This is a genomic window from Flavobacterium tagetis, from assembly GCF_016735615.1.
In the GTDB taxonomy this organism is placed as follows: Bacteria; Bacteroidota; Bacteroidia; order Flavobacteriales; family Flavobacteriaceae; genus Flavobacterium; species Flavobacterium tagetis.
Genome location: NZ_JAERSF010000001.1, coordinates 288,358 through 346,028 on the forward strand (window position 1 = coordinate 288,358; position 57,671 = coordinate 346,028).

At 33.6% G+C, this 57,671-nt stretch carries 49 protein-coding genes and 2 tRNA genes (1 of these 51 running past the window's edge); 34 read left to right on the forward strand and 17 right to left on the reverse strand.

The features are described from left to right. Nucleotides 1-440 precede the first annotated feature (440 nt). Nucleotides 441-1,958, forward strand: coding sequence for a 2,3-bisphosphoglycerate-independent phosphoglycerate mutase (gpmI, locus tag JI750_RS01325; protein ID WP_201998444.1), 1,518 nt, complete (start codon nt 441-443; stop codon nt 1,956-1,958). Nucleotides 1,959-2,182: 224 nt separating this feature from the next. Here the strand turns inward: gpmI and JI750_RS01330 are convergent, their stop codons facing one another. Further along, nucleotides 2,183-3,436: a DUF445 domain-containing protein gene (locus JI750_RS01330; RefSeq protein WP_201998446.1), complete on the reverse strand. Its 1,254-nt coding sequence runs from the start codon at nt 3,434-3,436 to the stop codon at nt 2,183-2,185. 235 nt (nt 3,437-3,671) lie between these two features. On the opposite strand from JI750_RS01330, the gene map reads away from it, so the two are divergent. From map to JI750_RS01365, 7 genes are all read left to right on the forward strand, one after another. Next, nucleotides 3,672-4,490 carry a type I methionyl aminopeptidase gene (gene map / locus JI750_RS01335; RefSeq protein WP_201998448.1) on the forward strand — a complete coding sequence of 273 codons (819 nt, stop codon included), beginning with the start codon at nt 3,672-3,674 and terminating at the stop codon, nt 4,488-4,490. A 21-nt stretch (nt 4,491-4,511) separates the two neighbouring features. Further along, complete coding sequence (locus JI750_RS01340; protein ID WP_111376726.1) at nt 4,512-5,285, forward strand: class I SAM-dependent methyltransferase; 774 nt, start codon at nt 4,512-4,514, stop codon at nt 5,283-5,285. Between the two features lie 109 nt (nt 5,286-5,394). Beyond that, nucleotides 5,395-8,298, forward strand: coding sequence for a DEAD/DEAH box helicase (locus JI750_RS01345; protein WP_201998450.1), 2,904 nt, complete (start codon nt 5,395-5,397; stop codon nt 8,296-8,298). Nucleotides 8,299-8,373: 75 nt separating this feature from the next. Beyond that, on the forward strand, nt 8,374-9,627 hold the full coding sequence (locus tag JI750_RS01350) for a type IX secretion system plug protein (protein ID WP_201998452.1): 1,254 nt from the start codon (nt 8,374-8,376) through the stop codon (nt 9,625-9,627). A 79-nt stretch (nt 9,628-9,706) separates the two neighbouring features. After that, the gene (gene apaG / locus JI750_RS01355) at nt 9,707-10,093 is read left to right on the forward strand and encodes a Co2+/Mg2+ efflux facilitator ApaG/CorD (RefSeq protein ID WP_008467225.1); all 387 of its coding nucleotides are present in this window, start codon (nt 9,707-9,709) and stop codon (nt 10,091-10,093) included. Nucleotides 10,094-10,246: 153 nt separating this feature from the next. Continuing rightward, nucleotides 10,247-11,872 (forward strand): L-glutamate gamma-semialdehyde dehydrogenase, encoded by a 1,626-nt coding sequence (gene pruA / locus JI750_RS01360; RefSeq protein ID WP_201998454.1) that lies wholly within the window; start codon nt 10,247-10,249, stop codon nt 11,870-11,872. A 253-nt stretch (nt 11,873-12,125) separates the two neighbouring features. After that, the gene (locus JI750_RS01365) at nt 12,126-12,857 is read left to right on the forward strand and encodes a hypothetical protein (RefSeq protein ID WP_201998456.1); all 732 of its coding nucleotides are present in this window, start codon (nt 12,126-12,128) and stop codon (nt 12,855-12,857) included. A 68-nt stretch (nt 12,858-12,925) separates the two neighbouring features. Here the strand turns inward: JI750_RS01365 and rsmG are convergent, their stop codons facing one another. Beyond that, nucleotides 12,926-13,555: a 16S rRNA (guanine(527)-N(7))-methyltransferase RsmG gene (gene rsmG, locus JI750_RS01370; protein WP_201998457.1), complete on the reverse strand. Its 630-nt coding sequence runs from the start codon at nt 13,553-13,555 to the stop codon at nt 12,926-12,928. Nucleotides 13,556-13,662: 107 nt separating this feature from the next. Here rsmG and JI750_RS01375 point away from each other — a divergent pair, with 107 nt between their 5' ends. The 8 genes from JI750_RS01375 to JI750_RS01410 all read left to right on the forward strand — a co-directional run bounded on the left by JI750_RS01375 (nt 13,663) and on the right by JI750_RS01410 (nt 21,862). Beyond that, complete coding sequence (locus tag JI750_RS01375) at nt 13,663-14,760, forward strand: fatty acid desaturase family protein (RefSeq protein ID WP_201998459.1); 1,098 nt, start codon at nt 13,663-13,665, stop codon at nt 14,758-14,760. 75 nt (nt 14,761-14,835) lie between these two features. Continuing rightward, nucleotides 14,836-16,026 (forward strand): pyridoxal phosphate-dependent aminotransferase, encoded by a 1,191-nt coding sequence (locus JI750_RS01380; RefSeq protein ID WP_201998461.1) that lies wholly within the window; start codon nt 14,836-14,838, stop codon nt 16,024-16,026. A 343-nt stretch (nt 16,027-16,369) separates the two neighbouring features. Then, nucleotides 16,370-16,825, forward strand: a complete 456-nt coding sequence (locus JI750_RS01385; RefSeq protein WP_201998462.1) for a ferritin-like domain-containing protein — start codon at nt 16,370-16,372, stop codon at nt 16,823-16,825. A gap of 136 nt (nt 16,826-16,961) precedes the next feature. Beyond that, complete coding sequence (locus tag JI750_RS01390) at nt 16,962-17,543, forward strand: hypothetical protein (RefSeq protein WP_201998464.1); 582 nt, start codon at nt 16,962-16,964, stop codon at nt 17,541-17,543. A gap of 158 nt (nt 17,544-17,701) precedes the next feature. Next, nucleotides 17,702-19,576, forward strand: a complete 1,875-nt coding sequence (locus JI750_RS01395; RefSeq protein WP_201998466.1) for a peptidase U32 family protein — start codon at nt 17,702-17,704, stop codon at nt 19,574-19,576. A gap of 227 nt (nt 19,577-19,803) precedes the next feature. Beyond that, entirely contained in the window at nt 19,804-20,964 is a 1,161-nt protein-coding gene (gene purT, locus JI750_RS01400; RefSeq protein ID WP_201998468.1) for a formate-dependent phosphoribosylglycinamide formyltransferase, read from the forward strand. Between the two features lie 2 nt (nt 20,965-20,966). Next, nucleotides 20,967-21,287 carry a DUF6370 family protein gene (locus JI750_RS01405; RefSeq protein ID WP_008467236.1) on the forward strand — a complete coding sequence of 107 codons (321 nt, stop codon included), beginning with the start codon at nt 20,967-20,969 and terminating at the stop codon, nt 21,285-21,287. Beyond that, a complete protein-coding gene (locus tag JI750_RS01410; RefSeq protein WP_201998470.1) occupies nt 21,287-21,862 on the forward strand; it encodes a Crp/Fnr family transcriptional regulator in 576 nt (191 codons plus the stop codon). The genes JI750_RS01405 and JI750_RS01410 overlap by 1 nt, the downstream gene beginning before the upstream one ends. A 107-nt stretch (nt 21,863-21,969) precedes the next feature. Here the strand turns inward: JI750_RS01410 and aceA are convergent, their stop codons facing one another. Both aceA and aceB read right to left on the reverse strand, forming a co-directional pair. Next, on the reverse strand, nt 21,970-23,250 hold the full coding sequence (aceA, locus tag JI750_RS01415) for an isocitrate lyase (RefSeq protein ID WP_201998472.1): 1,281 nt from the start codon (nt 23,248-23,250) through the stop codon (nt 21,970-21,972). A 122-nt stretch (nt 23,251-23,372) separates the two neighbouring features. Further along, nucleotides 23,373-24,974, reverse strand: a complete 1,602-nt coding sequence (gene aceB, locus JI750_RS01420) for a malate synthase A (RefSeq protein ID WP_201998473.1) — start codon at nt 24,972-24,974, stop codon at nt 23,373-23,375. A 210-nt stretch (nt 24,975-25,184) separates the two neighbouring features. Between aceB and JI750_RS01425 the strand changes: the two genes are divergently transcribed. The 5 genes from JI750_RS01425 to JI750_RS01445 all read left to right on the forward strand — a co-directional run bounded on the left by JI750_RS01425 (nt 25,185) and on the right by JI750_RS01445 (nt 29,211). Next, nucleotides 25,185-26,666, forward strand: a complete 1,482-nt coding sequence (locus JI750_RS01425) for a helix-turn-helix domain-containing protein (RefSeq protein WP_201998474.1) — start codon at nt 25,185-25,187, stop codon at nt 26,664-26,666. Nucleotides 26,667-26,672: 6 nt separating this feature from the next. Further along, entirely contained in the window at nt 26,673-27,032 is a 360-nt protein-coding gene (locus JI750_RS01430) for a hypothetical protein (protein ID WP_201998475.1), read from the forward strand. 369 nt (nt 27,033-27,401) lie between these two features. Next, the gene (locus tag JI750_RS01435; RefSeq protein WP_201998476.1) at nt 27,402-28,118 is read left to right on the forward strand and encodes a pirin family protein; all 717 of its coding nucleotides are present in this window, start codon (nt 27,402-27,404) and stop codon (nt 28,116-28,118) included. Between the two features lie 165 nt (nt 28,119-28,283). Beyond that, nucleotides 28,284-28,514 carry a (4Fe-4S)-binding protein gene (locus JI750_RS01440; RefSeq protein WP_201998477.1) on the forward strand — a complete coding sequence of 77 codons (231 nt, stop codon included), beginning with the start codon at nt 28,284-28,286 and terminating at the stop codon, nt 28,512-28,514. Between the two features lie 163 nt (nt 28,515-28,677). After that, the gene (locus JI750_RS01445; protein WP_201998478.1) at nt 28,678-29,211 is read left to right on the forward strand and encodes a YceI family protein; all 534 of its coding nucleotides are present in this window, start codon (nt 28,678-28,680) and stop codon (nt 29,209-29,211) included. Nucleotides 29,212-29,365: 154 nt separating this feature from the next. Here JI750_RS01445 and JI750_RS01450 read toward each other — a convergent pair whose 3' ends face one another. Further along, entirely contained in the window at nt 29,366-30,226 is an 861-nt protein-coding gene (locus JI750_RS01450) for a helix-turn-helix domain-containing protein (protein ID WP_201998480.1), read from the reverse strand. Nucleotides 30,227-30,322: 96 nt separating this feature from the next. Between JI750_RS01450 and JI750_RS01455 the strand changes: the two genes are divergently transcribed. Further along, nucleotides 30,323-30,685, forward strand: a complete 363-nt coding sequence (locus tag JI750_RS01455) for a DUF983 domain-containing protein (RefSeq protein WP_111364963.1) — start codon at nt 30,323-30,325, stop codon at nt 30,683-30,685. A gap of 70 nt (nt 30,686-30,755) precedes the next feature. Then, entirely contained in the window at nt 30,756-31,628 is an 873-nt protein-coding gene (gene fabD, locus JI750_RS01460) for an ACP S-malonyltransferase (RefSeq protein ID WP_201998482.1), read from the forward strand. A gap of 204 nt (nt 31,629-31,832) precedes the next feature. On the opposite strand, the gene JI750_RS01465 is transcribed toward fabD, so the two are convergent. The 4 genes from JI750_RS01465 to JI750_RS01480 form a co-directional block, all read right to left on the reverse strand. Next, entirely contained in the window at nt 31,833-32,738 is a 906-nt protein-coding gene (locus JI750_RS01465; protein WP_201998484.1) for a DMT family transporter, read from the reverse strand. 78 nt (nt 32,739-32,816) lie between these two features. Next, complete coding sequence (gene galE / locus JI750_RS01470) at nt 32,817-33,833, reverse strand: UDP-glucose 4-epimerase GalE (RefSeq protein WP_201998486.1); 1,017 nt, start codon at nt 33,831-33,833, stop codon at nt 32,817-32,819. Between the two features lie 14 nt (nt 33,834-33,847). Then, nucleotides 33,848-34,288 (reverse strand): nuclear transport factor 2 family protein, encoded by a 441-nt coding sequence (locus JI750_RS01475; protein WP_201998487.1) that lies wholly within the window; start codon nt 34,286-34,288, stop codon nt 33,848-33,850. 2 nt (nt 34,289-34,290) lie between these two features. Further along, nucleotides 34,291-35,424, reverse strand: coding sequence for a DegT/DnrJ/EryC1/StrS family aminotransferase (locus JI750_RS01480; RefSeq protein WP_201998490.1), 1,134 nt, complete (start codon nt 35,422-35,424; stop codon nt 34,291-34,293). 135 nt (nt 35,425-35,559) lie between these two features. On the opposite strand from JI750_RS01480, the gene JI750_RS01485 reads away from it, so the two are divergent. Both JI750_RS01485 and JI750_RS01490 read left to right on the forward strand, forming a co-directional pair. After that, nucleotides 35,560-36,789 (forward strand): 3-deoxy-D-manno-octulosonic acid transferase, encoded by a 1,230-nt coding sequence (locus JI750_RS01485; protein WP_201998492.1) that lies wholly within the window; start codon nt 35,560-35,562, stop codon nt 36,787-36,789. 317 nt (nt 36,790-37,106) lie between these two features. Next, on the forward strand, nt 37,107-37,322 hold the full coding sequence (locus JI750_RS01490; RefSeq protein ID WP_008467260.1) for a PG1828 family lipoprotein: 216 nt from the start codon (nt 37,107-37,109) through the stop codon (nt 37,320-37,322). 142 nt (nt 37,323-37,464) lie between these two features. Here JI750_RS01490 and JI750_RS01495 read toward each other — a convergent pair whose 3' ends face one another. The 4 genes from JI750_RS01495 to mutS form a co-directional block, all read right to left on the reverse strand. Continuing rightward, nucleotides 37,465-37,848, reverse strand: coding sequence for a DUF1508 domain-containing protein (locus JI750_RS01495; RefSeq protein ID WP_201998494.1), 384 nt, complete (start codon nt 37,846-37,848; stop codon nt 37,465-37,467). A 145-nt stretch (nt 37,849-37,993) separates the two neighbouring features. After that, nucleotides 37,994-38,079 (reverse strand) — tRNA-Leu (locus JI750_RS01500). A 15-nt stretch (nt 38,080-38,094) separates the two neighbouring features. Beyond that, nucleotides 38,095-38,167: transfer RNA gene (locus JI750_RS01505), tRNA-Gly, on the reverse strand. 162 nt (nt 38,168-38,329) lie between these two features. Continuing rightward, complete coding sequence (mutS, locus tag JI750_RS01510; RefSeq protein WP_201998496.1) at nt 38,330-40,936, reverse strand: DNA mismatch repair protein MutS; 2,607 nt, start codon at nt 40,934-40,936, stop codon at nt 38,330-38,332. 158 nt (nt 40,937-41,094) lie between these two features. Between mutS and JI750_RS01515 the strand changes: the two genes are divergently transcribed. From JI750_RS01515 to JI750_RS01530, 4 genes are all read left to right on the forward strand, one after another. Next, nucleotides 41,095-41,526, forward strand: a complete 432-nt coding sequence (locus JI750_RS01515; protein ID WP_201998498.1) for a DUF1573 domain-containing protein — start codon at nt 41,095-41,097, stop codon at nt 41,524-41,526. A gap of 74 nt (nt 41,527-41,600) precedes the next feature. After that, complete coding sequence (locus JI750_RS01520) at nt 41,601-42,137, forward strand: RNA methyltransferase (RefSeq protein WP_201998500.1); 537 nt, start codon at nt 41,601-41,603, stop codon at nt 42,135-42,137. 112 nt (nt 42,138-42,249) lie between these two features. Next, complete coding sequence (locus JI750_RS01525; protein ID WP_236672954.1) at nt 42,250-45,252, forward strand: T9SS type B sorting domain-containing protein; 3,003 nt, start codon at nt 42,250-42,252, stop codon at nt 45,250-45,252. Between the two features lies 1 nt (nt 45,253). After that, nucleotides 45,254-45,604, forward strand: coding sequence for an MmcQ/YjbR family DNA-binding protein (locus JI750_RS01530; protein ID WP_201998503.1), 351 nt, complete (start codon nt 45,254-45,256; stop codon nt 45,602-45,604). A 3-nt stretch (nt 45,605-45,607) separates the two neighbouring features. Here JI750_RS01530 and folK read toward each other — a convergent pair whose 3' ends face one another. Further along, the gene (gene folK, locus JI750_RS01535) at nt 45,608-46,744 is read right to left on the reverse strand and encodes a 2-amino-4-hydroxy-6-hydroxymethyldihydropteridine diphosphokinase (protein WP_201998505.1); all 1,137 of its coding nucleotides are present in this window, start codon (nt 46,742-46,744) and stop codon (nt 45,608-45,610) included. A 138-nt stretch (nt 46,745-46,882) separates the two neighbouring features. Here folK and sppA point away from each other — a divergent pair, with 138 nt between their 5' ends. The 3 genes from sppA to JI750_RS01550 all read left to right on the forward strand — a co-directional run bounded on the left by sppA (nt 46,883) and on the right by JI750_RS01550 (nt 52,379). Next, a complete protein-coding gene (gene sppA / locus JI750_RS01540) occupies nt 46,883-48,640 on the forward strand; it encodes a signal peptide peptidase SppA (protein ID WP_201998506.1) in 1,758 nt (585 codons plus the stop codon). A gap of 13 nt (nt 48,641-48,653) precedes the next feature. Beyond that, nucleotides 48,654-49,601: an alpha/beta hydrolase family protein gene (locus tag JI750_RS01545; RefSeq protein WP_201998508.1), complete on the forward strand. Its 948-nt coding sequence runs from the start codon at nt 48,654-48,656 to the stop codon at nt 49,599-49,601. 174 nt (nt 49,602-49,775) lie between these two features. Beyond that, complete coding sequence (locus tag JI750_RS01550) at nt 49,776-52,379, forward strand: AsmA-like C-terminal region-containing protein (RefSeq protein WP_201998509.1); 2,604 nt, start codon at nt 49,776-49,778, stop codon at nt 52,377-52,379. 82 nt (nt 52,380-52,461) lie between these two features. Here JI750_RS01550 and JI750_RS01555 read toward each other — a convergent pair whose 3' ends face one another. Together JI750_RS01555 and JI750_RS01560 are read right to left on the reverse strand one after the other, a co-directional pair. Then, nucleotides 52,462-53,544 carry a glycosyltransferase family 9 protein gene (locus JI750_RS01555; RefSeq protein ID WP_201998510.1) on the reverse strand — a complete coding sequence of 361 codons (1,083 nt, stop codon included), beginning with the start codon at nt 53,542-53,544 and terminating at the stop codon, nt 52,462-52,464. 256 nt (nt 53,545-53,800) lie between these two features. After that, complete coding sequence (locus JI750_RS01560; RefSeq protein ID WP_201998511.1) at nt 53,801-54,595, reverse strand: DUF2797 domain-containing protein; 795 nt, start codon at nt 54,593-54,595, stop codon at nt 53,801-53,803. A 241-nt stretch (nt 54,596-54,836) separates the two neighbouring features. Here JI750_RS01560 and JI750_RS01565 point away from each other — a divergent pair, with 241 nt between their 5' ends. Continuing rightward, nucleotides 54,837-56,348: a GH3 auxin-responsive promoter family protein gene (locus tag JI750_RS01565; protein ID WP_201998512.1), complete on the forward strand. Its 1,512-nt coding sequence runs from the start codon at nt 54,837-54,839 to the stop codon at nt 56,346-56,348. Nucleotides 56,349-56,361: 13 nt separating this feature from the next. Further along, nucleotides 56,362-56,604 (forward strand): redox-active disulfide protein 2, encoded by a 243-nt coding sequence (locus JI750_RS01570; RefSeq protein WP_201998513.1) that lies wholly within the window; start codon nt 56,362-56,364, stop codon nt 56,602-56,604. Between the two features lie 266 nt (nt 56,605-56,870). Here the strand turns inward: JI750_RS01570 and serB are convergent, their stop codons facing one another. Further along, nucleotides 56,871-57,671, reverse strand: partial view of a phosphoserine phosphatase SerB gene (serB, locus tag JI750_RS01575; protein WP_111364928.1) — the 3' portion only. The gene runs 429 nt beyond the window's last position; the window shows 801 of its 1,230 coding nt (coding positions 430-1,230); its start codon lies beyond the right edge, outside the window; it ends in the stop codon at nt 56,871-56,873.

Below are 57,671 nucleotides of genomic sequence, written 5' to 3' on the forward strand. Positions count from 1 at the left end.
AAATATAAAAAAATCACGCCTTGCAAAATACGAGCCTGATTTTCAGGCCTTTTTTGTTTAAACTTTAACATTATTAACATAAAAACCATATTTCTGTAAGATTTTTTCTTATGCTAAAAAACCTAACATCCTACCTGATTTTCTTAAAAAAACATCAAAAAATGGGGATCTTGAAATTAATACCTGATTAAGTAAAACAAATTGATGTAATAATTTCCTAATTTATAAGACTTTCTATCTCCAATCAACATTTTTTCGATCTAAATACTGTCAAAAATAAAGTTAGAAAAAGGGCGTAGTGTGAATTAATTTTAAAAAATAAAGACTTCTACAATTAAATTAATATTTTTTATCTGAGTTCATTTTATTAAATATAAATGTAACATTCCTCAGGTTTCAAACTTTAGAAATGCCTTATATTTGTAGAAAACAAAAATGCAATGAACAAAAAAGTTATCCTTATGATTTTAGATGGTTGGGGAAAATCTCCTGACCCTAAAGTATCTGCAATAGACAATGCAAATGTTCCTTTTATAAACAGTCTTTATAAAAACTACCCAAGCGCACAGCTTAGAACTGACGGATTAAATGTTGGTCTTCCAGAAGGACAAATGGGAAATAGCGAAGTTGGACACATGAATCTAGGCGCAGGAAGAATTGTATACCAAGATTTAGCCAAAATAAATTTAGCTGTAGAACACAAAACTTTAGCAAAAGAGCAAGTTTTAATTGACGCTTTTACTTATGCTAAAGACAACAATAAAAAAGTACACTTTTTAGGATTAGTTTCAGATGGAGGTGTTCACTCACATACTTCACATCTTCGCGGATTAATCGATGCTTCTCAAGAATATGGTTTAGATCAGGTATATGTTCACGCTTTTACAGACGGACGTGATGTTGACCCAAAATCTGGAGCAAAATATATTCATGATCTTGAAGATTACATTAAAGATACTCCTGTAAAAATTGCTTCGATTGTTGGCCGCTACTATGCAATGGACCGTGATAAACGTTGGGAACGTGTAAAATTGGCTTATGATCTTCTTGTTAACGGCGTTGGAACTCCATCAACAAATGCTGTTACAAGTATTTTGTCAAGCTACGAAAAAGACGTTACTGACGAATTTATTGAACCAGTTGTTATCGTTGATGAAAATGCAAAACCTCTTGCTACAATTGTTGAAGGCGATGTTGTAATATTCTTTAACTTTAGAACTGACAGAGGACGTGAACTTACTGAAGCGCTTTCTCAGCAAGATTTCCACGAGCAGAACATGCACAAACTAAACCTATATTATGTAACATTGACAAACTACGACGAAACTTACCAAAACGTAAAAGTAGTTTACAATAAAGATAATATCACTGAAACTCTTGGTGAGGTTTTAGAAAAAGCTGGTAAAAAACAAATCAGAATTGCTGAAACTGAGAAATATCCTCACGTAACATTCTTCTTCTCTGGCGGTAGAGAGATTCCTTTTGAAGGTGAAGAGAGAATCTTAAGAAATTCTCCAAAAGTAGCAACTTACGATTTGAAACCAGAAATGAGCGCTTATGAATTGGCTGATGCTCTTGTTCCTGAATTGAACAAAGGCGAAGTTGATTTCGTTTGTTTAAACTTCGCAAATGGAGATATGGTTGGACATACTGGAATTATGGAAGCTGCAATTAAAGCTTGTGAAGCTGTTGACGCTTGCGCGAAAAAAGTAATCGAAGCCGCTCTTGCAAATGATTACACAACAATCGTAATTGCCGATCACGGAAACTGCGAAACGATGATCAATCCTGACGGATCTCCAAACACGGCTCACACAACAAACCCAGTGCCGATTATTTTAGTTGACAAACAACTAAAAAATATCCAAAATGGTGTTTTAGGTGACATTGCTCCTACTATTTTAGAATTAATGGGAATTCAGCAGCCAAATGCTATGACTTGTCATTCACTTCTATAATTTCACCATATAAGTTATATAAGTTCATTAAATAGAACTTAAAAAAATCTCGCAAAGACGCTAAGTCGCAAAGAAATTTATAAAACTTTGCTCCTCTGCGACTTTGCGAGAACTATTTTACACACTCTCTAATTGTCATCCTGAGCGGAGTCGAAGGCTTATGAAACTTAAAAGCGCTTCGGCTCCGCTCAGCCTGACAATCGTATACTTTGAAATGTTTTTTATCAAACAATAAAATAATGATAAATCTGCTCCACTCCATAAATCACAAGCCCAATAACACCTCCAACCAAAGTTCCATTAATTCTTATATATTGAAGATCTTTTCCAATTTCTAATTCCAATTTTTCAGAAACCTCTTTTCCGTCCCAGCTTTTTACGGTTGACGAAATCAAATCTCCAATTACTTTTTTATTATTCAAAAGCATCGAAAGCAAATCGTTTTTAATAAAACCATTTATTTTGTTAATCACAACAGGATCTTCTTTGATTCCGTTTCCAAAAGTCTGAATCAATCCAGCAATATTATTTTTAATGGAAGAATCATTACCTTTATTTAGATCATTGGTAATTGACAATTTAATTTCGTCCCAAATACTATTAATATAATCCTGAACCTCTTTCTTTCCAACAAAACCCAAAATCATATCGTTGATTTTTACTCTCATTTCTTCTGAGTTTTTTACTTTTTCCAAGAAATTAAAAATGTATTCATCAATTTTTAGACGCACTGCGCTTTCAGGCTTTTTAGCTTCATTTAAAAAATCCTGTAAACCATTAAAAACACCTTCTGTAATACTTTTATCAGCCAACCCAAAGCTTAAAAGCGGGGTCGAAGCTTTTACTTTTTGCCTAATTAAATCTTTATTATTAGTTAATTCAGTGCTTATCACTTCAAGCAGATTCGTCAGCATCTGATTTTTTAAATTCCCTTTTTGCAAAGGTTCCAATGCCAATGCTACCCAATCGCCAAAATTTATTCCCTCTATTTTTTCCTTAAACTGAACCTGAATAAATCTTCTAACATCTTCATCTTTTATTGTTCTTAAAATTCCCGGAATAATATTTACAGCTACTGCATTGGCAATTTTATTTGCATTTTCTTCCTTCGAAAGCCAATCTGAAGCTTTGGTTGCAAAATTGAATTCGTCTAATTTTACTTCTAATTTTTCTCGGTCTAAAAATTCCTCAGAAACAAAATTTCCTAAGTTCTCTCCTATTTCATTTTTCTTAGTCGGAATAATCGCTGTGTGCCAAATCGGGATTCCCATTGGATGACGAAAAAGTGCCACAACGGCAAACCAATCTGCAATTCCGCCAACCATTGCCGCCTCGCTAAAAGCTTGAAGTATTGGAATTTTGAAGTAAATTGCAATTATAAAAAGAAGCACCGCGAAACCCAAAAGCGACAAAGCAGTTGCTTTCATTTTTTTTAACGCTTTCACTTTAGCTATATCTTGATCAGTTGAAATTTCCATAATTATAAACATTTGCACTACTAATTTATGGCTTTTTTCTGAAAGCCTCACGAGTTATTAGCCACGAATTCACGAATTGCATCAAAACTTCACGTTTAAATTCTTTATTAATGAAGTTTGTGAAATCCGATTTTTAAGATTTTTATTTGAGATAATTTGTGAATTCGTGGCGAAAAAAAATTACATAAAAAATGAGATAAAAATTGTACTTTTGCCAACTGAAAATGGAAAAAATATGATTATCCAAAAAACTAGAGAGGAAATAGAATTAATGCGCGAAAGTGCTTTAATCGTATCAAAAACATTAGGAATGATTGCTTCTGAAATTAAAGAAGGAGTTACAACATTATATCTTGACAAATTAGCCGAAGAATTTATTCGTGATCACGGTGCAGTTCCAAGTTTCCTTGGATTGTATGATTTCCCGAATTCACTTTGCATGAGTCCAAATGCTCAGGTTGTTCACGGTATTCCTAATAATACACCTCTAAAAAGCGGTGATGTTATTTCGGTTGACTGCGGAGCTTTTAAAAATGGTTTCCACGGAGACCACGCTTACAGTTTCGAAATTGGAGAAGTTGCACCTGAAGTTAAAAAACTTTTACGCGTAACTAAAGAATCTCTTTACGTTGGAATTAGAGAATTTAAAGCTGGAAATCGCGTTGAAGATGTTGGAAATGCGATTCAAAAATATACTGAAGCTCACGGTTACGGAGTTGTTCGTGAATTGGTTGGACATGGTGTTGGGCAAAAAATGCACGAAGAACCAGAAATGCCAAACTACGGAAAACGTGGTCGTGGAAAACTTTTTGTTGAAGGAATGGTTGTAGCAATTGAACCTATGATCAACATGGGAACTAGAAACATTAAACAACTTAAAGACGGCTGGACAATCTTGACTGCTGACGGAAAACCTAGCGCGCATTTTGAGCACGACGTAGCTTTAATTGATGGAAAACCTGAATTATTATCAACTTTCAAATACATCTACAAAGCTCTTGGAATTGAAAGCAATGAAGAAGATGAATTCAGACAAGTTCCGTTAATCGTATAAATACAACCCCGAATCAAACCTGTGAAAAAACTATTTAAATTAGTCCTTAATACAATCCCGCGTCCAATATTAATTCGTTTGAGTTATGTGGCGCGTCCAATTTTAGCTTTCTCTTTAAAAGGAGATAAATTTACAGATCCAATTGACGGAAAAAGTTTTAAATCGTTTTTGCCTTATGGATACGGAAAACAGCGTAACAATGTACTTTCACCAAGTACACTTTCTCTAGAAAGACACCGTTTGCTTTGGTTGTATTTAAACGATCAGACTGATTTTTTTACAGCACCTAAAAAAGTATTGCATTTTGCTCCAGAACAAGCTTTCTATAAAAGATTTCGCAAGCAGAAAAACTTAGATTACACAACAACTGACTTACTTTCGCCACTGGCAGATGTAAAAGCAGATATTTGTAATTTGCCTTTCAAAGACAACGAATACGACGTTATTTTATGTAATCACGTTTTAGAGCATATTCCAGACGATACAAAAGCAATGCAGGAATTATTTCGTGTTTTAAAACCAGGCGGAATGGCAATTTTACAGATTCCTCAGGATTTATCACGTGAAGTTACATTTGCCGATGATTCGATTACAGATCAAAAAGAGCGCGCTAAAATCTTCGGACAATACGATCACGTTCGTGTTTACGGACGCGATTATTTCGATAAATTAAGAAGTATTGGTTTTATTGTGATCGAAGAAGATTACACTAATAAAATTGCACCAGAATTGGTTGAAAAATACTGTTTAGCAAAAGGCGAAATTATCCCGCTTTGCTTTAAACAGGAAAACTAATTTTTCACCATATAAGTTCATTTAATAAAGAGTTTTCAAAATACTAGATTTGAAAACTCTTTATTTTTTGCCCAATTCCCAAATATAAGCCTAACCAAATCCCTAAATCTTGGAACCTACAAAATCATTTCAGTTCTGTTTTGACATCAGTTTGGAAAAAAATCTGAATGTCTATATTCCAACTGCATACATTGTTGAGAATACTAATGAAATCAAATATTTAGATAAAAAAGCAAGTCCCGATGTACTTGAAAGTTTCGGAATCACTTTTGACAGTCTAGATTCCAACTCAAAAAGAATATTAACGGCTTGCGATTCTCTTAAACCTGAATTTATTTTTAAAAAATTCGGCGCTAAAATTAGATCAGCCAAAACAATTGCTGATTTACAGAAAGATTCAAAAATTAAATTTGCTATTCGTCAACATTTAAAATTCAATCTAAGTTCGTTTTACGATTTAATTGTAAAAGAACAATTTCCTCTATCTTTAAACCTCGGCCCTGAAAAAGATTTTTACCGTTCAAGAGTCAGTATCGAACCACTTGATTTTGAGCCACAGATTCAATTTGATAAGCATGCCGAAGGAATTACTTATACACTTTCTTTAAAAGAAAATGAAACCACTTTTTCTCCAATGGATATCAAGGCAGAAATTCTTTTGGATGAACCAGGCTGGCTGATCATTAATAAAAAATTAGGACAGCTAAAAGAGTTGAACTCTAAAAAACTAATGCCTTTTTTAAAGAAAAAATCTATTGAAATACCATCAAAATTAGTTGATGACTACTTCAAGAGTTTTATTCCTCAAATCGCAAAGAAAATTGATATTGAGGCGACAGGTTTTGAGATTGAACTTCGTGACAAAATTATTTCTTGCACCATTCAGCCAATTCATGATTTCTTCAAAAACTGCTATTATCTCAATCTTTATTTTGATTATAATGGATATTCATTTGATGCGAGCAAAAATAAAAAAACACATTCTTTTGTCGATTTCAGTGTTGCCAATGAACCTAAAATAATTCAGTTTAAAAGAAATCCTGACGAAAGTTTATATATTGATAAATTGAATGAAATTGGTTTAACCAAAATCAAAAACGAATTATTTGGATTAAATTCAGAAGCTGAAAACACAGATCCTTTCATCAATATTCAGCTTATTATTGATCATAAAGAAGAACTGAAAAGTTTAGGTTTTACTATTGAAAACCTAAAACTGGAAAGTAAAGAAATCATCACTGAAAGCCATACTATTTCTGCTTCAAAAGAAACAGTTGGCGATTGGTTTGACATTAAAATAATAATTACCGTTGGAAATTATAAAATCAATTTCAGCGAAATTATTCCGAATATAAAAAGCAAAGAAAGACTTTTTGCATTGCCTGACGGAAACTACTTTTTGATTCCGTTAGAATGGTTTAGCAAATATGGTTCTTTGGCAAAGCTGGCAAAAACAGAAAATGGCGTTCTTTTGTTGCGTAAAAGCAATTTTACTGCTCTGGACGGAATTTCAGAAATTGACAGTGATTTAGATCAAATTCATCAAGCTGAATTTACAGGTTCTGACTTAATAAAAGCAACTTTAAGACCGTATCAAGTTGATGGAGTAAAATGGCTTTTAGGACATTTTAATTCCAATATGGGTGCGTGTCTTGCTGACGATATGGGACTTGGAAAAACGTTGCAAACTTTATCTGTTTTGGTTTCTGTACAAGAACAATTAGGTTTTACTACCAAAACCACCAATTTTGATTTGTTTGCCAACGAAACTACTATTGAAAGAGAACCGCTAAAGGCCTTGATTGTTTTACCTTCTTCATTGGTTTTTAACTGGTTTAATGAAGCTGGAAAATTCACTCCACACTTTTCAAAAATGCAATATGTTGGTAACGATAGGAAATCTTTAGCAAGCAGAATCAATTCGACCGATTTGATTTTCACAAGTTACAGCATCATTCATCGTGATATTTCCATTTTAGAAAAATACGATTTCCGTTATCTAATTTTGGACGAAAGCCAATACATCAAAAACAAAAATTCTAAGATTTTTAAAGCCATAAATAAAATCAGTACAGGTCATAAAATTGCCTTGAGCGGTACACCAATCGAAAATTCGCTTGACGATTTATGGTCGCAAATGCAGTTTATCAATCCTGAGATTTTGGGCAGTTATGCTTTTTTCATGGAAAATTTCAAAAATCCGATTGAGAAAAAGCAAAATGAAGAAGTTTTAGCAGAATTAAAAAATCTTATTCAGCCTTATATTTTAAGACGCACAAAGGAACAGGTTTTAAAAGATTTACCAGAATTAACCGAGCAGATTTACTATTGTGACATGGATCCTGAACAGGAAAAATTATACGAGAAAGAAAAATCTAAGGCTCGTAATTTCTTGCTTAAAACTGATGGATCTCCTGATAAAATTAGTATTATTAATACTTTGATGAAATTACGCCAATTGAGTAATCACCCGAAAATGGTTGATCAAGAATCTGAAGTTGATTCTGGAAAATTCATTGCGGTTACTAATTATTTAGAAAACTTAGTAAAAGCAAAACAGAAAGTCATCATTTTCAGTTCATTTGTCACCAATTTGAATTTCTATACCGATTGGTGTAAAGAAAACAAAATTGAGTTCTGCGAAATTACAGGTGAAACTCCAGCAGATAAGAGAGAACAGCAAGTTAAAATGTTTCAAGAAAAAGAAAATCCGCTCTTATTCTTTATTTCTCTTAAAGCGGGAGGTGTTGGTCTAAATATTACAAAAGCCTCTTATGTTTTATTCTTAGATCCTTGGTGGAATCCTTTCGCAGAAAAACAAGGTGTTGCGCGTGCGCATAGAATTGGACAGTTGAATAAAGTTAATGTGATTCGTTTTATTTCTAAAAATACAGTTGAAGAAAAAATTATCAAACTTCAAGAAAACAAAAAATTATTGTCTGATTCTCTTTTAGAGGAAAGTTACATCAATGATGAAATTGAAGGCAACTTAGAATATATTCTGGGCTCGTAATTGTTAAACCCAATAGATTGGCATCTTTTTCGTTGTATAAAATTGTTATATTTACAAATCTTACAACGAAATACGATGCCAAAATTTTTATATTCAAGCTTTATATTCCTTTTTATTTTCACTTTAGCGAAAGCTCAAGAAAAAGAAATCGATCCTCCTTATAACATCAAAACTGTTTCTTTTATTCAGAATGGCAGTAATGTTCCGCCAATTTTCGAATTAGGTTCTCCATTTACCTTTCAATTTGATGATTTATTTGGTAATGAAGCTAATTATTACTTTGAAGTTATTCATTGCGATTACAACTGGTTTCCGACAGATATTCCAAAAACGGACTATATTCTTGGAATGGATAATCAGAGAATTACAGATTTTTCTAATTCGTTCAATACACTGCAAGTATACACGCATTATAGACTTTCTTTTCCAAATCAGTTTACGCAGCTACTGAAACTTTCTGGTAATTACATGCTGCGAATTCTAAATGAAGATAGAGAACTCGTTTTCTCAAGAAAATTTATATTGCATGAAAATCATTGTACCGTTGGAGTACAAGTAAAAAGGAGTCGTAATCTGAGTAATATTGATTACAAACAGAATTTAGATTTTGCTATTTTATCCAATGATATTGCATTTCAAACCCCATTGCAAAATGTAAAAGTTCTTCTACTGCAAAACGGAAACTTTCATACTGAGATAAAAAATATTGTTCCTCAATATACAATTGGCAATCAGCTAGTTTATAAATATGATAAAGAAACCCAGTTTTGGGGAGGAAATGAGTTTTTATATTTTGAAAACAAAGATATTAGAGCAGCCAATAATAATGTTGCCAAAATAGGTTCAAACAATGATATCTACAATGCGTTTTTATACACAAATGCCGCAAGGGGAAATCAGATTTATACAAATTATGAAGATGTAAATGGAAATTTTGTTGTTAAGAACATAAACGGTTCTAACAATGATATTGAAGCCGATTATGCTTGGGTTTATTTTACACTCTCTGCTCCTGCTTTTAGAATGAACAAAGACATTTATATTACTGGAATGTTTAACAACTACAGCCTTTCTCCAGAATACAAAATGGATTACAACAATGACAAAGGAGTTTTTGAAAAAGCCATTATGATCAAGCAAGGTTTTACTAATTTTCAGTATACCGTTGCAGATAAAAAAGGCGTCGTTGATTTTGAAAATGCCATTGACGGAAACTTTTATCAGACTGAAAACGAGTACACCATCTTGGTGTATTATAAAGAAGCAACCGATCGTTATCAGCGTGTAATTGGAAAAGGAAATGCAAACTCTATCAATATAGTCAATTAAAACAATGTTAAGGTTTTAGATTAAACGATTTTTTTTCGTAGCTTTGCCACTATAACACTCACATATATACGGCGTTAGTATGGTTTCTCAAATTACACGAGGCATAAAAATATCTGTTTTGACTAGTTTTGAAGGTACATACTTCAAGAACTACAAGATTCATTTTGCTTTTAGCTACGTAGTTACCATCGAAAATCATAGTAAAGATTCTGTACAGTTAACTTCTCGCCACTGGGAGATTTTTGATTCTTTAAATGATTTAGAAGTTGTAGATGGCGAAGGTGTAATTGGTAAAAAACCAGTTTTAAAACCTGGCGAAAACCATACTTACAGTTCTGGCTGTTTATTATCGTCTCCTTATGGCGCAATGAAAGGTCATTTCAATATGATCAATTTTACTACTACAAAAACATTCAAAGTAATTGTTCCTACTTTTAGAATGTGTGCTCCTTTTGCATTAAATTAAGATATAGTTTACAACTATTGCTTTTATCGTTATCTTAATCATAAAATTGTCAATTTATTAATTTATCCTTTGTACTTTTGTGCAACGTTAGATTATTCGTAACAAAACAAATCGTCTAACTTTAAATTGTCTAATTCACAAATTTTAAATAACATGCTTAAAGGATTTTTCCATGTACCAAAAGCGGTAAACGAGCCTGTAAAGAGCTACGCACCAAACTCACCAGAAAAAGCTGCTGTTCAAGCCGCTTATACCACAATGTGGAATTCTCAAATTGACGTTCCTTTATATATTGGAAGCGAAGAAATTAGAACTGGAAATACAAGAAACATTATAGCACCTCACGATCACCAACACGTAGTTGGAAAATATCATTTAGCTGAAAAACAACATATCGAAAAAGCAATTGCAAATGCACTTGAATCAAGAAAAGCATGGGCAAACTTAGCATGGGAACAGCGTGCTGCTATTTTCTTAAAAGCTGCTGAACTTATCGCTGGACCATACAGAGCTCGTATTAACGCTGCAACAATGATTGGTCAATCTAAAAATATTCACCAAGCAGAAATTGATGCTTCTTGCGAATTAATCGACTTTTTACGTTACAATGTTGAGTTTATGACTCAAATCTACAACGATCAACCAAAATCAGATTCATCTGTTTGGAACCGTGTAGAGTACAGACCATTAGAAGGTTTTGTTTACGCTATTACTCCTTTCAACTTTACTGCAATCGCTGCAAACCTTCCTGCAAGTGCTGCAATGATGGGTAACGTTGTGGTTTGGAAACCAAGTGATAGTCAAGTATTTTCTACAAAAATCATTTTAGAAGTTTTCAAAGAAGCTGGAGTTCCTGACGGAGTTATCAACGTAGTTTTTGGAGATGCTTTAATGATTACTGATACTGTTTTAGCTAGCCGTGATTTTGCTGGTGTTCACTTTACAGGATCAACCCATGTATTTAAAGATATTTGGGCTAAAATTGGTGCAAACATTCAAAACTACAAAACGTACCCAAGAATCGTTGGTGAAACTGGAGGTAAAGATTTTATCATTGCTCATCCAAGCGCAAACGTAAAACAAGTGGTTACAGGAATTACTCGTGGAGCTTTCGAATTCCAAGGGCAAAAATGTTCTGCTGCTTCTAGAGCTTATATTCCACAAAGTTTATGGCCATCTGTAAAAGAGCAATTAATTGCTGATGTAAAATCTATGAAAATGGGTTCTCCAGAAGATTTTGGAAACTTTATTACAGCAGTTATCCACGAAGGTTCTTTTGATAAATTAGCTAGTTATATTGATCAAGCTAAAAAAGATGCTGACGCAGAAATTATCGTTGGAGGAAATTATGATAAATCTGTAGGTTACTTTATTGAGCCAACAGTTATTGTAACTACAAACCCAAAATATACTACAATGGAAACTGAGTTGTTCGGACCAGTTATCACGATCTATGTTTACGAAGATACTAAATGGGAAGAAACTCTTGAATTAGTAGATACTACTTCTGAGTACGCTTTAACAGGAGCTGTATTCAGCCAAGATCGTTATGCTATTGAAGTAGCGACAACTAAATTACAAAACTCTGCTGGTAACTTCTACATTAATGATAAACCAACTGGAGCAGTTGTAGGAATGCAACCATTTGGTGGAGCAAGAGCTTCTGGAACTAACGACAAAGCAGGTTCTGCATTAAACTTGTTACGTTGGGCTTCTCCAAGAACTATCAAAGAAACTTTTGTAACGCCAGAAGATTACAGATATCCTTTCTTAGGTTAATCCAATTTAAAATTTCAGGTTTAAAAGTTGTAAATCTGACTTTATATAAAAAAGCCGATCCTCTTTGAAGATCGGCTTTTTTACTTACAACAATGTTTTTGTAATATTTTTCTTATTTATTTAAAAATCAATGCTTTAAAAGTTTTAAATACCTTATTTTGACACTTTAAAAACTTTTTGTTCCCTTTCAAAAAAAACCATCCTCCTACTTTTGCTTCAACATTAAAAGTTAGAATAAATTAACAGCATAAGTATGAGAAATTTAAATAATGTTCCTAAAGTTATTATGGAATCTAAAAGTATTGGGCATTCCATTAATTATAAATGGACAAAAAAGAAAATAAATCAACTTTTAGACCCTATTGAAGGAAACGAAGACCTTGAAGAAACCTTAATGCAAATAAACCATAAAGGTTCAATTGGTTTGACTGCAGCATTATTAGAATGGGTTTACTGGCGTTTTACAGGTTACAGCCAGGCTATAAATGACACACAAAAGCGAATTGAAGCTCTTTGGTGTTCTATCAATAATCGCGAACAGACAAATCCTTTATTATTTGACACCGATTTTGAAATTCCAGCAACTGGCTCTGTCAACGGCGCTCTATGGATTGCATTAATGAATGTGAGAATGATAGATGCAAGATACCGCAAAGGCTCATACTTTTTACAAAATGACCTTGTCGGATTAGTATTATTAGCACGCCATATTACGCCAAAAAAGAAAAAATTTGACAATTGGTTTGCTCAAACCATCATCAACTTAACTCATTCTCATCCTAACCTGTACAAAAATGATGTATTAGATGAGACTGATGAAGCTGTATACGACTCTTCAAACGAGCCTCTAATCTGTAGAGAATTTTTCTTTGATGAAAAATTCGAATATTCAGTTGAAGCATCAGAGAATGCAATTCATGGTTTCATTGGTAATTTAAACCTTAAAGCGAACAGTTTTTTAAATTTTCCGAAAAAGGCTTCGTAATTTTAAACTGTTTAGTTTTGTTCAAAAAAAATAACCCGCTTAGGATTTCCTAATTGGGTTATTTGTTATTAAGGCTTAAATTTTAATGGAAGATGAACCACTTTTTTAGTTTCAAAAAATTCGTCTTCAAAAAAATCAGCTAGATCATATAAAGTTGCATTTGGAAAATCTTTTAACTCCTCGGTTAAATCACCACCTTTTAAATAAAGAATTCCATTTTTTAATAGGTGTTTATGCTGTTTCTTGATCTTATCTTTAATCCATGAAACAAAATCAGGCATATTAGTAACGGCACGACTCACAATAAAATCAAAATCACCTTTTACCAATTCGGCACGCTTTTGTTCTGCTTTTACATTTTTTAATTCCAAAGCATCAGCAACGCCTTGAACCACTTTAATTTTTTTAGCAATAACATCAATTAAATAAAAACGGGTTTCAGGAAAAAGAATCGCTAACGGAATTCCAGGAAAACCTCCACCAGTTCCAACATCTAATACTGTTGCACCTGGCTCAAATTTCATAACTTTAGCAATTCCTAATGAATGCAAAATGTGTTTTGTATATAAAGAGTCAATGTCCTTACGCGAAATAACATTGATTTTTTCATTCCAATCGTGGTATAAAAAGTCTAATTTTTGAAATTGTTCAATTTGAAGATCGGTCAAATTGGGAAAATATTTCAATATCTCATCCATTGCTATAATTTTTTAACAAAAGTACTACTTTACGATTGAAATATTTAACTCAATTTTGCAAATTGAAAATTTATAATAATTACCTTTGAAATCTATTTAAATTAATTATGAATAACACTGCTCCAACTTTTGCACGGCAAGACAATTTAAAGTTTTTTAGAACGCTTAACTCTCGCGTTAACAATTACTTTAAAGAAAATAATATTAAAAAAACCGGAAACTGGAAGTTACACTTAAAAGCTGTTATTCTATTTGCTGTTTTTTTAACTCCGTACTTTTTAATTCTTACGCTTAACATGCCATTTTGGGTTATGTTACTTTTATCAATTGTGATGGGTGTAGGAATGGCTGGTGTTGGAATGAACGTTATGCATGACGGAAATCATGGTTCTTACTCTACTAAAAGCTGGATTAACAAATTTATGGGCGGAACAATCTACGTTCTGGCTGGAAATGTTTATAACTGGCAAGTACAGCATAATGTATTGCATCATACTTATACTAATATTCCGGGACATGATGAGGATTTAGATGCTGGAAGAATTATTCGTTTTACAGAACATGCAGAATGGCATCGTTTTCACCGTTTCCAACATTATTACTCTGTTTTCTTATACGGTTTATTGACTTTCAATTGGGCTTTAACAACCGATTTTAAGCAGATGAGAAACTATTTAAAGAGAAAACTATCTTATGGTGAGCCAAAAAATCCAAAGATTTTGTGGACAACACTTATCATCACTAAAATGATTTATGTTTCAATCTGGATTGTTTTACCAATCGTAATTGGAATTACATGGTGGAAAGTGCTTGTTGGCTTTTTTGCAATGCACTACACAGCCGGATTAATTCTAAGTATTGTGTTCCAATTAGCACACGTTGTGGATCATACTACAAACCCAACTCCAAACGAATTAGGAGAAATGGATAACACTTGGGCAGTTCACCAATTGTATACAACAACGAATTTTGCTCCAAAAAATGCAATTGTAAACTGGTACACAGGCGGCTTAAATCATCAAATTGAACATCATATTTTCCCAAATATTAGTCATATTCATTACGGCAAAATCGCAAAAATTGTAAAAGAAACAGCAAAAGAATGCGATTTGCCATATTACGAATACAAAACAATGCGAAGTGCTGTTATTGCACACTTCAAACATTTACGCGAATTGGGAATGAAACCGAAATTAGCAGTTTAAGAACTAAAAGAAATCTATTAATAATTAACCTTCCTTAATCAACACAGCAAATTAAGGACATTCAAAAATTTTATAATGAATCATATTCTTTCGGACAGAATCAACAACTTAGCGACTTCGCAAACATTGGCAATGGCCGCTTTAGCTCGCGAATTAAAAGCACAAGGAAAAGATATCATCAGCTTAAGTTTAGGTGAGCCTGATTTCAACACGCCAGACTTCATTAAAGAAGCAGTAATAAAAGCAGTAAACGAAAATTATAGCACTTATTCTCCAGTAGAAGGTTACCTTGAATTGAGAGAAGCAATCTGCAGAAAATTCAAAAGAGACAATAATTTAGAATACAAACCAACTCAAATCGTAGTTTCTACAGGAGCAAAACAATCATTATACAACATTGCACAAGTAATGTTAAACGATGGTGACGAGGTAATTTTACCAGCACCTTACTGGGTTTCTTATTTCGAAATCGTAAAACTTTCTGGCGGAGTTCCAGTTGAAGTTCCAACTTCTGTTGAAACCGATTTCAAAATCACTCCAGAACAATTAGAAGCTGCAATCACACCAAAAACAAAAATGATGTGGTTTTCTTCTCCATGTAACCCATCTGGGTCTGTTTACAGCAGAGAAGAATTAACAGCATTGGCAAAAGTTCTAGAAAAACACCCAAATATTTACGTAGTTGCCGATGAGATTTACGAGCACATCAATTTCTCAGGAACTTTCTGTAGCATCGGTTCAATTCCTGGAATGTTAGACAGAACAATCACTGTAAACGGAGTTGCAAAAGCATTTGCAATGACAGGATACAGAATTGGATATATTGGAGCACCGGAATTTATCGCAAAAGCATGTACAAAAATTCAAGGACAAGTAACATCTGGAGCAAACTCTGTGGCACAACGTGCTACAATTACAGCTGTAGATGCTGATCCAAGCGTATTAAACCACATGGTTCAGGCTTTCCACGGTCGTAGAGATTTAGTTGTTGGATTATTAAAAGAAATCCCAGGCGTAAAAATCAACGTTCCAGAAGGTGCATTCTATGTATTCCCAGACGTTTCTTCTTTCTTCGGAAAAACTTTAAAAGGACACGAAATAAAAGATGCAAACGATGTTTCAATGTATCTTTTAGCAGAAGCAAACGTTGCAACAGTAACTGGAGATGCTTTCGGAAATCCAAACTGTATTCGTTTCTCTTACGCAACAAGCAACGATATTTTAACAGAAGCATTACGCAGAATCAAAGAAGCTTTGACTGCATAATAATATATTAAGTTTTATTAAAACGGCTTAAGGTTCAAAAGTTTCATCACTTTTATACTTTAAGCTGTTTTTTTTTATGAGAACAAATCCTCGCACTTCCTTCGTCAGGCTCCAGGCTCTCCACTTCTATCCCTCACGCAAACAGCATACGAGAAATATCATTTTCAAAACAAAACTTTTGAGCATTTAAAATTGGCGAAATTCGAGAAATTCGCGGCGAACAAAAAAACAGTTTCAAAATTCCCATTCTACAATATTGTAAAACTTCAAATGTAATCCTGTAAAGCAAAGCATGTTATAATTGCAAACTTTGTAACATATTAATTTCAAAAAATTATATGTCATGACACATGCAGAAGAAACCACAACAGAAACAATTAAAACCTTAGAAGGATTAATTTCAATTCTTGAAGATGGAAAACTAGGATATACAGATGCAGCAGAACATGTAGAAAATCAAGCCATGAAAACTGACTTTCTTGAATATGCCCGCGAACGTGCTTTATTTATTGTAGAACTACAAAACCAAATCAATAAACTAGGAAAATCAACAGATACTTCTGGAGGAGGGCCGCTTGGAGTTCTACACCGCGCTTGGATCGATATTAAATCTGCATTTACAGGCGGTGATACAGAAGCCATTATAAATGCTTGCATCACTGGTGAAGAAGCAGCTATCGAAAAGTACAAAATGGCACTCGAAGAAAATCATTTGGAACATGATCAAGTTTACATTGTATCGAAACAATTAAACAGTATTCAAAATACTTTATCACAAATTAAAATGAGAGCAAATTAATCGATCGATTCATGCTTTTTTTGAGAACTGCTCGGTCTTCGGATCGGGTGGTTTTTTTGTTTATTGAATTTGAAAAATAACTCCTACATTTGTCGCGCAAAAAATCTTAACTAATCAAAACTCAATAAACTTTATAATGCGCTTTCTATTTACATTCGTTCTTTTTATCAGTTACTTTACCAATCATTTAAGAGCCCAAACAGAAGGCAACTTCATTAAGGCATCTATAGGTTTCGCTTCTAGCAGTTCTTATTACATCGAAAATTATGGAAGTCAGGAAGAAGTAGATGTTATGGGGGACGGTCTTTACCTTCAAGGTGAATATATTTTAGGAGTAAAATCTTGGTTTAGTGTAAGGCCTTATGCAGGAGCTATTTTTACATCTGTCCAAAAAGATCAGGATCTTACAAATCAACCCCAATACAAAGTAACCACAAATGCTTTTTTACTAGGAGGAAAAGTTCGTCTTTGCGCGCCAATTCCATGGGTTGCACCATTTATCGAAGGTGGTATTGGAACTTCGATAGGTAAATTCGAAACATTTACGCCTAACGTTAATTTTAATAAAAGTGATGCTTTACTGCACATCCCATTTAGTATTGGACTTGCAATTGGAAGAAAGCACAGTTTCGAACTTGGAATTTCCGGATACTTTCATCCGGCCGCTAAACAATCTAATGCAATATTAGGATTTGGATATACATTCCCTTTAGATTAACATTTTTTCAAACTTTTAATCAAAGATTTCATTTATCATCATTCCATATTAAGTTAACAATTTCAAAAAAATCGCTTCATCACTAGCAAACTCAAATAATTTATTAGACCTTTGCACACTTTTTTTCGGGAATACCACAAAAGTCTAAAGTTTTAGAAATGAAGAAGAAAATCGAAATATTAGCTCCTGCTAGAGATTTAATTGGAGGAATCGCTGCCATAAATAGTGGCGCCGATGCTGTATATATTGGTGCACCTCAATTTGGTGCACGTTCTAACGCCAACAACTCAATCGAAGATGTTGCTGAACTTGTAAAATACGCGCATTTATTTAACGCACAGGTTTTTGTGGTAATGAATACCATTTTATACGATAACGAATTAGAAACGTGTCGTGCCATGATTTGGGAATTATACGATATTGGTGTCGATGCCTTGATCATTCAAGATATGGCGATTATGGAAATGGACTTACCTCCTATCGTTCTTCACGCAAGTACTCAAGCCAATAACCGTGATGCTGATAAAATTAAATTCTTAAAAGATGCCGGAATCAAACGTGTCGTTTTAGCGCGTGAGTTAAACCTGCATCAAATTAAAACAATATACGATCACGCTGATGTTGAGTTAGAGTTTTTCGTAACTGGAGCTTTATGCGTTTCTTTCAGCGGAAACTGCTATATGAGTGTGGCAAACGGAGAGCGTAGCGCGAATCGTGGTTCTTGTGCACAAAACTGCCGTTTACCTTATAACTTAATCGACGGAAACGGAGATACTTTAATCAGAAACAGTCACTTACTTTCGATTAAAGATTTAGATATTTCAGATCAGATTCCGAATTTGATTGAAGCGGGAATTGTTTCTTTCAAAATCGAAGGTCGATTAAAAGACGTAGCTTACGTTAAAAATAACGTATCTTATCTTCGTCAGAAATTAGACAGTTATTTAGAAGGTCCAGGAAGCGATAAATACACCAAAGCTTCTTCTGGAAAATGTACATATACTTTTGATTCGGCATTAAACAGAACTTTCAACCGTGGTTATACCGATTATTTCGTTAACGACAGACACAGTTCTATTGGTTCTTGGGAAAGCCCAAAATCAAAAGGTCAATATATCGGTAAATTAATCCGAACTGTTGGCGGCGCTTACGAAATCGAAAACGGCGAATTATTAAACAACGGTGACGGACTTTGCTTTATCAACGAAAATAATGAAGCCGACGGAATCTACGTAAACAAAGCCGAAAACGGAAAAGTATATCCAAACGTCCTAAAAGAAATCAAAGACGGAACTTTCATTTACAGAAATAACGACGCTGCTTTCATCAAAATTGTAGAAAGAGAAGACAGCGCCGTTCGTAAATTGAGCACTACTTTATTGCTTACTGAAACTGAAACCGGTTTCCAATTAATCGCAACCGATGAAGACGGAAATGTTAGCACAGTAAATTTAGAACATCCAAAAGAGCAGACAAAAACTGGCGAATCTATCGAAGAAAACATTAAAATACAATTAGCAAAAACTGGTTTCACACCTTACACTGCTGATGAAATCAATATTATGTTTTCTCAAAACTGGTTCCTTCCTATTTCAAAAATCAACGAAATGAGAAGAACGGTTTACGATCAGTTGACAGAAATTCGTTTGGCAAATTACGTTCGTGAAGAACACCAATTGGTAAAAACGTCACATCCATATCCTGAAACTAAATTGGATTTCATGTACAACGTTTCGAACAAAACAGCACGTAAATTCTACGAACGTCACGGTGTAACCGAAATCGAAAAAGCATTCGAATTACAATGGGATCCAGGAAAATCTCGTGTAATGACAACTAAATATTGCATCAAATACGAATTGAAAAAATGCCCAATTCACCAAAAAGATATCGTTGGCGTTAAAGTAAAAGAGCCATTGGTTTTAAAACAGGGAGAATTAGAATACAAACTAAAATTCAACTGTAAACCCTGCGAAATGGAAATCTGGGAAAAAGATGCAGAATTTGAAATTGAAGAAGATCATATTCATTAATTTTTAATTTTTTTTACCGCTAAGAACGCTAAGAAATACGCAAGGTTCGCAAAGATTTTAAACCAATCTTTGCGAACCTTTTTTACATCTAAATAAAACCTTGTGTGCTTTGCGTAAATCTTTGCGCTCTTTGCGGTTAAATTAATTTGCAAAATCAGCGCGAGAACTTCGCGGTTAAAAAAAGCTTTTTCCCTACTTTTACTACTTAAACACTACAACACTCCAAAATGAAAATATTACTCCTAGGCTCGGGCGAATTAGGCAAAGAATTTGTCATTGCTGCACAACGAATCGGACAAACCATAATTGCAGTTGACAGTTACGAAAATGCTCCTGCAATGCAAGTTGCACACAGTTTCGAAGTCATCAATATGCTTGATGGCGAAGCACTTGACCGAATCGTAGCCAAACACAAACCAGATTTTATCGTTCCCGAAATAGAAGCCATTCGAACTGAACGTTTTTACGATTACGAAAAACAAGGCATTACTGTTGTTCCTTCAGCGAAAGCGGCAAACTTTACTATGAATCGTAAAGCCATTCGTGATTTAGCTTCAAAAGAACTCGGATTACGTACAGCAAAATACCAATACGCAACCTCAGCAGAAGAACTTCAAAAAGCGGTTCAGGAAGTTGGAATTCCGTGCGTGGTAAAACCGTTAATGTCATCTTCTGGAAAAGGGCAATCAACAATTAAAACAGAAAGCGACATTGAAAAAGCATGGCAATACGCAGTTGCTGGTTCGCGTGGCGATGTTATCGAAGTAATTGTTGAAGCTTTTGTAAATTTCGATTCTGAAATTACGCTTTTAACGATTACGCAAAACGGAAATCCGACTTTGTTTTGTGCTCCAATCGGCCATAGACAAGAAAGAGGCGATTATCAGGAAAGCTGGCAACCGGCTTTGGTTTCAGAAAAAGACTTGTACGAAGCTCAGGATATGGCCGAAAAAATTACCGAAGCACTTGGCGGTGCCGGACTTTTTGGCGTTGAATTTTTCCTTACGAATGAAGGTGTTTATTTCTCTGAGCTTTCTCCACGTCCACATGATACAGGAATGGTAACTTTAGCAGGAACACAAAACTTCAACGAATTTGAATTGCATTTACGAGCTATTTTAAGTCTTCCAATTTTTGAAATTACTTTAGAAAAGGCTGGAGCAAGCGCTGTAATTTTAGCTTCAGAAGATTCTACAAATCCAACTTTTACTGGAATAGAAAAAGTTGCAGCTTTACCAAAAACCGATTTCAGAATTTTTGGGAAACCAACTTCAAGACCCTATCGCAGAATGGGAGTTGTTTTAAGCCATGATTCACTTTCAACACCAATTAACGAAGTAATAGAACGCGCCAAAGAAACGGCGAAATCAATCACTGTAAATTCTTAATCATGAAAAATATACTTTTAGCGACTTTCCTTTTTATTGGAATCGCAGTACAAGCACAGGACAAAAAGAAATTTGACAAACCAACAGTCGTTGAAGCTTCTTGTGGAGAATGTCAATTCGGAATGAAAGGCAAAAGCTGTGATTTAGCAGTTCGTATTGATGGAAAATCTTATTTTGTTGACGGAACCACAATTCACGATCACGGAGACGCTCACGCAGAAAAAGGTTTTTGCAATGCGATCAGTAAAGCATTAGTTACGGGAGAAATCAAAGGAGACAGATTCAAAGCAACTTCATTTACCTTAATAGACGATAAAAAATAATGGCATTAATTCTCGAAAATATTGCCAAACACGTTTCTCTGACACCAGAAGAACAGGCACTTTTTTTATCTAAACTAGAAACCAACACTTACAAAGCCAAAACGGTTTTACTAAATGCTGGCGAAGTCTGCAAGCATTCTTATTTTGTAAACTCTGGAATCTTAAGAAGTTTCAACATCAACGATAATATTGTAGAACACGTTCTTTCTTTCGCTTGCGAAGGTTGGTGGATGAGCGATATGTACAGTTATTTTTCACAAAAACCAGGGCAGCTTTTTATTGAGGTTTTAGAAGAAGCTGAAGTGGTTTCGTTATCCAAAGAAAATCAAGAACAATTGTATCTTGAAATTCCAAAGCTAGAACGTTTTTTTAGAATTCTGATTGAAAACTCTTTAGTTGCAAATCAACAAAGATTAATGGATAACTTGAGTTTGCCTGCAGAAGAACGTTTCGAAAAATTCACCAAAAAATATGGAACATTAGTTCACAAAGTTCCTCAAAAGCAAATCGCTTCATTTATTGGCGTAACACCAGAATTTTTCAGCAAAATGAAAGCACGGCTTTTGAAAAAATAAAATTAAACCATTAAGACATTAAGATTCATTAAGCTAGACTTAATCTTTCTTATTTTTTAAGAATATAAAGCTTAACTTTCTTAATATCTTAATGGTTAAAAAAAGAATTAAAATTGCTCAACCTCTGTAGAGTGTTCCATCGCGGTTATTGCTGATTTTCCTAACATTACCGTGTTCTGAACAGCATCGAAATAAGAAGTTCCTACGAAAGCCTGATGTTTTACGGCTCTGAATCCAGTTTTTTGTAAAGCGAATTCGCGTTCCTGCAATTCAGAATACCCGGCCATTCCACGTTCTTTGTAGGCTTTTGACAATTCAAACATACTTGTATTTAAAGCATGGAAACCTGCTAAAGTGATGAATTGGAAAGCATATCCCATTTCAGCTAAATCTTCTCTAAATGTTTCCATTTCAGCAACTGATAATTTCGCTGCCCAGTTAAAAGAAGGTGAACAATTGTACGCCAGCATTTTATCTGGGAATTCTTTCTTCATTGCTTTCGCAAATTTTCTAGCGTAATCTAAATCAGGATTACTGGTTTCCATCCAAATTAGATCAGCATATGGCGCGTAGCTTAAACCTCTCGCAATTCCCTGATCGATTCCGTTTTTTACATAAAAGAAACCTTCAGCAGTTTTTTCTCCAGTTAAAAATTTTCTGTCTCTTGGGTCAGCATCACTCGTTAATAAATTAGCTGCATCGGCATCTGTTCTGGCAACAATTAAAGTTGAAACTCCCATAACATCTGAAGCCAAACGAGCAGCAATTAATTTATTAATCGCTTCTTGAGTAGGAACCAAAACTTTCCCGCCCAAGTGTCCGCATTTTTTAGCAGAACTTAATTGATCTTCAAAATGAACTCCAGAAGCTCCAGCTTCAATCATCGATTTCATTAATTCGAAAGCATTTAAATTTCCTCCAAAACCAGCTTCGGCATCGGCTACAATCGGAACCAAATAATCCTTTTTATCTTCAATTTTATTTACAATCTGAATTTGATCGGCACGCAATAAAGCGTTATTAATCTTTTTTACCACCATCGGAACGCTGTTTACAGGGTAAAGTGATTGATCAGGATACATTTCTCCTGCCAGATTTGCATCGGCAGCAACCTGCCATCCGCTTAAGTAAATCGCTTCTAAACCTGCATCGACTTCCTGAATCGCCTGATTTCCAGTCAACGCTCCCAAACCTGCAACATAATCCTGACTTTTTAACTTTCTCCATAATTTCTCAGCTCCCATTTTTGCAATAGAATGCTCAATTTTATAAGACCCTTGAAGCGTTACTACTTCACTTGCAGTGTAAGGACGTTCAACGCCTTTCCATCTTGGGTTCGTAATCCAATCGTTAATCAATTCCTGAATTCTGTCTTCTGTTGTTTTCATAATATAGTTTAGTTAAAGTGGTTCGTTAATATAGTATTCAGTTTTTATCTTCCTGATCTCCTAAATCTGCGGGAGAAATTATTCGCTCGCAGATTTGGCAAATTGAGCAGATATTAAAAGTTTTATAAATATTTATAGCACGGAATCGTTAGGAAATCCACAAAATGCAGGTTTACAACTAATCTTTCTAGCAATTTTTCAGCTAATGGAAACTGCTGTTTTTCGTGATTTTCTTCTCCTACTTCTTCTTTGAGTTTTCTAAATTCATCTAAAGCCAATTCGTGATAATAAGCCAAATCTAATTTTCGGCCATTATCCAAAATCACTTTATTTTGAAGCCATTGCCACAATTGCGATCTCGAAATTTCGGCAGTTGCAGCATCTTCCATCAAATTATGAAGCGCTGCCGCACCTTGTCCGTTTAGCCATGAAGCCAGATATAAAACCGCTACATTTATGTTTTTTCTAACTCCGTTTTCTGTAATCAGTCCAATTGGCGGTTCGATCAAATCGGCTTCTGTAATTTTTCGATGTTCTCTTTTTACATGAATCTGATTTGGAGTTGGCATTCCTTTATCAAAAACTTCTTTAGCTATTGGAACCAAATCTGGATGCGCCACCCAAGTTCCATCATGACCGTTTCGAACTTCACGCTCTTTATCAGTTTTTACTTTTGCGAAAGCGACAGCATTTGCTTCTTCATTATTTCGAATCGGAATTTGCGCTGCCATTCCGCCAATTGCATGAATTCCTCTTTTATGACATCTCTGAATTACCAAATTTGAATACGCATTCATAAAAGGTGAAGTCATATTTACCTGATCACGATCAGGAACAATGAATTTTGGATTTTTTCTAAACTTTTTAATGTAGGAGAAAATATAATCCCAACGTCCGCAGTTCAAACCAACAATATGTTCTTTCAATTCATAAATGATTTCGTCCAGCTGAAAACTTGCTGTAATGGTTTCAATTAAAACCGTCACTTTTATCGTTCCTCTTTCTAGCTTCAAATAATCCTCAGTAAAATCAATTACAGTATTCCACCATCTTGCTTCCAGATAATGCTCTAATTTCGGAATGTAGAAATACGGTCCAGAATTGTTTTCCAAAAGTCTTTTATGATTATGAAATACATACAAACCAAAATCTACCAAAGAACCCGAAACTTCTTTTCCTTCAATTAAAACATGCTTTTCAGGCAGATGTAAACCTCTTGGGCGTACAATCAGCGTTGCGATTCTTTCGTTTAAATGATAGGATTTCTGCTTCACCAAATCCGTAAACGTGATGGTTTTGTTAACGGCATCTATCAGATTCATTTGTCCATCCATCAGGTTTTGCCAAGTTGGTGAAGTGCTGTCCTCAAAATCAGCCATAAAAGTTTTAGCACCAGAATTCAGAGCATTGATAATCATTTTTCGGTCAACTGGTCCAGTAATTTCAACTCTTCTATCTAGTAAATCTTTGGGAATTTCTCCAGCTGTCCAATTACTTTCTCTGATGCTTTTGGTTTCTGGAATAAAAACCGGCATGATTCCTTGATCAAAAGTGACTTGTTTCTGTTCTCTCTGTAAAAGCAATAATTTTCTTTGCGATTCGAATTTTTTATACAATTCGATAATAAACGCAGTCGCTTCTTCTGTCCAGATTTTTGGATAAGCAAGCTTTTTGTCGGCTAGGAATTCTATAGCCATTTCAGTGATTTCTAATTGGTTTTTCATAGCTGCAGATTTTAATTTTTAATTTGATTAAACAGATTTTCTATTCAATCATTTTCGTCGAATCAAAACACATTAACCATAACTAATTCATAGTTAATAAGTTTCAACGATACAATGTTATAAAAAAGTTTTTTACAAAACAAGCGAACGTTCGCTAAATTTTAAAAATATTTTTTTGGCGATTATTTTTAGATTACTTACATTTGGATTATGGATATCGAAAAAGACTATATAAAGCTGATTTTTGGACTAAAAATGAAACAAGTTCGTACGCAAAAAAACTTGTCTCTTTTTGGCTTGGCCAAACTGACTAATCTTTCAAAATCGTACTTAAACGAAATTGAAAAGGGGAAAAAATATCCGAAAACAGATAAAATTTTGCTTTTGTGCGAACATTTGGACGTGACTTACGACCAAATGGTGTCTTTAAAACTCGATAATAACCTCGCCCCGATTGGTGAAATCTTGAAATCTGGAATTTTAAAAGAGATTCCATTGGAACTTTTTGGAATTCAGGAAGCCGATTTAATTGATATTATTGCGAATGCTCCAGCAAAAGTCAATGCATTTATTAGTACTATAATCGAAATTGCACAGCATTATAATTTAAGCCGAGAAAGTTTCTTTTTGGCTGCTTTGCGTTCGTATCAGGAAGCGCACAGCAATTATTTTGAAGATTTAGAAGATAAAGTAATTGCGTTTTCGAAGTCGTTTCAGATTAATCTGGATTCTAAAATCAGTATTGAAGAATTGGAAGCAATTTTAAAAGAAGAATATGAATACAACATCAAAGAAATTGCTTTTACAGATCAAGAGGCTTTGGGCGATTTACGTTCTATTTATGTTCCGAAAAGTAAAACTTTATTGCTTTCAACCGAACTAGATGCTCCGCAGAAAACTTTTATCTTAGCTAAAGAAATTGCCTATAATTATTTAAAAATATCCGATCGTCTACTGACTTTCAGCTGGATCAAGTTTGAAAATTTCGATCAGGTTTTAAATAATTTTTATGCCTCTTATTTTGCAGGTGCTTTAATATTGCCGAGAAAATTAGTTGTAGATAAAATCAATTCTTTTTTGGAAAATGAAAATCCAAAACCGGAAGAATTTGTTCAATTAATTGAAAGTTTTGAAGTTTCGCCCGAATCTTTTTATCAGCGATTAACCAATTTATTACCGAAAGATTTTCAGCTTAAAAACTTATTTTTCTTAAGATTGTCACATAAAATCGATTCTGATTTTTATCAAATAAATAAAGAATTACATATTACGCATCAGCAAGAACCGCACGCCAACGAAACAAATGAACATTATTGCAGAAGATGGGTTTCTGTAAAAACAATTGATGAAGCCATCAAACAGAACAAATCTCATTTTTTTGATGCTCAAATATCGAGTTATGCCAATAGCGGTAACGAATATTTAGTTTTTTCATCGGCTACAAAAGATCCTTTTTTGCATGATACGATCCGAAGTATTTCTGTTGGAATTTTGATTAATCCAACAATGAAAAAGAAATTCAAACTCATTGACGGAAAACCTTTGGTAAAACGAATTGTTGGTGTAACTTGCGAAACTTGTGCTGTAAAAGACTGTTTAGAAAGAGCTGCTCCGCCAATTGTTTTAGAAAAAAAGAAACGCCATGAGAATACGGATGCAGTTGTACAGCAGTTTATGAATCAATATAGTTAGAATGCCATGAAATATTTTGCCTTACTAATAACCTTGTTCTTTATCAACTTCAACCAAAAAACGGACAAACTTACTGGCCGTTATAATTATTTGATTGAAGACGATAATGCCTACGTTCAAAAAGATAAAATTACTTTTAAGGACAGCGTTTTTGCTTTTGATAACAAATATCTGCCAAAAGGTAAAATTTCTTATGGCAATGTGATATTATTGGATAATTTCATTAATACTGATTTGATTATCAGCATTCCAAAAGATCAGATTAAAAAAGATACTATTCCTTTTTTTATGCATGACAAGAAAAGTTCTTCTGCGAATTATCTTGATGAAGTGGTTGGAAAAGGGAAATTGGTTAGGATTAAATAAAAGTTTTTTAATAATCTCGCAAAGACGCGAAGTCGCAAAGATTATTTTCTTTGAATACAATTACTCAACGCAATCTTGCAATCATGAGGAACTGAAATCTTTAAGTTTTTGTCTCAATAACTTCTTCTGAAAATAAAAATTTCTAATCTAGCCCCGATAGAAGTGGAAATCCTTTTGTGGTGGGGTTCACCACAAAAGATTGCAACGGATAGCGGGACTGAACGTCTTTTGAAAACCAAAATCTCTGCTTCAAAAAAACTTAGAAACTTAGCATCTTAGAACCTCAGAATCTTTCTTAATCTACATTAAGTGCTTTTCGTCTACATCGACCGTATCTTTGTACTATAAAAATAACAAAAGGACAAAATCATGGAAAATATAGTATTGCACAAAGCAGAATCAAGAGGAAATGCAAATCATGGATGGTTGAACGCTTATCATAGCTTTAGCTTTGCGAGCTGGTACAATCCAGATAGAATTCAGTTTGGAGCACTTCGTGTTTTAAATGATGATACAATTGCTGCCGGAATGGGTTTTGGAACTCACCCTCACGATAATATGGAGATTATTACGATTCCGTTGGAAGGTGATTTGGCTCATAAAGACAGCATGGGAAATACTGAAGTAATCAAAAATGGCGACATTCAGGTAATGAGTGCGGGAACCGGAATTCAGCATAGCGAGTTTAATCCAAATGCAGATCAGCAGACTAAATTGTTGCAGATTTGGTTGTTTCCGAATAAAAGAAATGTGGCGCCACGTTATCAGCAAATTACTTTAGATGTTGCAGACAGACATAACAAATTGTCTCAAGTTTTATCTCCAAATGCAGATGATGAAGGTGTTTGGATTCACCAAGATGCTTGGTTTAATATGGGTAATTTCGATTCTGGAGTTACTGCTGAATACAAAATCAAAAAAGAAGGAAACGGAGTTTATGCTTTCGTTTTGAAAGGAAATGTAACCATCAACGGTCAGGAATTAAATTCTCGTGATGCAGTTGGAATTTCAGGAACTGATACTTTAAACATTAAAGCCAATACAGATGCTGAATTTTTATTAATGGACATTCCGATGAATTATTAATTCAAACAAAAACAATTAATACCTGTACTTTGAAACGATAATAAATCTGTAAATCAGATTATTATCGTTTCTTTTTTTCTTCCATTTCAAAAAAGAAAGACTAACTTTATAAGTAAAAAAATTGGTCTGACTTTAAAATTAAACTAACTCTTAAAATTTTAAACCATGAATCCAAATAATCTCATTAAAGAATATACAAACGGCGAAGTAACAATCGTATGGCAATCTGGAAAATGCATTCATTCGGCTAATTGTGTCAAAAACAATCCAGATGTCTTTCGTCCAAAAGAAAAACCTTGGATTACTCCAGAGCAATCTACAACTGAAAAAATAATTTCTACTGTTAATAAATGTCCGTCGGGAGCTTTGACATTTTACATGAATAATAAAAAATAACTTTTCGACTCTGCTCAGAGCGACAACGAAAACACAAAATGTGATAATCAAAAACTTATCACATTTTTTATTTCTTAATCTAGGTTAAGTGCTCTAGGACAACTGTCACCGTAACTTTGTCCTATCAAAATGAAACAAATTAATTATTTAAAAAAATAAAATTATGGCAACTACAAAATGGTCAATTGACCCAACTCACTCAGAAATTGGTTTTAAAGTTAAACACATGATGTTTACTAATGTTTCAGGAAAATTTGGAACTTATGATGCTTCTGCAATTACAGAAGGCGAAAGTTTTGATAATGCAGATTTCAGTTTTTCTGCTGATATCGCTTCAGTTGACACTGCAAACGCAGATCGCGATGGACATTTAAGAAGTGGTGATTTCTTTGACGCTGAAAATCATCCAAAATTAACTTTCAAATCTTCTGCTTTCAAAAAAATTAATGATGGTGAATTTGAATTAACTGGAGATTTAGACATTAAAGGTGTTTCAAAAACAGTGAAATTCCCAGTTGAGTTTAGCGGAATCATGACTGATCCTTGGGGAAATACAAAAGTAGGTTTAAGCATAGAAGGAAAAATTAATCGTAAAGATTGGGGTTTAAACTGGAACTCAGCTCTTGAAACAGGGGGTGTTTTAGTAGGTGAAGAAGTTCGTTTAAACATTGAATTACAATTTGTAAAACAAGCCTAATTAAGCATTCTCGGATTTAATTGGTTGGTTAAGAAATCCTGTATTTTTAGTATGGGATTTTTGCTTTTAACAACGGGGCTTCGACTTCACTCAGCCTGACATATGATATCTTTAAGAATACGATTGTCAGGCTGAGCGAAGTCGAAGCCCTTTTTTACTTTATACTTCTAAATTCAGTCGGCGACATTCCTGTCTGTTTTTTGAAAAAGCGGGAGAAATAGGAATAGTCTTCGTAGCCAACTTTGAATGCGACTTCATTTACAGCTAATTGTTTATCAATCAACATTCTTTTGACTTCTAGGATTACTCTATCCATAATTACTTCTGTCGCTGTTTTTTGAAGAATTTCATTGCAGATTCTATTCAGATGCTTCAATGTGATATTTAGTTTTTCAGCATAAAACGAAGGCAGTTTTTGGGTCCTGAAATATTCTTCCAAAAGCGATTCAAACTTGTTGATTTTTATATTATATGAATGCGTTTGATGCGAATAGGTTTCTCCATATTTTCTCGCTACTTCAATATGAATGCAATCCAATAAATTCAATAATTTATCTAACTGATATTTATTAGCCTGACTATTTTCCTGAATTAGCAAATCAAAATATGGAAGGATTTTAGGAATTTCCTTTTCTTCAAAAACCATTTCAGGTCGGTTTTGAATGGAATGGTAAAAGTTGTAATCGTTGATTTTTTTCTGTCCGAAATACAAATTGTACAATTCCTGCGAAAAGATAATTACAAAACCTTCTATATCTTCAGATAAATTCCAATGATGCATTTGTCCAGGCTGTAGCACAAAAAGACTTCCTCTTTTGATTTCAAACTGGTCAAAATCGACTTCATGCAATCCAGAACCTTTAGTAAAAAAGACCATTAAATACGAATCATGACGATGCGGTTCTTCGACAAAACTGTGATTTTTTAGATGTTCTGTAAAAGTATTGACATAAAAATCACGGTGAATATCGTTACAGCTAAAATTCTGAACGCTATAAATGGGATATTTTTTCATAACAAATGTCTTTATTGTGCTATAATAAGCGAAGATACTAAAAAGACTTTTATAGAACTCTGAATTACCTTTGTATAAACAAAAATTAACAATATCATGTCAAGCGCATTAACTCATATTTTAAAAAACGAATGTCCTGTTTGTCATAAAGGAAAAGTTTTTACAGACAAGAACATCTTTCTGAATTTTAGCTTTCCAAAAATGAATGAATACTGCAGTCACTGCAATTATAAATTTCAAAAAGAACCTGGTTATTTCTTTGGCGCTATGTATGTAAACTACGGACTAACTGTTGCTCAAGGAATTGCGACGTATTGTATTGCACAGTTTTTCTTTGAGAAAAATTTCGATTTAAGAATCCTTCCAATTATTGCAGTTTCCATCACTTTACTCACACCTTTTAACCTTCGATTTTCCAGATTAGCATGGATTTACATGTTTAAGGATTATTCGAAATAAAAAAGTATTATTTTTGCTTTTCAATTGAAGCTAATTTTCAATTCAAAAAAATAAAAAACAAATTAGACAAATGAAAGCATACGTATTTCCGGGTCAGGGTGCACAGTTCACAGGAATGGGTAAAGACCTTTATGAAAATTCGGCTTTAGCCAAAGAATTATTCGAAAAAGCTAATGAAATTCTAGGTTTTAGAATTACAGATATCATGTTTGAAGGCACTGCCGAAGAACTAAAAGAAACCAAAGTGACACAGCCGGCTGTATTTTTACACTCTGTTATTTTAGCTAAAACTTTAGAAGATTTCAAACCGGAAATGGTTGCAGGACATTCGTTAGGAGAATTTTCAGCTTTGGTTGCTAATGGAACTTTATCTTTTGAAGATGGTTTAAAATTAGTTTCCCAACGTGCATTAGCAATGCAAAAGGCCTGCGAAATCACTCCATCTACAATGGCTGCTGTTTTAGGTTTGGCTGATAATGTTGTAGAAGAAGTTTGTGCTTCTATCGATGGTGTTGTGGTTGCTGCTAACTATAACTGCCCAGGTCAATTAGTTATTTCTGGTGAAACTTCAGCTGTTGAAAAAGCTTGTGAAGCAATGAAAGCTGCTGGAGCAAAACGTGCTTTAATTTTACCTGTTGGAGGCGCATTTCACTCTCCAATGATGGAACCTGCAAGAGAAGAATTGGCTGCCGCAATTGAAGCAACCACTTTCTCTACTCCAATTTGTCCAGTATATCAAAACGTTACTGCAAATGCAGTTTCTGATGCAAATGAAATTAAGAAGAACTTAATTATTCAATTGACTGCTCCTGTAAGATGGACACAATCTGTACAGCAAATGATTGCTGACGGCGCGACTTTGTTTACTGAAGTTGGTCCTGGAAAAGTTTTAACTGGATTGATTAATAAAATTAATAAAGAGGCCGCTACAGCTAATGCTTAATTTTAAGTGTTCAGTATTCACTTTTTAGTAATCAGTTAAAAACTATACATACAAAAAGCTCTGAAAAAATTTTGTTTTTCAGAGCTTTTTGTCATTTCGACGAAGGAGAAATCTTCGCAAGAAACTCTACATAGAAAGTCTAAAAACTTTGCCGAGCTACTTGCGAAGATTTCTCCTTCGTCGAAATGACATACTAAAAGAATACTACAAAACCTTCTTTTCTTTCTTCTTGTAATTCACAATAAATACCCCAAGAATAATTAAAACTGTAGCAATAATAAAATCAATCGTAATTACTTCATCTAAAAGCAACCAACCTAAGAAAACAGCAATTATGGTATTGATGTAGGACAAAATAGAAACCTGAACAGCTGTAACATGTTTTAGTGCATAATTATAACAAAAGAAAGCAATTACAGATCCGAATATTGATAAATACAAAGCCGCAAAAACACTTTTTGAACTCCACGAGTTAAAATTTGGATTTGGTGAGAATATTGAAGCCAAGACTAACTGAATACAAGATGCGATTGTAAATTGGTAAAACAAATTGAGCGTTATATTTTTCGATTTATTAGCATGCGTTTTGGTATAAATTGTTCCAGCCGCCCAAGCCAAAATTGCAAATCCCATAAATATCATTCCTGTTCTGTAATTAACATCTAAAAATGATCCGAGTCCATCTTTAAAGATAAAAACTACACCAGAGAATCCAATAATTACACCTATAAATCCCTTTAAACTCATTTTTTGCAATCCAAAGAGAATACTTCCTAAGAAAATAAGGATTGGAGTCAGCGCATTAATAACCGATGCTAATCCACTTGGGATATTCTGCTCTGCAATTGTCATAAAACCATTTGCAATTACAAGCATTAAAACCGAAGCAATAAGCTGCTGTTTAAAATTCCCCCATCCAATCCATTTTAATTCTTTTTTGTATAATAAAATGGTCATCATAATTAATCCCGCAAGACCTTGACGAATTGAAGTTACAAACCAAGGCGGAATCGTTTCAACGGCAACTCTAATTCCTAAAAAGGTCGTTCCCCAAATAATTCCAACAGCCGCTAGGGCAAATATTAATTTATAATCTAAACTTTCTTTCATGATAATTAATAGCTAAAAAAAATCCCAAACTATATTGCTATAATCTGGGATTTCAAAAATTTATAATTTTATTAAAAATTACTTATTCCTCACTTTTTGTTCCCATTTCCAAGCACTTGCCATCGCTTCATCCAGACTTAATTCAGCCTTCCATCCTAAGACATTATTTGCCTTATCTGTATTTGCGTACGCCTCAGTAATATCACCTTCGCGACGAGGCATCATCTTATAAGGCAAGTTTTTACCGCTGACTTTTTCAAAACTGTGAATGACTTCAAGAACAGAACTTCCTTTTCCTGTTCCTAAATTGAATGTTTCAACTTTTGCTAAATTCTTTTTATTCAACAAACGCTGTAAAGCAATTACGTGTGCTTTTGCTAAATCTACTACGTGAATATAATCACGAACTGCAGTTCCGTCTGGTGTTGGGTAATCGTTTCCAAAAACAGATAATTCCTGACGTAAACCTACTCCCGTTTGTGTAATAAACGGAACTAAATTTTGAGGAACACCCAACGGCAATTCACCAATCTGTACAGATTCGTGTGCTCCAACCGGATTAAAGTAGCGTAATAAAATAGCGCTGATATTGGTAACTTTAGCTGTATCTGTAATAATTTCTTCTCCAATCTGTTTTGTATTTCCGTAAGGAGACATAGCAGTTTGAACTGGAGCATCTTCTGTAATTGGCATTTTTTCGGCTTGACCGTAAACCGTACAAGAAGAACTGAAAATAAAACTCGCTTCAGGTTTTTGCTGTAATTCCTGTAAAAGATAAACTAAACTGCTAATGTTGTTTTCATAGTACAATAATGGCTGTTCAACACTTTCACCAACAGCTTTTGAAGCCGCAAAATGAATTACACCAGTAACATCATTATGTTTTTTAAAGAAATCCCGAACGTCGCTTTTTTCTCTTAAATCAATTTTTTCGAATAAAGGCGTTTTTCCTGTAATCGCTGTAATTCCTTTTAAAACATCTTCTGAAGAGTTTGAAAGATTATCAATTATCACAACTTCGAAGCCTTCATTTTGCAATTCGACTACAGTGTGAGAACCAATAAATCCCAATCCTCCTGTTACTAATACTTTCATTTTGTGGTTGTTTGTTATGTAGTTAATTTATATGCCTGTCTAGCAATAAGAATCCATTTATTTTTTTGTTTCTGCCAAACCAACATTATTCCTATTTTAATATCTCGATCTATACCATCATCTTTGGTATGAGCCGATAAAACATGTCTAACGATAGCAACATCATTCTGAATTGTTATAGTTTGGTTTTGAAAATCGATAGAAACAAAATCAGATTTTCCACTTACTATTCCTTCTATAAATTCAGCTTGGTTTTGAAAATTGCCATTAGAATGAACATAATTCAATTGATCAGAAGTCAACGCTTTTAACTTTGCTCCATCAGCATCAATCATTGCCTGTCGCAAGATTTCAACCTGACTTTTTATAGCATCCTCTTCTTTAGCATTCGTTTTTTGAGAAAAAACCGAATACTGAAAAAATACCATTAAAAGTAAAAGACTAACTCTTTTCATTTTTATTTATTCAAAAACTCTAAAACAGAATCGGTAATAAATTTAATCTGTTCGTCGTCAAGTTCAGTATGCATTGGCAAAGCAATTACCTCTTGCACCAATTGGTTTGTAACAGGAAACTGCTCCTCTTTGTAACGCGGATCTAAATATGCTTTTTGAGAATGCAACGGAATTGGATAATAAATTGCACAAGGAATTCCTTTATCTAATAAATGTTGCATTAAAGCATTTCTATCAGCATCTAAAATTCTCAATACATATTGATGAAAAACGTGATCATTTTCGTTTGCATCAAAATCTGGAGTTATGATATGTGCATTTCCAGCGAAAGATGCATTATATTTAGTTGCCGCTAAACGACGTGCTTTATTATACTCATCTAATAAAGGAAGTTTTGCATTTAAAACTCCGGCCTGAATACTATCTAAACGTGAATTCACACCTACAACGTCATGGTGGTAGCGCTCGTACATTCCGTGATTTACGATTCCGCGGATAATGTGCGCCAATTTATCATCATTTGTAAAAATTGCTCCTCCATCTCCATAACATCCAAGGTTTTTAGAAGGAAAGAATGAAGTTGCCGCAACGTGACCAATTGTACCAACTTTCACCTTTGATCCAGATTTAGAAATATAATCTGCGCCAATTGCTTGAGCGTTATCTTCAATTACATATAGATTATGTTCTTTAGCAATTTCCATAATCGCATCCATGTTCGCAGCACGTCCAAATAAATGAACTGGAACAATTGCTTTTGTTTTTGGTGTAATGGCTTTTTTTACTGCATCAATATCGATGTTCATATTATGCAAATCAACATCAACTAAAACAGGAGTTAACTGCAATAAAGCAATAACCTCAACAGTAGCAGCAAAAGTAAAATCGGCAGTAATTACTTCATCACCTGGCTTCAAATCTAATCCCATCATCGCAATCTGCAATGCATCTGTACCATTTGCACAAGGAATAACATGTTTTGCTCCTAAATAGTCTTCAAGATTTTTTTGAAACTGATGAACCAAAGGTCCGTTGATGTAAGTATTTGTGTCTAAAACTTCTTGAATTGAAGCATCTACAGTAGATTTTATTTTCTCGTATTGACTTTTTAAGTCAACCATTTGTATTTTTTTCATTTCGAATAATATTTAAAAATTAAAGACTCTATTTTTAATAGAAATCTCTAAAAGGAGGAACAAAAATAGTTATTAATAGCTTCAAACCAATGAAAATAGTCGAAAGAAATGTAATTTAGCTGCAAAAAAAATTACATGCTTTTTTTATACAATCTAGCCATATATCTTGCAGGTTTTTTCTTAAAAATCATAGCATTGTTTAGTCCGAAAATTAAGCTTTTTATTGAAGGCCGAAAAAATGTGTTTTTAATTTTAGAAGAAAAAATCAAAGAAGATGACAAAACCATTTGGTTTCATTCCGCTTCTCTTGGAGAATACGAACAAGGACTTCCTGTTATAGAAAAAATTAAAGAAAAATATCCTGAACATAAGATAATTATAACCTTTTTTTCACCATCTGGATACGAAGTGCGTAAAAATAACACAGTCGCTGATGTTACAGTTTATTTACCGCTTGATTCTAAAAGCAACGCAAAAAGATTTTTAAAGTTGGTTCATCCCGAACTTTCATTTTTTATTAAATATGAATTTTGGCTGAACTATTTAAAGGAACTAGAAAAAAGCAAAACGCCAACTTATTTAATTTCTGGGATTTTCAGAGACAATCAGATGTTTTTTAAATGGTATGGCGGTTTCTACAGAAAAGCACTAAATGCTTTTACTTATTTCTTTGTTCAAAACGAAAAATCAAAACAAAAGATAGAAAGTCTTGGCTTCAATAATGTAATTGTTTCTGGCGATACTCGTTTTGATCGTGTAAATGCTATTTTAGAAAGAGACAACCGATTGGATTATGTGGAGAATTTTAAAAACAACCAACCGACGATAGTTATCGGAAGTTCATGGCCAAAAGATGAAATTTTAATTGCAGAATACATTAATCAAGCACCTGATTACGTAAAATTTATAATTGCACCGCACAATATCAAGCAAGATCAAATCTCAGATCTTCTATCAAAAATTACAAAATCGACAATTTTATTCTCAGAAAAAGAAAATAAAGACCTTTCAGGCTATAATGTCTTTATAATTGATACGATTGGAATTCTTACTAAGATTTATAGTTACGGAACCATAGCGTATGTCGGTGGCGGATTCGGAAATCCTGGAATACACAACATATTAGAACCTGCTACTTTTGGAATTCCAATTGTAATTGGTCCAAACTATTCGAATTTTGCAGAAGCTGTTGCTTTAGTAGAAATCGGTGGTTGCGTAACAATTTCAACGAGCGCAGAACTTAAGGCCGTTTTTGATCAATTATTGAATGACAAAAACTTTCTAGAAGAAAAAAGTAAAATCTGCAAATCATTTATTCAAAACAATAAAGGAGCTACTGAAACGATTATAAAACTCATCTCATAACCTTTTGATTTGCTAAAATTGTTAAATTTGAAGAAATAAGCAAAAACAATTCTACCTAAATATTCTTAAAAAACAGAACAAACCTTAAATCAGAGAAGCTAAACAACTGATTTTCATAGAGATTATTCAATAAAAAAATATTTAGACTAGAAATTAGATAATTTAAGAAAAATTTATAATTTTGGCATATTCTTTGATAAATAAGATAAACGTGAGCAAGGAAAATATTTTAAAAAAAAAGTGAAAAAATATTTTACATATTAAAAAATTTATATCTTTGCCACGAATTAATAATTAACCTTTTATAATAAAGTAAGATGAAAAAAGTATTTTTAAGTTTAGCTGTTGTTGCTGTATTAACTGTTGTATCTTGTAAAAAAGCTGACGCTGCTGCTGAAGCTCCTGCTGTAGATTCTACTGCTGTTGCTGTTGATTCAGCTGCTGCTGTTGTTGATTCTGCTGCTGCAACTGTTGATTCTGCTGCTGCTAAAGTTGATTCTGCTGCTGCCAAAGTAGAAGAAGTAAAAAAATAATTAGAACCTAAATTCTAACGATTTTAAAACCATCTTTATAGATGGTTTTTTTTTGTGATTAATTTTTCCTTTAATCCACTTCAACAATAAAAAAAGCGTTCGTAACTACGAACGCTTTTTTTATTGCCTATATTTTTTTTTCTTACTCAGCCGCTTCTTCTAATTCTTCCTCAGATTCCTCATCACCAAAAATTGATTCACTCGAAGAAAAATCCAAAATCTCCGATCTTGAAGAATACGTTACAATTTCTTTTATTCCTTTCTGCAAAAGCAATTCTGTACTATATTTTCGACTTGTAGCAAAGTGAACATCACCAAGCATCAATTTAAAAAAATACTTTCCGCCAGAGCCTTTAAATTTCAAAAATTTCGCAAGATCAATATTCGCTTTAAACTTCTCAATATCTTCTTCGCACTCAAACCTCAATTCATAACTTAAACTTGTAAAAATCACTTTCCCCTTTCGAGAAGTAAACGTAAACTTATATTCATCATTAAATCGCTTGCTAATTACAAAAGCACCCATTTAGAAATTTTAGATTTTAGATTTTAGATTATTGATTTTAGATTTTTAAAATCCTAAGATTCGAGATCTCAATAAATTTACTATGTAAATTCATTCTTTGCAAGTCTACAAATAAAAAAAGCCTCTTCAAAAGAAGAGGCTTTAGTACTCAGAGCGGGACTTGAACCCGCACGAACATTGCTGTTCACTGGATTTTAAGTCCAGCGTGTCTACCAATTTCACCATCCGAGCATTGTATGGTTTTAGAGCGAAAAACGGGGCTCGAACCCGCGACCTCGACCTTGGCAAGGTCGCGCTCTACCAACTGAGCTATTTTCGCATTTTCAAATTTTATTAAGAACTGCAACACTTGATTTGTTTCGTATTGCGAGTGCAAATTTAGGACATTTATTCAATTACACAAGCGTTTTTTCAAAAAAAAATCGACTTATTTTATAACGTTCTGATAACCTAAAGTTTAAAATTGAAAAATTTTTGAATTTTATTTTTTAACCAACATTCTTTTGATCTCATTCAGTTTCATCAATGCTTCTACCGGTGTAATTGCATTAATATCGAGATTCAAAATCTCTTCTTTTATCTCTTCCAACAAAGGATCATCTAAATTAAAGAAACTCATTTGCATTTCTTCATTTGCCGATTTTATTCCGTTTAAAGCATCACTTGAATGATTCTTTTCTAATTTCTTTAAAAGCTTTTGCGCTTTCGAAATAACCAATTGAGGCATTCCAGCCATTTTTGCTACGTGAATTCCAAAACTATGTGCGCTTCCTCCTTTTACTAGCTTTCTAACAAAAAGAACGGTATCCTTTAACTCTTTTACTGCCACATTGAAATTCTGAATTCTCGGCATCGATTCCGTCATTTCATTCAGCTCATGATAATGCGTCGCAAAAAGCGTTTTAGCTCTTCCTGGGTGTTCGTGCAAGAATTCGGCAATTGCCCAAGCAATCGAGATTCCGTCATAAGTACTTGTTCCTCTTCCAATCTCATCTAACAACACCAAACTTCTATCTGATAGGTTATTCAAAATAGAAGCCGTTTCATTCATTTCTACCATAAAAGTAGATTCTCCCATCGAAATATTATCTGAAGCTCCAACTCGAGTAAAAATCTTATCGACAATTCCCATTCTAACGCTATCAGCAGGAACAAAACTTCCCATTTGAGCCAAAAGCACAATTAATGCCGTTTGTCTTAAAATTGCTGACTTACCCGACATGTTCGGTCCGGTAATCATAATAATCTGCTGCATTTCTCTATCTAAGAAAACATCATTTGCAATATATGGTGTACCAACAGGCAATTGTTTTTCAATCACAGGATGTCTTCCGTTTTTGATATCCAATTCGAATGTATCATCGATTTCAGGCTGCACGTATTGGTTTTCAACAGCCATTTGCGTAAATGAACACAAACAATCCAATTGCGCAACCAAATACGCGTTCATTTGAACTGGTTTAATGTAAGTAGAAATCCACGCTACTAATTGCTCAAAAAGCTCACTTTCTATTTTATAAATTTTTTCTTCTGCTCCTAAAATTTTGGTTTCGTATTCTTTTAATTCTTCAGTAATATAACGCTCTGCGTTTACCAAAGTCTGTTTACGAATCCATTCTTCTGGAACTTTATCTTTATGGGTATTTCTAACTTCAATATAATATCCGAAAACATTATTAAAAGAAATTTTCAATGAAGAAATTCCTGTTCTTTCAGATTCACGTTTTTCAATTCCTTCTAAAAATTCTTTTCCTGAAGTCGAAATCGCACGAAGCTCGTCCAATTCTTCATTTATTCCGCTCGCAATAGCATTTCCTTTTGAAATTGCAACAGGCGCATCTTGATTTAAAGTCGTTTTAATTTTTTCGCGAAGCAGATCGCAAGCATGCAAACTGTCTCCGATTACTTTAACAGCTTCCTGCGGACTTTCTAGCGCAAGAGTTTTAATTGGAATAATGGCATCCAAAGATTCCTTTAAATACACGATTTCACGAGGAGAAACTTTTCCTGCAGCAATTTTAGAAATTAAACGTTCCAAATCTGAAATCTGTTTAATCTGATATTGAATATTATGCAGAATTTCAGGATTTGACTTTAAATAAGCCACAACTTCATGACGGCTTTTTACTTTGTTTGCATCTTTTAAAGGCAAAGCCAACCATCTTTTTAACAAACGTCCTCCCATCGGAGAAAGTGTTTTATCAATAACATCCAAAAGAGTAACTGCATTCGGATTATAGCTGTGATATAATTCTAAATTTCTAATCGTAAAACGATCCATCCAAACATAAGCATCTTCAGCAATACGCTGAATTGCAGTGATATGCTGTACACGATTATGCTGCGTTTCTGACAGATAATACAAAATAGCACCAGAAGCAATAATCCCTTCTTTTAATTCCTCAACACCAAATCCTTTTAAGGAATTCGTCTGGAAATGCTTTGTCAGTGTTTCTAAAGCATAATCTTCTTTATAAATCCAATCTTCCAAGTAAAAACTATGAAAATCTTCTCCAAAAGCAGTTTTAAAATCATTCTTATTATTTTTTGGAACCAAAACTTCGCTTGGATTAAAGTTCTGCAGTAATTTATCAATGTATTCTGCATTTCCCTGAGCGGTCAAAAACTCTCCTGTCGAAACATCTAAAAATGAAATTCCGATATTTTTATTAGCAAAATAAACGGATGCTAAGAAGTTGTTTGATTTTGATTGCAAAACCTCATCATTTAAAGAAACTCCCGGAGTTACTAGCTCCGTTACACCTCTTTTCACGATTGTTTTAGTCATTTTTGGATCTTCCAGCTGATCACAGATCGCTACACGAAGTCCAGCTTTTACCAATTTTGGCAAATAAGTATTTACAGAATGATGCGGAAACCCAGCCAGCGCTGTTTCGGTATCAGACCCTGCTCCTCTTTTAGTTAAGGTTATCCCTAAAATTTTAGAAGCTCTAATGGCGTCTTCTCCAAAGGTTTCATAAAAATCTCCTACTCTGAAAAGCAGACATGCATCAGGATATTTAGCCTTGATTTCGTTGTACTGTTTCATTAAAGGTGTTTCCTTCACCACTTTCTCTTTAGCTGCCAAATTGTAATGTTTTTAAATGAAAAATTAAGACAGCGAATTTATGCTTTTTTAGCCGCATATGAAAAGCTTCAAAAATTAAAATATTTTAAGATATTTTTAGTTACTGATTTAAGTTTTTTATATAGCTTTGTTTATCATTTAAAAAAAGACCCTTAAAGATGAAAAAAATAATTTTATTCGCTATGTTGGCTGTTGCTGGTATCACGGCTACAAATGCACAAACAACTAAAAAAGCTAAAGCTACTAAAGTTGCTAAAGTTGAAGGAGCAGGAATGCTTTTCGAAACTGAAACTATTGACTACGGAACTATCGCTCACAATGCTGATGGAAAACGTGAATTTGTTTTTGTTAACAACGGAACTAAACCATTAATCATTACTAACACTACAGGATCTTGTGGTTGTACTGTTCCAACTACTCCAAAAGAACCAATCGCTCCAGGAGCTAAAGGTATTATTGGCGTAAAATATGCTACTGACAGAGTTGGTGCTTTTACAAAAACTGTAACTGTTACTTCTAACGCAGAAGGACAACCAACAAAAATCCTTACTATTAAAGGTACTGTTTTACCAGATCCAGTAAAAAGCTAATCTGAAAAACATTTAAAATAATCAAAAAGCTTCCTTATCTTTGGAAGCTTTTTTTATTACTAGAATTTAAAACGATGAGAAAACTCGAAAACAGCGAACTAGACCGTAAATCAATTGAAGATTTTAAAAAATCGGAGAAAACCCCTTTAATATTAGTTTTAGACGATATTCGAAGTCTTCACAATATTGGTTCTGTTTTTAGAACAGCTGATGCGTTTTTGATTGAAAAGATCATTTTATGCGGTATTACTGCAACTCCACCAAACAAAGAAATTCATAAAACCGCTCTTGGCGCAACTGAAACTGTTGCTTGGGAACACCATGAGAATGTTTTGGAAGTGATTGAAAATCTAAAAAAAGAAAATGTGCTCACAATGGCTATTGAGCAAGTTGAAAGTTCTGTATTTCTTCAGGATTTTAAAATCGAAAAAGGCCAAAAATATGCTTTAGTTTTTGGTAACGAAGTTTATGGTGTATCACAAGAAGCTGTTGCAATCTGTGACGGATGTATTGAAATTCCTCAGCTAGGAACAAAACACTCTCTCAATATCTCTGTAAGTGCCGGAATTGTAGTTTGGGATTTATTTCAAAAAATAAACTGGCCTGAATAAAAACAAACAGCCTTTTTCTTAAAAAAATGTGATTTTACTATATTTTCAAACCATAAAATGTTAGAAATGTAAATATATTTTTTTATTATTATAAAAGTGATACTTTTATAAAATGAAAAATAATTACTCTGTAAAAATTTCTTTTTTATTCATTTTACTGCTGTCCGGTTTCATTGGATTTGCACAACAATATACCCCAATTCCTGACCCAAATTTCGAACAAGCTTTAATCGATTTAAATATTGATAGTGGCACTATTGACGGTCAGGTATTGACTGCAAATGTTACCAATGTAAAAATATTAGAAATTCCTGGCAGGAATATTATTGATTTAACAGGAATCGAAGCTTTTACACAATTAGAGTCCTTAAATCTAGGATTAATAGATCCTAATAATCCTTATAGAAGAAATAAAATCGCTTCTTTAAACCTTTCAAATAATTTAAAACTTAGATATTTAAATTGTGGCTATAACGAACTCACAAACATTGATCTGGCAAAGAATACTGCTTTAGAAGTTTTATTTGTAGAGAATAACAAATTAAACAGTTTAGATGTCTCAACAAATGTACTTTTAAAAACGCTCTTTTGTTTCAACAATAGATTAACCGCTTTAGACATTAGAAATAACACTTCTTTGACAAGTTTAAGTTGTACCGCAAATCAAATAAGTTCTTTGGATTTATCTAAAAATCTCCTCTTAAGAGATTTAAGTTGCGCTTCGAATAATTTATCAAGTATTGATATTTCTAGAAATATTGATTTAGAATATTTCAATACACTTGCTAATCATTTAACTTCTCTAAATGTTACAAGCAACACAAAGCTCTTAGTTCTAAATTGCCGCTACAATCAATTAACAAGTTTAGATGTCTCAACAAATAGCAATTTAATTAACTTTTGGTGTGATTATAACCAATTGACTTCTTTAAACTTAAAAAACGGACAGAATTCAAGAATTACTGCTATGGATTTTAAAACCAATCCAGCTCTTGCCTGCATTCAAGTAGACAACGAAAATTATTCTAATGCCAATTGGTTCGCTTATAAAGACAACACTTCCAATTATTCGAACGATTGCAACCGATTCGCAGCTGTTGCCCCACCAAAAATAAAAGCCACAGGAGATCAATTATACTGCCCTAAAACTACTATAAATATTGTGGAAGATGTTACTATAACAAATGATCTATCAGATACTGGAACTGAGGCAGTTTATATTCAAATTTCTTCAGGATATTCTAGCGGCTTTGACAAACTAGAACTTTCAAATCCTACAGCACATTCAAATATTACCACAAACTGGGATGCAACTGCTGGGAAACTTACATTATCTAGTCCAACGGGAGCTGATGTTGTATATTCTGATTTTGTTGATGCTATTAAAGATGTTGTCTTTACAAATTCTTCTGCAACAGCTTCTGGAATCAGGACATTTTCTATAACAATGGGTAAAGCAAATTATTTACCATCTACACAACATTATTACGAATATGTTCCAAGTATCGGAATAACATGGACATCTGCGAAAGATGCAGCGGCAACCCGTACCTATTATGGCCTTCAAGGTTATTTAGCCACTATATTGTCGGCTGATGAAGCCAAATTAATTGGTGAGCAAGCTTCTGGAACGGGATGGATTGGAGGAAGTGATGCCGAAACAGAAGGTGTCTGGAAATGGGTTACAGGCCCAGAAACTGGAACTATTTTTTGGAACGGAAATGCAAATGGCTCGACACCAAATTATGCTTTTTGGAATACAGGCGAACCTAACCAACAAGGTGATGAAGATTATGCTCACATCACCCAGCCCGGTGTTGGGATAAGAGGTTCTTGGAACGACTTATCCAATACAGGAGATACCACTGGTAATTATCAGCCAAAAGGATATGTGGTGGAATATGGAGGAATGCCTGGTGAAGCCCCGCTAGAAATTGCTACCAGTACCAAAATCACAATTCCTGTAGCAACTCCAGCTATTGATCCAACTCCAGTTTGCGATTCAGGAAGTTTCTCCTTTAATGCAACATCAACTGCTGGAGCAACAATTAGATGGTTTGACGCTCTAGTTGGCGGAAATTTATTAGCAACAGGTCCAACTTATACTACCCCAACAATAACGACAACTACAACTTATTATGTTGATGCTGGCTGCGAATCCAACCGTAAATCAGTAAAAGCAAATGTATATGCTACTCCTTCAACTCCTATTGCAGAACAAGAAACATATACAAATTGTGGTCCAGGAACTTTAACAATTAAAGCCACTTCAAATATTGGAATTATAAACTGGTATACTTCTCCAACTGATCAAACAAGTATTTTTCAAGGAACAGCTTTTACCACGCCAACAATTTCATCCAATACTACTTATTATGCTGAAGCATCAAATAATGGATGCGTAAATACTACCAGAACTCCTGTAAACATTGTAATTTACACTCCACCAGCGGTTACGGATGAGACTTTGCCTTTATGTCAATTTCAATCCATAACATTAGATGCAGGAATTACTGGAATGAGCTATTCATGGTCAAATGCTAATGAAACCTCTCAACAAATTACGGTTAGCAAAGGAGGTAAATATACTGTAGTTGTTACAAGTCCTGAAAACTGTTCGAGTACAAAAACAATTATTGTTGAAGAGCATATGATTCCTCAAATTGCACGTGTGGATGTTGAAGGCACAAGAGCTATTATTTATCCTGTAAAAGCAGAAGATTATTTTGAGTACTCTGTTGATGGCGTTAATTATCAAAATTCAACTGTTTTTTATGATGTTCCTGGCGGATTACAAACTGCTTATGCACGAGAAAAAAGTGGATGTGGTGGAACTACTAAACAATTTGTAGTTCTTGTTTTCCCTGCTTTTTTTACGCCAAACAATGATACTTACAACGATGTATGGGAAGTAACGGGAATGGAGAATTACCCTCAGGCCGTAGTCACAATTTTTGATCGTTACGGAAAACTAATAGCACAATTAAGCCGTTTCAAAATGAGCTGGGATGGCACATTAAATCAAGTTCCTCTTCCTTCATCTGATTATTGGTATGCATTAAAAGTAGACGATTCAATGCCAGTTTTAAGAGGACATTTTACATTAAAAAGATAATATGAATATAGAAACCATTCGAGAAATCTGTCAAAAACTGACTGGCACAACCGAAGATATAAAATGGGAACACGATCTTGTATTTTCAGTAGGTTCAAAAATGTATTGCGTAGTTGGACTTGACCAAAATCCAACATCAGCTTCATTTAAAGTTTTGGATGAAGAATTCGAAGAAATGAGCAATAAACCTGGATTTAAACCTGCGCCTTATGTTGCTAAATACAAATGGGTTTTAATTGATGATATTACGCGAATGAAAAAATCAGAATGGGAAAAATACATTCAGCAGTCTTATCGCCTTGTTCAGGAAAAACTATCTGCAAAACTTAGAAAACAGCTTGGAATAATATAAAATTTAAGAAGCAGTTTTATTCTTAATTTCATTTAAAATATAAAGATAATCTTCGTGATTTTTTACAAAATCACGGTCAGAAACATCAATAATTAAAACATTCAAATCGGCTTGGGATTTTATGTATTCTAAATAACCGTTATTGATTTTTTCTAAATACTCAGCTTCAATATTCTGTTCATAAATACGTCCGCGCTTTTTGATATTTTGAAGAAGGCGATCTGTATTTTGGTACAAATAAATATACAAATCTGGTTTCGGCATTTCTTTGTAAATAATATCGAACAGATTTCTATACAAACGATATTCATCCTCAGCAAGCGTGATTTTTGCAAAAATCAGTGATTTAAAAATATGATAATCTGCAACTATAAAATCTTTAAACAGATCAAACTGCGCCAAATCATCTGCCAATTGTTGATAGCGATCGGCTAAAAAAGACATTTCTAAAGGAAACGCATATCGATTCTGATCTTTGTAAAACTTTGGTAAAAACGGATTATCTGCAAATCTTTCTAAAACCGTTTTTCCGTTAAAATCTTCTGCAATTTTGTGTACTAAAGTCGTTTTTCCTGCTCCGATATTCCCTTCAAAAGCTACATAATTAAAGTGATTTATTGGAATTTCGCTAATCGGACTTTTCAAATCCTGAACAACCGTACATACACTGTCATCTGGAGTAATCGAGATCAATTCTGAAATTGTTTTCTGCAAAATAGGATGTTTCCAATTCAACTTTAAATCTTGCATTGGCAACAAAACAAAATTTCTATTCTGCATTAATGGATGCGGAACCTGAAGCTTTTCTGTATCAATTATTTCAGCATCAAAAGCAATCAAATCAACATCAATAATTCTAGATTGATATCCTTCTTTATTCAAGCGAATTCTTCCCAGTTCTTTTTCGACTTTTAAAATCTGATTGAGTATTTTTTGCGCAGACGAATAGGTGTGCAAAAGAAGTGCACAATTATAAAAAGCATCACTTTCAAAACCCCATGCAGGTGTTTCATAAAGTTTTGAAACCTGAATGACAGTTCCCACATTTTGGTGTATTAAATCAATACATTTCTGAATGTTTTCTAGTCTGCTGCCTTGGTTGCTGCCTATCGATAAAACGACTTGATGCTGTAATTTCATAATTAATGCAAATTAACTAAAACTATTTTAGAATTAACCAATATATTTGTGAAACGACGTCTCAAATCCAATCATAAATTTAGAAGTCTAATTTGTAACAATTTGCCCTTTTTCGCTACTTATTAAAAAAATATACATATGAAGTTTTTAGGAAATGTAATTGCCACAGTTATTGGTATTTTTGTATTTATTATGCTCTTCTTTTTTGGAGTAATCTTTATCGGAGCCATTTTTGGTGGAGACGACAGTGTTTCTGTTAAATCGGATTCGGTTATTGAATTGAATTTAAAAGAAATTAAAAACGATTACGCAGGGAAATATAAAGATCCTTGGGTAACAGTCTTTTCAGATAAAAAAGGCATCGGCATAACCGATGTTATTAATGCTATTGAAGCGGCAAAAACTGATGACAACATCAAAGGAATTTCAATCTTAAATGATGAATCTTCTCTTGGTCTTGCGCAATATAAAGATTTAAGAAATGCTCTTGAAAGCTTCAAAAAATCTGGAAAATTTGTCTGGGCATATGCGAATACTTATTCTCAAAAAGAATATTATTTAAATTCTGTAGCCAACACCATTTATTTAAATCCTGCTGGAGATCTTGATTTTAAAGGTCTTTCTTCTGAAATTATGTTCTTCAAAGATTTTCAGGATAAATCAGGAATTCACATGGAAGTTATTCGTCACGGAAAATATAAAAGTGCTGTTGAACCTTTCTTAGAAAATAAAATGAGTGATGCTAATAGAGAACAAATCACTGCACTTTTGAACTCTATTTGGGCAACTGTTTCAGCTGATATTTCAAAAAGCAGAAATATTCCGCTTCCTAAACTAAACGAAATTGCAAACGGACTTCTAGCAAGAACTCCAGAAATGGCCAAACAACAGCATTTAGTTGACATCATTGCTTACGAAGATGTTTATCACGATGCGATTAGAAAAGCTTTAAAAGTAGACAAAGACGAAGATTACAACAAAATTTCGATCTCAGATTATACTCAAAACCACGTAACAACAGCTTTAGCTAATACTGCAACAGATCAGATTGCTATTATTTACGCTCAAGGCGAAATTGGAAGCGGCGAAGGAGATGTAAATACAATTGGGGAAGGTTCTATGAGACGTTCTTTGCAAGAAGCTAGAAAAAATGACGATGTTAAAGCTATCGTTCTTAGAATTGACAGTCCAGGAGGAAGCGCACTAACATCTGATTTAATTTGGAGAGAAATCGAAATTACCAAAAAAGTGAAGCCAGTTGTGGTTTCTATGGGTAATTATGCTGCTTCTGGCGGTTATTATATTGCTTGTAACGCCAATAAAATCTTTGCTGAAAACAATACCATCACAGGATCTATTGGAGTTTTCGGAATGCTACCTAACTTTAGTCCATTGGCAAACAAATTAGGAATCAATTCTGAGCAGGTTAAAACCCACGAGAATTCAGCAAACTACAGTCCGTTTTTACCTGTTGATGAGAAATTCAAAGCCTTTACTTTAGAAGGAGTCGAAAAAATCTACAACACTTTTGTAACCCATGTTGCTGAAGGACGTAAAATGACTTTTGCACAAGTTGATTCTATTGCGCAAGGAAGAGTTTGGTCTGGAACTGAAGCTTTAAAAATTGGTTTAGTTGATAAAATAGGTGGATTGAATGATGCGATTGCTGAAGCAGCAAAAATCGCTAAAGTAAAAAAATACAGCACTCAGAATTATCCTGAATACGAAAAAACGTTAAACGATCTATTGGGTAATCTTCCTTTTGCAAAATCAAAAGAGGCGTTTATAAAAGAAGAAATTGGAGAAGAGAATTATCTTCTTCTTGAACAGGTAAAGAAATTCCAAAAACAAAAAGGAGTACAAGCCATATTGCCTTACGGAATCAATATTTATTAATTCGGATTAAAAGATGAATAAAGTAATTCTTTTTCTAACGGTTTTGTTTTGGAGTTTTTTAAACGCCCAAACCAAGAAAGAAATCACGTTTAAAGAAACGCCTGCGATCTTAAAAATAAATAACGATCAGATTTTTGGTACGCTGACAACGCCAGATTTGACGAAAAAATTTCCAGTTGCTTTAATCATTGCTGGTTCTGGTCCAACGGATAGAAACGGAAATAATCCGATGATGAAAAACAATTCGTTAAAAATGCTGGCAGAAGCTTTAGCAAAAAACGGAATTGCATCTTTGAGATACGATAAAAGAGCTATCGGAGAAAGTAAAGCTGCCGGAGGATCTGAAAGCAGTCTCGTTTTTGAAAATTACATCCAAGATGCAAAAAGCTGGATTAATTATTTAAAACAAGATAAACGTTTTTCTAAAATAATTATAATTGGTCACAGCGAAGGTTCTTTGATCGGAATGGTTGCCAGTGCAAAAGCCGATAAGTTTATCTCTATTGCAGGAGCAGGCGAACCGGCAGATCAGATTTTAAAAACGCAGATTGGAGCAAAGTCAATGAAACAGTTAAATGACATGACTTTTCCAATTATTGATAGTTTAAAAAATGGATTTGAGGTAAAAAAAGTTGATCCGATGCTGAATTCTCTTTTCAGACCAAGTGTTCAACCTTATCTAATTTCATGGTTCAAATATAATCCACAGACCGAAATCCAAAAACTTACAATTCCTGTTTTAATACTACAGGGAAATAATGATATTCAGATTGCTGTAAAAGATGCCGAAAATTTAAAACAGGCAAACAAAAATGCAGAACTTCAAATTATTGACAAAATGAACCATATTATGAAAACTATTGATGGCAATCAAGAAGATAATATGGCTAGTTATAATAATGAAACACTTCCTATTTCTGAAATCCTAGTTGAAAAAATAGTTTCATTTATTCAGAAATAATAAAATAAACATCCTAAAAAATCCGTTTTGAAAATAGTTCTCAACGGATTTTTTATTTTATAAATTTTAATAAATTTCCTACACAATTAAGAAAACTTTATCTTCAAACTCTAGTAAAAAAAACTATTTTTGCAGGAGTCGATTTTAAAAATGTAAACCCTCAAATCTATTTATATGCTAAAAAAAGTTTTAAAAATAAGTGCCATAGTTATTGTGGTATTTGTTGCTGCATTATTTGCCATTCCTTTTTTATTTAAAGACCAGATTAAGTCCAAAATCGTTGAAGCCATCAACGAAAGTGTTGACGCCAAAGTAAGTTTTACAGATGCCGATTTAAGTTTGTTTAAGAATTTTCCAAACGCAACAGTTGGGATCGAAAAATTAGTTATCATTAACAAAGCTCCTTTTGAAGGCGACACTTTAGTTTCGCTTGGAGAATTGAATTTAAAAATGAGTATTAAAGAGCTTTTCAAAGGAAAAGAAGAGCCTTTAAGCATTCAGGGAATTAGTTCTACTAACGGATTAGTAAATATTATTTTCAATAAAGATGGTGTTGGAAACTTCGATATCGCTTTAAAAGACAAAAAAGAAGAAACAAAAACCGAGGAAAGCAAACCTCTTGCATTAAAAATTCAGAACTATAAAATCGAGAATTTTACTTTTAGATACATCGATCAAGGTTCTAAAATTAAAATGGTAATTGACAGTTTAAACCACGAAGGAACTGGAGATTTCACCAATTCGAAGCTAGATTTAACTACAAAATCTACTGCAAAAGTTTCATTAGACATGGATAAAATAAATTACATGAAAAATGTGAAACTAACTCTTGACGCTGTTCTTGGAATTGATTTAGAGAAAAGCAAATATACTTTCAAAGAAAACAAAGCCTTAATCAATCAATTGCCTTTAGAATTTGATGGATTCATTCAAATGGCAGAGAAAGCGCAGATTTACGATTTAAAGTTTAAAACTCCAACTTCTTCTTTTACCAATTTCTTAGGTTTAATTCCTTCGGCTTATGCTGCAGGTTTAGACGGAGTAAAAACTACTGGAGATTTTACCGTAAATGGTTTTGCAAAAGGAGAACTTACGGACACAACAGTTCCGAAATTTAATATTGAAATTGCATCTAACAATGCCTCTTTCCAATATCCTAACCTTCCAAAATCAGTTCAGAATATTGTAATTGATACTAAAATCATTAACGAAACTGGAATTTTAAATGATACTTATGTAAACCTAGATAAGTTATCTTTTAGAATTGATCAGGATGTTTTTAACGCTAAAGCGAATATTAAAAACATAACGGTAAATCCTATTATTGACGCGGCTTTAAAAGGAACAATCAATTTAGCTAATCTTTCAAAAGCGTATCCAATTAAAATGGATAAGCCTTTGGCAGGTATTTTAAAAGCTGACGTTACCACTAATTTTGATATGGCTTCTGTAGAAAAAAGCCAGTATCAAAACATCAAAAATGCTGGTACAATGAGTTTGTCAGGATTTAAATATACTGACGAAAACAATAAATCGATGAACATCAGCATGGCGTTGGTTGAATTCAATCCGAGCAGAATTAACTTAAAACAGTTTGATGCAACGACTGGAAAAAGTGATATTAGCATTAACGGAGTTTTAGAGAATTTCTACGGTTTTATGTTCAAAAAACAAGAATTGAAAGGAAACTTCAACATGAGTTCTAACCAATTGGCTGTTGATGATTTCATGACTGCTGGCGAACCTGCAAAAGAAGAAACTAAGACTCCAGCAAAACCAGCTGATGCAATGAAGATTCCTGCTTTCTTGAATTGTACATTGAATGCAAAAGCAACAACGGTTTTATATGACAATCTAAAATTAAAAGATGTTTCTGGAAGATTGCTTATTAAAGATGAAAAAGCAACTCTTGAAAACTTTAAAACAAATATTTTCGGAGGACAGATTGGTCTTAATGGAGCTGTTTCTACAAAAGAGAAAGTGCCAACTTTTGATATGAACTTAGGTTTTAACCAAGTTGATATTGCACAGACTTTTACACAATTGGATATGATGAAAAAAATCGCTCCAATTGCTGGAATCATTAACGGAAAACTGAATTCAACTATCAAACTGAATGGTAATTTGGACGCCAAAGAATTGACTCCAGATTTAAAGTCTATTTCAGGAGATTTATTAGGCCAATTGTTATCGACTACAGTAAACGCTAAAAACTCAACGGTTTTAAATTCGCTTACTTCGAACGTGAAGTTTCTTGATTTAAACAAATTGAATCTGAACGATTTGAAAATGGCATTGACTTTTGATAACGGAAAAGTAAATGTAAAACCATTTGATATTAAATATCAAGACATAAAAGCTACTGTTGGAGGAACTCATGGTTTTGACCAAACGATGAATTACACAATTAAGTTTGATGTTCCTGCCAAATACTTAGGAACTGAAGCCAATAATTTAATTGCAAAAATGTCACCTGCCGATGCTGCAAAACTGGATAATATTCCAATTAATGCTTCTTTGACTGGTAACTTTTCAAATCCTAAAATCAGTACAGATATGAAAACTGCTGTTAGTAATTTAACTACGCAATTGGTAAATCAGCAGAAAGAAAAACTGACTCAAAAAGGTACTTCAGCACTTACAGATTTAATAAACAAAAACACTAAAGCAAAAGATACGACTCAGGCTGCTAAAACTGAAAAAGAGCAGAAAACTCAGGAAGTAACTAAAAAAGCAAGTGATTTATTGAACGGATTGTTTAAGAAAAAGAATCCTTAATTAAGTTGTAAGCTTCTAAGATACTGAGACGCTAAGTTTAATCATAAAAAAATCCTGTTCTTTCGAACAGGATTTTTTATTTTTATATTGCTTTTGACAAACCATTCAATCTACCATTATTCAAGATTGTATTTATCGTTTGTATGTATTTCCTTTTCGTATAGAGATTTACATCTATACCGATACTGCAATTATCGTAGGGTTCGTATTTTTTTAAACTAGAAACAGAAAACAGCCCGATAGTTGGTGTATGTACTGAACTCGCTAAATGCATGATTCCGCTATCTGCACCAATAAACAACTCCGCATTGGCTATTACCGATCCTATTTCGCGAATATCTTTACTATAAAATGTTGGTGCTTTAAATCCGATTTGGGATACATTTTCTACAGGCAGGATTTCAATAATGTTATAATCTTTATATTCTGCAGTAAGCTGAGAATAAAATTTTTCCCACCACTCTTCTAATAAGCATTTTGTTCCTGTTGCGTAAGTGAAAATGCAAATTGTTTTTTTATCGTTATTGGTCAGTTCTTTAAGTATTTTTCTGCCTTCTGTAATTTCAGAAGCCGATAATTTAAGGTCTACAGGAGCAATTATTTTATTGCTATTTGTTGGCATTCTCAATTTTGACAAATAGTTTCTAAAATTATAAACAGGATACTTTGCAATATGCTCAAAATCGCTTTTTTGTTCTGCCAATTCTTCACCAGAATCTCCGAAAAATTTGTATTTGGCATTTGAAAACTGAACCGCTAATCGGCCTGAGGATGAGTTTTGATCAACATTAATAGCTAAATCGTAGTGTGCTCTTTTTAATGAAATCCAAACCTTTGAGTATTCTACTAAACTTTTAAACGGTTTTTTAGGCAAATGAATTATTTTGTCAACCGCATCGTATTTTTCAAAAATAATTGGAGCTAATGTTCCTTTTACAAATAAATCAATTTTACAATTTGGAAACATTTCGGACACTTCCTGAACAAGGGGCGTAATCAATAGAAGATTTCCTAACCTTCCATTTGGTCTACAAATGAGAACTTTTTTAATTTCGCTTTTGTCGACCAAAATAAAATCGTTCTGCATATTCGCTTTACCAACATTCTTAGTCAGATTGCGCATTATGCTACGCCTGTGTACATTTATTTTGCTTAAAATACTCATTTATGGAATAATTTACGAGTTATAAATCTTAAATTAATTTTAGAAAATTGTAATCAAGAGACAGCTTCAAATCTAATCTCTTTTATTTTCTAAAAGTAAATTCTTCCAATAAGCATTTGTTACAAAATTGTAATCAAATGTATCAATATTCGCATCTTAATGTCTTTGGAATTGAGTTAAAATTACAATAAATTATCATGTAATCAACAATACAATAGATAGTTAGCTCAAAAACATCGACAACTCCCCAGAAACTCTAGACGTCTATTGTGACCACATAACCTTCTGAACCACGAACATTAAAAACTGTTCCATTTTCAAATAATAAGTACTGGCCTTTAATTCCAGTTAATTTTCCGCTAAAAGAAGGCGTCTTATCTAAATTTAAACTATTCACTTTTGCAGGATAGGTTAAAACTGGATATTGAAGTTCGTAAACATCATTTTTTTCAGCATAAAAATAATCTCTAACTTCTTGAGGAATCAGACTTTCAATTTTGGCTTTTTCCGCAATTAAATCAAATTTTTCAACCGAGTTTTGCAACATTTTTCTCCAATTGGTTTTGTCTGTATAATGATCTTTTAGCGCCACTTCGGTTATTCCGGCCAAATATCGGTTTGGAACCTCAACAATTGCAATCGCTTGAGAAGCACCTTGGTCGATCCAACGCGTTGGAACCTGTGATTTACGAGTTACACCAACTTTTATTTCACAAGCCGAAGCCAAATAAACAATGTGAGGCTGTAGCTGAGCTTTTGATTCATACTCTAAATCTCTGTCTGCAATTCCCAAATGCGCAGTACTCAATTCTGGCCTCATAATCCAATCTCCAACAGCTGGGCTTGAATAAAAACATTCATAACAAAAACCTTGTCTGTATATTTTTTTCTTTTTACCGCAATTCAAGCATTGGCATCCTACAAAATTGATTTCAATTTCTTTATCTAATAATTGATTCACGTTTAAGAAACTATCTTCGAAAACTAAATAATATTGAATTGGACTTCCAAGTTCAGTTTGCATTTTTGTCAGTACGCCTTGATATTGCATTCGTTTTTTTATTTATAATTGCTGATTTAGATTTATCAAAAGATTTAAAGTTTTTTGTGTTAAAATTCGACTTATTAAGTAGAATCTTTACTTCAAATAGAATTGTTTTTTACAAAAAAATACTATTTTTGATATGAAGACAAAGTTACTATTTGTCTCTCGATATTCAAATTTTAAGTTTTTTGTTTTACACAGATTGTAAGATTTAAAACCTAAAATCAGTTAACTAAAAAACAGATTCATGCCTTTATCTATTATCAATTCGTTTGCATCTTGGGTCCTAAAACAAAGGATTCACCAAATTGAACTTTTTTTAAAATACCCAAATGAAGTTCAGGAAGAATTATTGCACAACTTATTGACGGCATCTGAAAATACAGTTATTGGAAAAAAATATGAATTCTCGTCTATAAATTCCTATCAAACTTTTGCAGAAAGAGTTCCAATTGCCACTTATGAAGAATTACAACCGCTAATCGAACGTACTCGTTTGGGCGAACAAAATGTTTTTTGGGAAACTCCAATTAAATGGTTTGCTAAATCGAGCGGGACTACAAATGCAAAGAGTAAGTTTATCCCTGTAAGTAATGAAGCTTTGGAAGACTGTCATTATAAAGGCAGTAAAGATCTTTTGTGTCTTTATCTAAATAATAATGAAGATTCTGAATTGTTTTTGGGAAAAAGTCTTCGTCTAGGCGGAAGTTCTCAGATTTACGAAAACAACAATACTTTCTTTGGAGATTTATCGGCTATTCTGATTGAGAATATGCCTATTTGGGCTGAATTTAGCAGTACGCCAAGCAGCAAAACTTCGCTGATGAGCGAATGGGAAACGAAAATTGCCGCCATTATCAACGAAACTAAAAATGAAAATGTAACCAGTTTTGCAGGAGTTCCTTCTTGGATGTTGGTTTTAATGAATAAAGTTTTAGAGAATACAGGAAAACAGAGTTTATTGGAACTTTGGCCAAATCTGGAAGTTTATTTTCACGGAGGCGTAAGTTTTTCTCCTTATAGAGAACAATACAAAAAGCTTTTGCCAAGCAAGGATTTTAGATATTACGAAATATACAATGCTTCTGAAGGCTTTTTTGCGATTCAGGATTTAAATAATTCAAGTGACTTATTATTGATGCTGGATTACGGAATTTTCTATGAATTTATTCCGATGGATACTTTTGGAACTCCAAACCAAAAAGTGGTTCGTCTGGCAGATGTTGAATTGAATAAAAATTATGCTATAGTTATTACGACAAATTCTGGTTTGTGGCGTTATTTAATTGGCGACACGGTTCGTTTTACTTCTTTAAATCCATATAGAATTAGAGTAACGGGAAGAACTAAACACCACATTAATGTTTTTGGCGAAGAATTAATGGTTGAAAATACTGATCAAGCAATTGCTAAGGCTTGCCTGGTTACTCAAACAGAAGTTATCGATTATACAGTTGCTCCTATTTTTATGCATGATAAAGAAAAAGGCGCTCACGAATGGATGATTGAATTTAAGAAACATCCAGCCGATGTGGGGCTTTTCCAAAAAGTTCTGGACGAGACATTGCAAACCCTAAATTCTGATTACGAAGCGAAACGCTACAATAATATGACTTTAAATCCTTTGGTGATTAATGTTGCCCGCGAGAATCTTTTTTATGATTGGTTGAAAGAAAGAGATAAACTTGGCGGTCAGCATAAGATTCCGAGACTTTCGAATCAGAGAGATTATTTAGAACAATTGAAAGAAATGTGCTAAAAAACAATATAAAATGAAAGACACAAAATTCAGCGAAATGACCACTGAAGAACTGATTAAAAACCAGAAGACATTAAAAAACGTGAATACCGTTTTTTGCGTTGTGCTTTTTATGCTATTCGTTTTAAATCTATTTATCGTTTTTATGAAAGGCTTTAGCGCTATGAATATTATTCCTATTGCTTTGTTGCCTATTCTTTTCTTGAATCTGAAAAATTTGAAAGAGATAAAAAAAGAGTTGGAATCTAGAAAATAAAAATTTAATTCCACTAAACCCGCATGAGGGATAGAAGTGGAAATCCTTTTTATTTTTTCTTTAAAAATAAAAAGATTGGAACGGATAGCCCGGCCCGCCTTTTTCTGGCGGGACATGCCTATATAAAAAACCTCAGCCTTTTATTGTAAAGACTGAGGTTTGTTTTTTATTTTGATTGTCGAGTTACTTGTGGAGATCCCTCGTCCCTCGGGATGACAAAAAATGGGTCGGGTTCTTCGACTTCGCTCAGGGTGACAATTTGTAAATTACATCATATCGATATATCTATCGTGGTATCCTAATAAGTATAAAACACCGTCAAGACCTAAACTCGAAATTGAAGTTGAGGCGCTTTCTTTTACTTTTGGTTTTGCGTGGAAAGCAATTCCTAGACCAGCTAAGTTTAGCATTGGCAAATCGTTGGCTCCATCTCCAACCGCGATTGTCTGGTTGATGTGGATTCCTTCTTTTTCGGCGATTGCTTTTAGATATTCGGCTTTTTTCTGACCGTCTACGATATCTCCTAAATATTTCCCTGTCAGTTTACCATCTTTTATTTCTAATTGATTGGCGTGAACGTAGTCTATTCCTAATTCTTTTTGAAGATATTCTCCAAAATATGTAAATCCTCCTGAAAGAATTGCCGTTTTATAACCGTAATATTTTAAAGCTTTCATCAAACGGTGTGCTCCTTGAGTTATTGGCAGATTAACAGCAACGTTTTGTAGAACTTCCTCACTCAAACCTTCTAGAAGTGCCATACGTTTTTTAAAGCTTTCGTTGAAGTCAATTTCACCATTCATAGCCGATTCTGTAATCGCTCGCACTTGATCTCCTACTCCATTTAATTCTGCAAGCTCATCGATTACTTCTGTTTGAATTAAAGTCGAATCCATATCGAAGCAAACCAAACGGCGGTTTCTTCTGTAAATATTATCTTCTTGGAAAGAGATATCAACGTTGAGTGTTCTAGAGATTTCCATAAAACTCGCAGTCATGATGATCTTGTTTACAATTTCGCCTGTTACAGACAATTGAATACAAGAACGCGGATATTCTTCTTTTTC

Coding starts and splice junctions, on each gene's coding strand:
- JI750_RS01435 (WP_201998476.1), top strand. CDS start 27,402: ATGGAAAATATAGTATTGCACAAAGCAGAATCAAGAGGAAATGCAAAT.
- sppA (WP_201998506.1), top strand. CDS start 46,883: ATGAAGTTTTTAGGAAATGTAATTGCCACAGTTATTGGTATTTTTGTA.
- JI750_RS01430 (WP_201998475.1), top strand. CDS start 26,673: ATGAAATATTTTGCCTTACTAATAACCTTGTTCTTTATCAACTTCAAC.
- JI750_RS01455 (WP_111364963.1), top strand. CDS start 30,323: ATGTCAAGCGCATTAACTCATATTTTAAAAAACGAATGTCCTGTTTGT.
- JI750_RS01530 (WP_201998503.1), top strand. CDS start 45,254: ATGAATATAGAAACCATTCGAGAAATCTGTCAAAAACTGACTGGCACA.
- JI750_RS01495 (WP_201998494.1), bottom strand. CDS start 37,848: ATGGGTGCTTTTGTAATTAGCAAGCGATTTAATGATGAATATAAGTTT.
- JI750_RS01515 (WP_201998498.1), top strand. CDS start 41,095: ATGAAAAAAATAATTTTATTCGCTATGTTGGCTGTTGCTGGTATCACG.
- JI750_RS01475 (WP_201998487.1), bottom strand. CDS start 34,288: ATGAAAAGAGTTAGTCTTTTACTTTTAATGGTATTTTTTCAGTATTCG.
- JI750_RS01380 (WP_201998461.1), top strand. CDS start 14,836: ATGAATCATATTCTTTCGGACAGAATCAACAACTTAGCGACTTCGCAA.
- JI750_RS01375 (WP_201998459.1), top strand. CDS start 13,663: ATGAATAACACTGCTCCAACTTTTGCACGGCAAGACAATTTAAAGTTT.
- JI750_RS01555 (WP_201998510.1), bottom strand. CDS start 53,544: ATGAGTATTTTAAGCAAAATAAATGTACACAGGCGTAGCATAATGCGC.
- galE (WP_201998486.1), bottom strand. CDS start 33,833: ATGAAAGTATTAGTAACAGGAGGATTGGGATTTATTGGTTCTCACACT.
- JI750_RS01560 (WP_201998511.1), bottom strand. CDS start 54,595: ATGCAATATCAAGGCGTACTGACAAAAATGCAAACTGAACTTGGAAGT.
- JI750_RS01465 (WP_201998484.1), bottom strand. CDS start 32,738: ATGAAAGAAAGTTTAGATTATAAATTAATATTTGCCCTAGCGGCTGTT.
- aceA (WP_201998472.1), bottom strand. CDS start 23,250: ATGAAAACAACAGAAGACAGAATTCAGGAATTGATTAACGATTGGATT.
- JI750_RS01390 (WP_201998464.1), top strand. CDS start 16,962: ATGCGCTTTCTATTTACATTCGTTCTTTTTATCAGTTACTTTACCAAT.
- apaG (WP_008467225.1), top strand. CDS start 9,707: ATGGTTTCTCAAATTACACGAGGCATAAAAATATCTGTTTTGACTAGT.
- map (WP_201998448.1), top strand. CDS start 3,672: ATGATTATCCAAAAAACTAGAGAGGAAATAGAATTAATGCGCGAAAGT.
- rsmG (WP_201998457.1), bottom strand. CDS start 13,555: ATGGATGAGATATTGAAATATTTTCCCAATTTGACCGATCTTCAAATT.
- JI750_RS01570 (WP_201998513.1), top strand. CDS start 56,362: ATGAAAGACACAAAATTCAGCGAAATGACCACTGAAGAACTGATTAAA.
- aceB (WP_201998473.1), bottom strand. CDS start 24,974: ATGAAAAACCAATTAGAAATCACTGAAATGGCTATAGAATTCCTAGCC.
- fabD (WP_201998482.1), top strand. CDS start 30,756: ATGAAAGCATACGTATTTCCGGGTCAGGGTGCACAGTTCACAGGAATG.
- JI750_RS01410 (WP_201998470.1), top strand. CDS start 21,287: ATGGCATTAATTCTCGAAAATATTGCCAAACACGTTTCTCTGACACCA.
- JI750_RS01395 (WP_201998466.1), top strand. CDS start 17,702: ATGAAGAAGAAAATCGAAATATTAGCTCCTGCTAGAGATTTAATTGGA.
- JI750_RS01480 (WP_201998490.1), bottom strand. CDS start 35,424: ATGAAAAAAATACAAATGGTTGACTTAAAAAGTCAATACGAGAAAATA.
- JI750_RS01445 (WP_201998478.1), top strand. CDS start 28,678: ATGGCAACTACAAAATGGTCAATTGACCCAACTCACTCAGAAATTGGT.
- JI750_RS01450 (WP_201998480.1), bottom strand. CDS start 30,226: ATGAAAAAATATCCCATTTATAGCGTTCAGAATTTTAGCTGTAACGAT.
- JI750_RS01350 (WP_201998452.1), top strand. CDS start 8,374: ATGCCAAAATTTTTATATTCAAGCTTTATATTCCTTTTTATTTTCACT.
- JI750_RS01425 (WP_201998474.1), top strand. CDS start 25,185: ATGGATATCGAAAAAGACTATATAAAGCTGATTTTTGGACTAAAAATG.
- JI750_RS01545 (WP_201998508.1), top strand. CDS start 48,654: ATGAATAAAGTAATTCTTTTTCTAACGGTTTTGTTTTGGAGTTTTTTA.
- purT (WP_201998468.1), top strand. CDS start 19,804: ATGAAAATATTACTCCTAGGCTCGGGCGAATTAGGCAAAGAATTTGTC.
- JI750_RS01550 (WP_201998509.1), top strand. CDS start 49,776: ATGCTAAAAAAAGTTTTAAAAATAAGTGCCATAGTTATTGTGGTATTT.
- JI750_RS01565 (WP_201998512.1), top strand. CDS start 54,837: ATGCCTTTATCTATTATCAATTCGTTTGCATCTTGGGTCCTAAAACAA.
- JI750_RS01330 (WP_201998446.1), bottom strand. CDS start 3,436: ATGGAAATTTCAACTGATCAAGATATAGCTAAAGTGAAAGCGTTAAAA.
- gpmI (WP_201998444.1), top strand. CDS start 441: ATGAACAAAAAAGTTATCCTTATGATTTTAGATGGTTGGGGAAAATCT.
- pruA (WP_201998454.1), top strand. CDS start 10,247: ATGCTTAAAGGATTTTTCCATGTACCAAAAGCGGTAAACGAGCCTGTA.
- JI750_RS01485 (WP_201998492.1), top strand. CDS start 35,560: ATGCTTTTTTTATACAATCTAGCCATATATCTTGCAGGTTTTTTCTTA.
- JI750_RS01520 (WP_201998500.1), top strand. CDS start 41,601: ATGAGAAAACTCGAAAACAGCGAACTAGACCGTAAATCAATTGAAGAT.
- JI750_RS01385 (WP_201998462.1), top strand. CDS start 16,370: ATGACACATGCAGAAGAAACCACAACAGAAACAATTAAAACCTTAGAA.
- JI750_RS01405 (WP_008467236.1), top strand. CDS start 20,967: ATGAAAAATATACTTTTAGCGACTTTCCTTTTTATTGGAATCGCAGTA.
- folK (WP_201998505.1), bottom strand. CDS start 46,744: ATGAAATTACAGCATCAAGTCGTTTTATCGATAGGCAGCAACCAAGGC.
- JI750_RS01440 (WP_201998477.1), top strand. CDS start 28,284: ATGAATCCAAATAATCTCATTAAAGAATATACAAACGGCGAAGTAACA.
- JI750_RS01365 (WP_201998456.1), top strand. CDS start 12,126: ATGAGAAATTTAAATAATGTTCCTAAAGTTATTATGGAATCTAAAAGT.
- JI750_RS01490 (WP_008467260.1), top strand. CDS start 37,107: ATGAAAAAAGTATTTTTAAGTTTAGCTGTTGTTGCTGTATTAACTGTT.
- JI750_RS01525 (WP_236672954.1), top strand. CDS start 42,250: ATGAAAAATAATTACTCTGTAAAAATTTCTTTTTTATTCATTTTACTG.